The 56,655-nt window shown below is 40.7% G+C and carries 60 protein-coding genes and 2 riboswitches (2 of these 62 running past the window's edge); of the genes, 46 read left to right on the forward strand and 14 right to left on the reverse strand.

The genetic code is table 11. The annotated features are described in order from the left end of the window. From rpoD to AC1Q59_RS10650, 6 genes are all read left to right on the forward strand, one after another. Positions 1-944, forward strand: partial view of an RNA polymerase sigma factor RpoD gene (gene rpoD, locus AC1Q59_RS10625; RefSeq protein WP_492365802.1) — the 3' portion only. The gene continues 187 nt to the left of window position 1, outside the view; 944 of the gene's 1,131 nt are visible here — the last part of the coding sequence; the start codon falls outside the window, past its left edge; it ends in the stop codon at positions 942-944. Between the two features lie 93 nt (positions 945-1,037). Continuing rightward, the gene (locus tag AC1Q59_RS10630) at positions 1,038-1,568 is read left to right on the forward strand and encodes a hypothetical protein (protein WP_492365803.1); all 531 of its coding nucleotides are present in this window, start codon (positions 1,038-1,040) and stop codon (positions 1,566-1,568) included. 89 nt (positions 1,569-1,657) lie between these two features. After that, positions 1,658-2,800: an acyl-CoA dehydrogenase family protein gene (locus AC1Q59_RS10635; RefSeq protein WP_492365804.1), complete on the forward strand. Its 1,143-nt coding sequence runs from the start codon at positions 1,658-1,660 to the stop codon at positions 2,798-2,800. A gap of 313 nt (positions 2,801-3,113) precedes the next feature. Beyond that, positions 3,114-3,476 (forward strand): cytochrome c550, encoded by a 363-nt coding sequence (gene cccA / locus AC1Q59_RS10640; RefSeq protein WP_492365805.1) that lies wholly within the window; start codon positions 3,114-3,116, stop codon positions 3,474-3,476. Positions 3,477-3,735: 259 nt separating this feature from the next. Next, positions 3,736-4,440, forward strand: a complete 705-nt coding sequence (locus AC1Q59_RS10645) for a tRNA (adenine(22)-N(1))-methyltransferase (protein WP_492365806.1) — start codon at positions 3,736-3,738, stop codon at positions 4,438-4,440. Beyond that, positions 4,440-5,555 (forward strand): Nif3-like dinuclear metal center hexameric protein, encoded by a 1,116-nt coding sequence (locus AC1Q59_RS10650; RefSeq protein WP_492365807.1) that lies wholly within the window; start codon positions 4,440-4,442, stop codon positions 5,553-5,555. Before AC1Q59_RS10645 ends, AC1Q59_RS10650 begins: the two co-directional genes overlap by 1 nt. 74 nt (positions 5,556-5,629) lie before the next feature. Here the strand turns inward: AC1Q59_RS10650 and AC1Q59_RS10655 are convergent, their stop codons facing one another. Together AC1Q59_RS10655 and vrrA are read right to left on the reverse strand one after the other, a co-directional pair. Beyond that, entirely contained in the window at positions 5,630-6,574 is a 945-nt protein-coding gene (locus AC1Q59_RS10655; RefSeq protein ID WP_492365808.1) for a 4-hydroxy-3-methylbut-2-enyl diphosphate reductase, read from the reverse strand. 174 nt (positions 6,575-6,748) lie between these two features. Then, a complete protein-coding gene (gene vrrA, locus AC1Q59_RS10660) occupies positions 6,749-7,435 on the reverse strand; it encodes a VrrA/YqfQ family protein (protein WP_492365809.1) in 687 nt (228 codons plus the stop codon). A 150-nt stretch (positions 7,436-7,585) separates the two neighbouring features. Here vrrA and AC1Q59_RS10665 point away from each other — a divergent pair, with 150 nt between their 5' ends. Both AC1Q59_RS10665 and AC1Q59_RS10670 read left to right on the forward strand, forming a co-directional pair. Further along, positions 7,586-8,899 carry a DEAD/DEAH box helicase gene (locus AC1Q59_RS10665; protein WP_492365810.1) on the forward strand — a complete coding sequence of 438 codons (1,314 nt, stop codon included), beginning with the start codon at positions 7,586-7,588 and terminating at the stop codon, positions 8,897-8,899. Positions 8,900-8,913: 14 nt separating this feature from the next. Then, on the forward strand, positions 8,914-9,807 hold the full coding sequence (locus tag AC1Q59_RS10670; RefSeq protein ID WP_492365811.1) for a deoxyribonuclease IV: 894 nt from the start codon (positions 8,914-8,916) through the stop codon (positions 9,805-9,807). A gap of 62 nt (positions 9,808-9,869) precedes the next feature. Here the strand turns inward: AC1Q59_RS10670 and AC1Q59_RS10675 are convergent, their stop codons facing one another. Next, positions 9,870-10,124 (reverse strand): DUF2624 domain-containing protein, encoded by a 255-nt coding sequence (locus AC1Q59_RS10675; protein ID WP_492365812.1) that lies wholly within the window; start codon positions 10,122-10,124, stop codon positions 9,870-9,872. A 376-nt stretch (positions 10,125-10,500) separates the two neighbouring features. Here AC1Q59_RS10675 and AC1Q59_RS10680 point away from each other — a divergent pair, with 376 nt between their 5' ends. From AC1Q59_RS10680 to zur, 3 genes are all read left to right on the forward strand, one after another. Further along, the gene (locus AC1Q59_RS10680) at positions 10,501-11,295 is read left to right on the forward strand and encodes a metal ABC transporter ATP-binding protein (RefSeq protein WP_492365813.1); all 795 of its coding nucleotides are present in this window, start codon (positions 10,501-10,503) and stop codon (positions 11,293-11,295) included. Beyond that, positions 11,292-12,131: a metal ABC transporter permease gene (locus AC1Q59_RS10685; RefSeq protein ID WP_492365814.1), complete on the forward strand. Its 840-nt coding sequence runs from the start codon at positions 11,292-11,294 to the stop codon at positions 12,129-12,131. The genes AC1Q59_RS10680 and AC1Q59_RS10685 overlap by 4 nt, the downstream gene beginning before the upstream one ends. Positions 12,132-12,284: 153 nt before the next feature. Further along, on the forward strand, positions 12,285-12,713 hold the full coding sequence (gene zur / locus AC1Q59_RS10690) for a zinc uptake transcriptional repressor Zur (protein WP_492365815.1): 429 nt from the start codon (positions 12,285-12,287) through the stop codon (positions 12,711-12,713). Between the two features lie 535 nt (positions 12,714-13,248). Here zur and AC1Q59_RS10695 read toward each other — a convergent pair. After that, entirely contained in the window at positions 13,249-13,821 is a 573-nt protein-coding gene (locus AC1Q59_RS10695; RefSeq protein WP_492365816.1) for a 5' nucleotidase, NT5C type, read from the reverse strand. Positions 13,822-14,075: 254 nt separating this feature from the next. Between AC1Q59_RS10695 and AC1Q59_RS10700 the strand changes: the two genes are divergently transcribed. Next, positions 14,076-14,462: a hypothetical protein gene (locus AC1Q59_RS10700; protein ID WP_492365817.1), complete on the forward strand. Its 387-nt coding sequence runs from the start codon at positions 14,076-14,078 to the stop codon at positions 14,460-14,462. 50 nt (positions 14,463-14,512) lie between these two features. Here AC1Q59_RS10700 and ispG read toward each other — a convergent pair whose 3' ends face one another. The 3 genes from ispG to AC1Q59_RS10715 all read right to left on the reverse strand — a co-directional run bounded on the left by ispG (position 14,513) and on the right by AC1Q59_RS10715 (position 17,129). Next, positions 14,513-15,622 (reverse strand): flavodoxin-dependent (E)-4-hydroxy-3-methylbut-2-enyl-diphosphate synthase, encoded by a 1,110-nt coding sequence (ispG, locus tag AC1Q59_RS10705; protein WP_492366081.1) that lies wholly within the window; start codon positions 15,620-15,622, stop codon positions 14,513-14,515. A 279-nt stretch (positions 15,623-15,901) separates the two neighbouring features. After that, positions 15,902-16,231, reverse strand: coding sequence for a hypothetical protein (locus tag AC1Q59_RS10710; protein ID WP_492365818.1), 330 nt, complete (start codon positions 16,229-16,231; stop codon positions 15,902-15,904). A 127-nt stretch (positions 16,232-16,358) separates the two neighbouring features. Further along, a complete protein-coding gene (locus AC1Q59_RS10715) occupies positions 16,359-17,129 on the reverse strand; it encodes a DUF1189 domain-containing protein (protein ID WP_492365819.1) in 771 nt (256 codons plus the stop codon). 118 nt (positions 17,130-17,247) lie between these two features. Between AC1Q59_RS10715 and AC1Q59_RS10720 the strand changes: the two genes are divergently transcribed. From AC1Q59_RS10720 to pstB, 8 genes are all read left to right on the forward strand, one after another. Beyond that, positions 17,248-18,912, forward strand: coding sequence for a Na/Pi cotransporter family protein (locus tag AC1Q59_RS10720; RefSeq protein WP_492365820.1), 1,665 nt, complete (start codon positions 17,248-17,250; stop codon positions 18,910-18,912). Between the two features lie 224 nt (positions 18,913-19,136). Beyond that, on the forward strand, positions 19,137-19,745 hold the full coding sequence (locus tag AC1Q59_RS10725) for a superoxide dismutase (RefSeq protein WP_492365821.1): 609 nt from the start codon (positions 19,137-19,139) through the stop codon (positions 19,743-19,745). Positions 19,746-20,053: 308 nt separating this feature from the next. Then, the gene (locus tag AC1Q59_RS10730; protein WP_492365822.1) at positions 20,054-21,271 is read left to right on the forward strand and encodes an MFS transporter; all 1,218 of its coding nucleotides are present in this window, start codon (positions 20,054-20,056) and stop codon (positions 21,269-21,271) included. A gap of 148 nt (positions 21,272-21,419) precedes the next feature. Beyond that, on the forward strand, positions 21,420-23,567 hold the full coding sequence (locus tag AC1Q59_RS10735; protein WP_492365823.1) for a peptidoglycan D,D-transpeptidase FtsI family protein: 2,148 nt from the start codon (positions 21,420-21,422) through the stop codon (positions 23,565-23,567). 215 nt (positions 23,568-23,782) lie between these two features. Then, complete coding sequence (locus AC1Q59_RS10740; protein WP_492365824.1) at positions 23,783-24,775, forward strand: PstS family phosphate ABC transporter substrate-binding protein; 993 nt, start codon at positions 23,783-23,785, stop codon at positions 24,773-24,775. 78 nt (positions 24,776-24,853) lie between these two features. Then, positions 24,854-25,759 (forward strand): phosphate ABC transporter permease subunit PstC, encoded by a 906-nt coding sequence (gene pstC / locus AC1Q59_RS10745; RefSeq protein ID WP_492366082.1) that lies wholly within the window; start codon positions 24,854-24,856, stop codon positions 25,757-25,759. A gap of 2 nt (positions 25,760-25,761) precedes the next feature. Next, positions 25,762-26,640, forward strand: coding sequence for a phosphate ABC transporter permease PstA (gene pstA / locus AC1Q59_RS10750; RefSeq protein ID WP_492365825.1), 879 nt, complete (start codon positions 25,762-25,764; stop codon positions 26,638-26,640). Positions 26,641-26,670: 30 nt separating this feature from the next. Then, on the forward strand, positions 26,671-27,498 hold the full coding sequence (gene pstB, locus AC1Q59_RS10755) for a phosphate ABC transporter ATP-binding protein PstB (RefSeq protein WP_492365826.1): 828 nt from the start codon (positions 26,671-26,673) through the stop codon (positions 27,496-27,498). Positions 27,499-27,587: 89 nt separating this feature from the next. Here the strand turns inward: pstB and AC1Q59_RS10760 are convergent, their stop codons facing one another. Beyond that, positions 27,588-28,082, reverse strand: coding sequence for a hypothetical protein (locus tag AC1Q59_RS10760; protein WP_492365827.1), 495 nt, complete (start codon positions 28,080-28,082; stop codon positions 27,588-27,590). Continuing rightward, positions 28,079-28,468 (reverse strand): hypothetical protein, encoded by a 390-nt coding sequence (locus AC1Q59_RS10765; protein ID WP_492365828.1) that lies wholly within the window; start codon positions 28,466-28,468, stop codon positions 28,079-28,081. The genes AC1Q59_RS10760 and AC1Q59_RS10765 overlap by 4 nt, the downstream gene beginning before the upstream one ends. A 348-nt stretch (positions 28,469-28,816) precedes the next feature. Here AC1Q59_RS10765 and AC1Q59_RS10770 point away from each other — a divergent pair, with 348 nt between their 5' ends. From AC1Q59_RS10770 to AC1Q59_RS10830, 13 genes are all read left to right on the forward strand, one after another. Continuing rightward, on the forward strand, positions 28,817-30,529 hold the full coding sequence (locus tag AC1Q59_RS10770; RefSeq protein WP_492365829.1) for a glycosyltransferase: 1,713 nt from the start codon (positions 28,817-28,819) through the stop codon (positions 30,527-30,529). A 29-nt stretch (positions 30,530-30,558) separates the two neighbouring features. Beyond that, entirely contained in the window at positions 30,559-31,167 is a 609-nt protein-coding gene (locus tag AC1Q59_RS10775) for a hypothetical protein (protein WP_492365830.1), read from the forward strand. Between the two features lie 77 nt (positions 31,168-31,244). Beyond that, on the forward strand, positions 31,245-31,394 hold the full coding sequence (gene rpmG, locus AC1Q59_RS10780) for a 50S ribosomal protein L33 (protein WP_492365831.1): 150 nt from the start codon (positions 31,245-31,247) through the stop codon (positions 31,392-31,394). Positions 31,395-31,454: 60 nt separating this feature from the next. Next, a complete protein-coding gene (locus AC1Q59_RS10785; protein WP_492365832.1) occupies positions 31,455-32,012 on the forward strand; it encodes a 5-formyltetrahydrofolate cyclo-ligase in 558 nt (185 codons plus the stop codon). A 7-nt stretch (positions 32,013-32,019) separates the two neighbouring features. After that, positions 32,020-32,805: a DUF92 domain-containing protein gene (locus AC1Q59_RS10790; RefSeq protein ID WP_492365833.1), complete on the forward strand. Its 786-nt coding sequence runs from the start codon at positions 32,020-32,022 to the stop codon at positions 32,803-32,805. 164 nt (positions 32,806-32,969) lie between these two features. Next, positions 32,970-33,167: a protein YqgO gene (gene yqgO, locus AC1Q59_RS10795; protein ID WP_492365834.1), complete on the forward strand. Its 198-nt coding sequence runs from the start codon at positions 32,970-32,972 to the stop codon at positions 33,165-33,167. 160 nt (positions 33,168-33,327) lie between these two features. Then, on the forward strand, positions 33,328-34,872 hold the full coding sequence (locus AC1Q59_RS10800) for a rhomboid family intramembrane serine protease (RefSeq protein WP_492365835.1): 1,545 nt from the start codon (positions 33,328-33,330) through the stop codon (positions 34,870-34,872). A 3-nt stretch (positions 34,873-34,875) separates the two neighbouring features. Next, positions 34,876-35,082, forward strand: a complete 207-nt coding sequence (locus AC1Q59_RS10805) for a YqgQ family protein (RefSeq protein ID WP_492365836.1) — start codon at positions 34,876-34,878, stop codon at positions 35,080-35,082. Positions 35,083-35,085: 3 nt separating this feature from the next. Further along, positions 35,086-36,054 (forward strand): ROK family glucokinase, encoded by a 969-nt coding sequence (locus tag AC1Q59_RS10810; protein ID WP_492365837.1) that lies wholly within the window; start codon positions 35,086-35,088, stop codon positions 36,052-36,054. A 367-nt stretch (positions 36,055-36,421) separates the two neighbouring features. Beyond that, a complete protein-coding gene (locus AC1Q59_RS10815; RefSeq protein WP_492365838.1) occupies positions 36,422-38,323 on the forward strand; it encodes an LTA synthase family protein in 1,902 nt (633 codons plus the stop codon). A gap of 97 nt (positions 38,324-38,420) precedes the next feature. Next, positions 38,421-39,617: a M14 family metallopeptidase gene (locus AC1Q59_RS10820; protein ID WP_492365839.1), complete on the forward strand. Its 1,197-nt coding sequence runs from the start codon at positions 38,421-38,423 to the stop codon at positions 39,615-39,617. Positions 39,618-39,825: 208 nt separating this feature from the next. Continuing rightward, positions 39,826-40,986, forward strand: a complete 1,161-nt coding sequence (locus tag AC1Q59_RS10825) for a YqgU-like beta propeller domain-containing protein (RefSeq protein ID WP_492365840.1) — start codon at positions 39,826-39,828, stop codon at positions 40,984-40,986. Between the two features lie 5 nt (positions 40,987-40,991). Continuing rightward, positions 40,992-41,309, forward strand: a complete 318-nt coding sequence (locus tag AC1Q59_RS10830) for an MTH1187 family thiamine-binding protein (RefSeq protein WP_492365841.1) — start codon at positions 40,992-40,994, stop codon at positions 41,307-41,309. A gap of 30 nt (positions 41,310-41,339) precedes the next feature. Here AC1Q59_RS10830 and AC1Q59_RS10835 read toward each other — a convergent pair whose 3' ends face one another. Beyond that, on the reverse strand, positions 41,340-41,513 hold the full coding sequence (locus AC1Q59_RS10835; RefSeq protein WP_492365842.1) for a DUF2759 domain-containing protein: 174 nt from the start codon (positions 41,511-41,513) through the stop codon (positions 41,340-41,342). Positions 41,514-41,967: 454 nt separating this feature from the next. Here AC1Q59_RS10835 and AC1Q59_RS10840 point away from each other — a divergent pair, with 454 nt between their 5' ends. Together AC1Q59_RS10840 and AC1Q59_RS10845 are read left to right on the forward strand one after the other, a co-directional pair. Further along, positions 41,968-42,603 (forward strand): MBL fold metallo-hydrolase, encoded by a 636-nt coding sequence (locus AC1Q59_RS10840; RefSeq protein ID WP_492365843.1) that lies wholly within the window; start codon positions 41,968-41,970, stop codon positions 42,601-42,603. Positions 42,604-42,893: 290 nt separating this feature from the next. Further along, the gene (locus AC1Q59_RS10845) at positions 42,894-43,946 is read left to right on the forward strand and encodes a class I SAM-dependent methyltransferase (RefSeq protein WP_492365844.1); all 1,053 of its coding nucleotides are present in this window, start codon (positions 42,894-42,896) and stop codon (positions 43,944-43,946) included. Positions 43,947-44,006: 60 nt separating this feature from the next. Here AC1Q59_RS10845 and AC1Q59_RS10850 read toward each other — a convergent pair whose 3' ends face one another. Both AC1Q59_RS10850 and AC1Q59_RS10855 read right to left on the reverse strand, forming a co-directional pair. Then, a complete protein-coding gene (locus AC1Q59_RS10850) occupies positions 44,007-44,249 on the reverse strand; it encodes a DUF2626 domain-containing protein (RefSeq protein WP_492365845.1) in 243 nt (80 codons plus the stop codon). A 121-nt stretch (positions 44,250-44,370) separates the two neighbouring features. After that, entirely contained in the window at positions 44,371-45,072 is a 702-nt protein-coding gene (locus tag AC1Q59_RS10855) for a helix-turn-helix transcriptional regulator (protein ID WP_492365846.1), read from the reverse strand. A 297-nt stretch (positions 45,073-45,369) separates the two neighbouring features. Between AC1Q59_RS10855 and comGA the strand changes: the two genes are divergently transcribed. From comGA to AC1Q59_RS10895, 8 genes are all read left to right on the forward strand, one after another. After that, positions 45,370-46,440, forward strand: coding sequence for a competence type IV pilus ATPase ComGA (comGA, locus tag AC1Q59_RS10860; RefSeq protein ID WP_492365847.1), 1,071 nt, complete (start codon positions 45,370-45,372; stop codon positions 46,438-46,440). Continuing rightward, positions 46,424-47,458, forward strand: a complete 1,035-nt coding sequence (comGB, locus tag AC1Q59_RS10865) for a competence type IV pilus assembly protein ComGB (protein WP_492365848.1) — start codon at positions 46,424-46,426, stop codon at positions 47,456-47,458. Before comGA ends, comGB begins: the two co-directional genes overlap by 17 nt. A 2-nt stretch (positions 47,459-47,460) precedes the next feature. Continuing rightward, entirely contained in the window at positions 47,461-47,811 is a 351-nt protein-coding gene (comGC, locus tag AC1Q59_RS10870) for a competence type IV pilus major pilin ComGC (RefSeq protein WP_492365849.1), read from the forward strand. A gap of 2 nt (positions 47,812-47,813) precedes the next feature. Beyond that, positions 47,814-48,254, forward strand: a complete 441-nt coding sequence (comGD, locus tag AC1Q59_RS10875) for a competence type IV pilus minor pilin ComGD (RefSeq protein ID WP_492365850.1) — start codon at positions 47,814-47,816, stop codon at positions 48,252-48,254. Next, positions 48,238-48,561 (forward strand): phosphatase, encoded by a 324-nt coding sequence (locus AC1Q59_RS10880; protein WP_492365851.1) that lies wholly within the window; start codon positions 48,238-48,240, stop codon positions 48,559-48,561. Before comGD ends, AC1Q59_RS10880 begins: the two co-directional genes overlap by 17 nt. Further along, positions 48,512-48,994 (forward strand): competence type IV pilus minor pilin ComGF, encoded by a 483-nt coding sequence (gene comGF, locus AC1Q59_RS10885; RefSeq protein WP_492365852.1) that lies wholly within the window; start codon positions 48,512-48,514, stop codon positions 48,992-48,994. Before AC1Q59_RS10880 ends, comGF begins: the two co-directional genes overlap by 50 nt. Continuing rightward, positions 48,984-49,367 carry a competence type IV pilus minor pilin ComGG gene (comGG, locus tag AC1Q59_RS10890; RefSeq protein ID WP_492365853.1) on the forward strand — a complete coding sequence of 128 codons (384 nt, stop codon included), beginning with the start codon at positions 48,984-48,986 and terminating at the stop codon, positions 49,365-49,367. The genes comGF and comGG overlap by 11 nt, the downstream gene beginning before the upstream one ends. Before the next feature lie 65 nt (positions 49,368-49,432). Next, positions 49,433-49,648: a YqzE family protein gene (locus AC1Q59_RS10895; RefSeq protein WP_492365854.1), complete on the forward strand. Its 216-nt coding sequence runs from the start codon at positions 49,433-49,435 to the stop codon at positions 49,646-49,648. Positions 49,649-49,782: 134 nt separating this feature from the next. On the opposite strand, the gene AC1Q59_RS10900 is transcribed toward AC1Q59_RS10895, so the two are convergent. After that, positions 49,783-50,583: a YqhG family protein gene (locus AC1Q59_RS10900; protein WP_492365855.1), complete on the reverse strand. Its 801-nt coding sequence runs from the start codon at positions 50,581-50,583 to the stop codon at positions 49,783-49,785. After that, a complete protein-coding gene (locus tag AC1Q59_RS10905) occupies positions 50,552-52,255 on the reverse strand; it encodes a DEAD/DEAH box helicase (RefSeq protein ID WP_492365856.1) in 1,704 nt (567 codons plus the stop codon). Before AC1Q59_RS10905 ends, AC1Q59_RS10900 begins: the two co-directional genes overlap by 32 nt. A gap of 287 nt (positions 52,256-52,542) precedes the next feature. Next, positions 52,543-52,637, forward strand: a riboswitch (glycine riboswitch). Positions 52,638-52,640: 3 nt separating this feature from the next. After that, positions 52,641-52,716: riboswitch (glycine riboswitch) on the forward strand. 105 nt (positions 52,717-52,821) lie between these two features. On the opposite strand from AC1Q59_RS10905, the gene gcvT reads away from it, so the two are divergent. The 3 genes in view from gcvT to gcvPB are tightly spaced (at most 17 nt apart) and all read left to right on the forward strand, a layout consistent with a single transcriptional unit that may run on beyond the window. Further along, complete coding sequence (gene gcvT, locus AC1Q59_RS10910) at positions 52,822-53,925, forward strand: glycine cleavage system aminomethyltransferase GcvT (RefSeq protein ID WP_492365857.1); 1,104 nt, start codon at positions 52,822-52,824, stop codon at positions 53,923-53,925. Between the two features lie 17 nt (positions 53,926-53,942). Then, positions 53,943-55,289, forward strand: a complete 1,347-nt coding sequence (gcvPA, locus tag AC1Q59_RS10915; RefSeq protein ID WP_492365858.1) for an aminomethyl-transferring glycine dehydrogenase subunit GcvPA — start codon at positions 53,943-53,945, stop codon at positions 55,287-55,289. After that, on the forward strand, positions 55,282-56,655 hold the 5' portion of the coding sequence (gene gcvPB, locus AC1Q59_RS10920) for an aminomethyl-transferring glycine dehydrogenase subunit GcvPB (protein WP_492365859.1). 87 nt of this gene lie beyond the right edge of the window; 1,374 of the gene's 1,461 nt are visible here — the first part of the coding sequence; it begins with the start codon at positions 55,282-55,284; its stop codon lies beyond the right edge, outside the window. The genes gcvPA and gcvPB overlap by 8 nt, the downstream gene beginning before the upstream one ends.

The following is a 56,655-nucleotide window of genomic DNA, read 5'->3' on the forward strand; positions in this document are numbered from 1 at the left end:
AGGGGGTCGAGCTTGTTGGCGAAAGCGACGACGATGCTGATGATGTCGATCCGAAGGAATTAGCAAAAAATGAAGAGGAGTTTGACCTCAATGATTTAAGCGTACCGCCAGGAATCAAAATTAACGACCCTGTGCGTATGTATCTAAAGGAAATTGGACGTGTCGATCTCCTATCTGCTGATGAAGAAATTGCTCTGGCAGAACGCATTGAACAAGGCGACGAAGAAGCAAAGAGACGCTTGGCCGAAGCAAACCTGCGCTTGGTGGTAAGTATTGCCAAGAGATATGTTGGACGCGGCATGCTTTTCCTTGACCTCATTCAAGAAGGTAATATGGGTCTTATTAAAGCTGTTGAAAAATTCGACTACCGTAAAGGCTTTAAATTCAGTACCTATGCAACATGGTGGATTCGACAAGCGATCACAAGGGCCATTGCTGATCAGGCTAGAACCATCCGGATCCCTGTTCATATGGTTGAAACAATCAACAAATTAATTCGTGTCCAGCGGCAGCTGCTGCAGGATTTAGGGCGTGAACCATCTCCAGAAGAAATTGCAGAGGATATGGATTTAACACCAGAAAAGGTTCGCGAGATTTTGAAAATTGCTCAGGAACCTGTTTCTCTTGAAACACCGATTGGTGAAGAAGACGATTCCCATCTTGGTGATTTCATCGAAGATCAGGATGCAACTTCTCCATCAGAGCATGCTGCCTACGAGCTGTTAAAGGAACAGCTGGAAGATGTTCTTGATACCTTAACCGATCGGGAAGAAAATGTTCTTCGCCTTCGTTTTGGACTGGATGATGGCCGTACAAGAACGCTTGAAGAGGTCGGCAAGGTGTTCGGCGTCACACGTGAGCGAATTCGCCAAATTGAGGCCAAGGCGCTCCGTAAATTAAGACATCCAAGCAGAAGCAAGCGGTTAAAAGACTTTTTAGAATAGGGATTGCTAGAAAATAGTTTACTTCTTACAATAGAGGTAAACTATTTTTTTTGCAAAATCAACCAATTGTTTGTGCTCAGAATGGACGTGTTTATGTTGAATGAAACGAGAAAGAAAATCATTGTAAACGAAATTAACTACTGGAAAAAGAACCGGATGCTGCCGGAGCAGTACTGCAATTACCTATTGGCTTTATATACCGAAGGGCATTCAGATGATGAATCAGAAAAAGAAGTCCGCAGGAAAAAGTTCTGGAACAGTCAATTTCTCTTTTTTCTCCTTGTTCCTTTGAATCTGTTTTTAATTCATTTTACTGAATTGTCTATAACTTTGCAAATTCCATTTTCGCTTTTTTTGGCGTTATTCGGAATTTTATTTGCTTTTTACTATTCTAAAAAAGGGAAATCATTTCAAATTCCGTTGCTTGTCTCGGGGTTGAACATTCTGGTTTCTTCTGCTTTTTTTATGGCTGAGATCTTCCCGAATAATAATGAAATGCTTTATATGATCATCTTTTTGAATTGTGCTGTATGGCTGTTTACCGGCTGGAAATTTAGACTTCCTTCCTTCTTAATTTCTGGTATCCTTGCGGTTGTTTTTGTTCTTGCAGCTATTTTTATATAGCTTTATTTTTTAAAAATTTTTAAATGTTGTGAAAATTACATCACCTCTTTTATAATAGATATGAAAGCGTATTCAAAGGGGGATGTTAAATGAATTTTGATTTGACAGCAGAACAGGAAATGCTTTTAAAGACAATCCGGGAATTTGCCGATGAAGAGGTTGCGCCGGGTGCTTTGGAAAGGGACAGAACGAAAAAGTTTCCGCTTGAAGTGTTTAAAAAACTGGCTGACCTTGGCATGATGGGATTGCCTTTCCCTGAGGAATATGGCGGTGCAGGAGCAGATACAATGAGCTTTGCCATTGTCACTGAAGAATTAAGCCGTGCCTGCGGCTCAACCGGGATTACTTATTCTGCTCATATTTCATTGGGAGGTGCCCCTTTATATTTATTTGGAACGGAAAAACAAAAGCAAAAATACCTAGTTCCTATTTGTACTGGAGAGTCTTTCGGAGCGTTTGGCCTGACAGAACCAGGGGCAGGATCTGATGCTGGAGGAACAAGAACGGCAGCAGTTGAAAAAGATGGGGAATATGTAATTAATGGGAACAAATGCTTTATCACAAATGCAAGTTTCGCGAAACACCTGGCTCTCACAGCAGTAACAGGTGAAAAAGACGGCAAAAAGGAAATTAGCGCAATTATTGTGCCTACGGATACAAAGGGTTTTAGAGTTATTGATAATTACGAGAAGATGGGGTTAAATGCTTCAAATACTACCGAACTTGTCCTAGAAGATGTTCGGGTGCCGACTGAGCACTTGCTCGGTAAAAAAGGCGAGGGCTTTAAACAGTTTCTCATTACATTAGATGGCGGCCGTATTGGGATTGGGGCCATGGCTGTTGGAATAGCCCAGGCAGCGTATGAGAAGGCATTGCAGTATGCCAAGGATAGAAAGCAATTTGGCCGGTCTATCTCCAACTTCCAGGCCATTCAATTTAAATTAGCAGACATGGCGATGAAAATTGAACTTGCCCGAAATATGGTCTATAAGGCTGCCTGGCTTAAAGACCAAGGCAGGCCGTTTGGCAAAGAAGCTGCCATGTGTAAATTATACGCCTCGGAAATTTGTATGGAGGTTGCTGATCAAGCCGTACAAATTCATGGCGGTTATGGTTATATGAAAGACTATCATGTGGAAAGATATATGAGGGATGGTAAGCTATTAGAAATTGGGGAAGGCACCTCTGAAATTCAGCGAATGGTTATTTCAAGGCACATTGGTGCTATTTAAGGAGAGGCTGTAAGCTAACAATAGAGAGCCCCATCCATTTTGAGATGGGGACTTTTTGTTTTTTCACTAAGACAGTATTTAGGCTTAAATATTGATTTAAACTGCTTAGTTGATTGGAGCGCCTGCAGCGGAAATCAACGGCCAAATTTAACAGGGCTTTCACAAAAAAGACATAAAATATGTCGGAAATGTGAATTTGATATGACAAAAATGTCTTAGGGTCTTTTCCTTCTCTCATTTTTGAAGTAGAATAGAGATTGTTTGTATAAATACTTAGTGAAAATGAGATGTTCTTACATAAGGAGGTTTAAACATGAAAAATCCAGTAGTGCCGTACATCATTATTTTCGCATTTGGTATCGTTGCAATGTTCTTAATGTCCTTCAAAGGACTAGGCGATGCTCAAGAGCTTGCTGCTGAAAAAGAGGGCGGAGCTCCAGCACAAGAAGAAACAGTTGCCGCAAGTCCGGAAGAAATCTATCAAAAAAGCTGTATTGGTTGCCACGGTGATCAATATCAAGGTTCAGTCGGACCTGCTTTAACAGGTGTTGGCGATCGTCTGTCACAGGATGAAATTGCTAATATCGTTGTCAACGGTAAAGGTGCAATGCCTCCAGGACTTGTTCCTGAAGATAAAGCACCAGAAATGGCTGCATGGCTAGCGGAAATAAAATAATTAGAAATAGAGAGCTTCCAGGCGTCCACTTTAGGCTGCGCCTGGAAGCTTAGACATTTCTCGAAGTAACAATACCTATAATTTTTTGAAAAAGTAGAAAGTCCTTTGCATCTGTAAAGGACTTTTTTTATACTAGCTTAAAAGCGGGGCTTGCCTTTAATGCATTAACGCACTGGGGGCCTGACCCCCAATGGATTAATGCGTTAAAGCGGCGGGGGCCTGACCCCCGGTGCTTTAATGTGGAAAAGTGGTGGAGCAGATGAATTCTGATAAGTTGTCACAGCGTTTGGAGGCTGTTGCTAAATACATACCAATAGGGGCACGGATGGCAGATATAGGCTCGGATCATGCGTATTTGCCGTGTTATGCTGTTAAGAAAGAGATTGTCCCCTTTGCTGTTGCCGGAGAGGTAGTTGAGGGCCCATTTCAGTCTGCTAAAAAGCAGGTTCAGTCAGAGGGTCTGGAAAACCAGATTGACGTGCGCAAAGGGGATGGACTTGCAGTCATCCAGCCAGGTGAGATTGACTGTGTTACCATTGCAGGCATGGGTGGCGCGCTGATTGCTAGTATTTTAGAGGATGGAAAGGAAAAGCTTTCATCTGTTGAAAGACTCATTTTGCAGCCTAATATCAGTGCAGTAACTATCCGCCAATGGATGAAAGATAACGGCTGGGAGTTAAAAGAGGAAGAAATCCTTGAAGAGGATGGAAAGATTTATGAAATCCTTGTAGCTGAAAAAGGAGACCCTGTTAATCCTTATAAGGATTTTAATAAGGAATCATTATTTGGCCCGTTTTTGATGAAAGAAGGTTCAAAGGTTTTCCGTAAAAAATGGCAGGGTGAAATGGAGAACTGGCAAAGGGTTCTAGCACAGCTTGAAAAGGCTGCAGATACAAAAGAAAACCAGCAAAAAAAGGAAGAGCTTATCGAAAAGATTAAATGGCTAAAGGAGGAGCTAGAATAGTGAAAAAACCGAATGGTCATGAAATCATCCAGTTATTTGAGCAATTTTCCCCGAAAAGCTATGCCATGGAAGGGGATAAGATTGGTTTGCAGATTGGCAGGCTAAATAAGCCTGTAGAAAATGTCATGGTAGCTCTCGATGTCCTGGAAGAGGTTGTAGACGAAGCGATTGAAAAAAATGTGCAGCTGATTATTGCTCATCATCCGCCGATCTTTCGCCCATTAAAGGCAATCGCAACGGATACGCCTGCAGGGAGAATCATTGAAAAGCTAATTAAGCATGATATTGCTGTTTATGCCGCACATACAAACCTTGATGTGGCTGCAGGCGGTGTCAATGACATGCTGGCAGAAGCCCTAGAACTTACTCATACGGAGGTTCTGTATCCCACGGCTGAAACAAAATTGAAGAAGCTAGCTGTATTCGTGCCAAAGGAAAATGCTGATGCACTTAGAAAGGCTTTAGGAGATGCGGGAGCGGGAGCAATTGGTAAATATAGCTATTGCACGTTCTCTGCTGCCGGTACTGGCCAATTCCTTCCTAATGAGGAGGCAGACCCTCACATTGGATCACAGGGCATTCTAGAATCTGTTCAAGAAGAAAAAATAGAAACCATCTTTCCTGAGCATTTGGAAAAAAGAATCCTATCTGCCATGTTTAAGGCACATCCATATGAGGAAGTGGCTTATGATATATATCCCCTTGAGAATAAAGGGGAAACATTGGGTCTTGGCCGTATTGGTGAAATAAAGGAAATGACATTAGCTGAGTTTGCCCAGCATGTAAAGAAGACACTGGATGTCGAGGGAGTACGCGTGGTCGGAGACCTCAATGCCAAGGTAAAGAAGGTTGCTGTCCTTGGCGGAGACGGAAATAAATACTTCAGCACAGCTAAATTTAAAGGTGCTGATGTTTATGTAACAGGCGATATGTATTACCATGTTGCCCATGATGCTATGATGATGGGCCTAAACATTGTCGACCCTGGCCACAACGTGGAAAAAGTTATGAAAAAGGGCGTCACCAGCCAAATGAAAAAAATGTTCCAGGAAAAGGGATATGACGTCAGGATCTTCCCGTCAGACCTTAACACGGATCCCTTTACATTCCTTTAAAACGCTGGGGTTGGGCCCCGAAATTAAAGGCAGTCCCTCAGTACATGAATAGTACAGAAGGACTGCCTCTTTTATTATTTTTTAGTTTTTATTTTTGGCAGGATTTTGCTTAAAGGCACTTTTTTCTCAGTTACCCAAGTGCTTTCGTCATTTGGATCAAATTGTTCAATAAAAGAAATGACCTCTTTAGTAATCGGTGTTGGTGTTGATGCGCCAGATGTAACACCAACGGATCCAGCATTTCTTATCCACTCAATATCAAGCTCTGATATATCGCCAATCCGGTAGGCCTTTGTGCCAGCGATTTCTTCAGATACCTGTGCCAGACGGTTAGAGTTATTGCTTCTTGGATCACCTACAACTATGACCACATCTGCTTCGCCTGCTTGGCCGGCAACCGCTTCCTGACGGATCTGTGTCGCATTGCAGATTTCATTATGGAATTGGGCATGAGGGTATTTCTCTTTGATTTCATCCATAACATGCTTGACATCCCATTGGCTCATAGTTGTCTGATTGGTTACTACGATTTTTTCACTGTCAAGGTTAAGGGCGTTTACATCCTCAATCGTTTGTACGATATGAACATGTTCTGGTGCAATGCCGATAGCCCCTTCTGGCTCTGGATGCCCCTTTTTGCCAATATAGATAATTTCGAACCCTTCTTTTACCTTTTCTTCAATTAACACATGGGTTCTTGTTACATCAGGACAAGTGGCATCAATTGTAATAAGGCCTTTTTCTTTCGCTAATTCCCGAACCTGCGGGGAAATACCATGCGCGGTGAAAATAACCGTACCCTTATCAACCTTTTCGAGGATCTCAAGGCGATTATTGCCATCAAGCGTAATGATTCCTTCTTCTTCAAAAGCATCCGTGACATGCTTATTATGAACGATCATTCCAAGAATATAGATTGGACGCGGCAGTGATTTATCTAGAGCTGCATTTCTTGCTATAACCATCGCATCAACAACCCCATAGCAATAGCCCCGGGGTGAAATCTTAATTACTTGCATGTATATTAAACCTCCCAAAGCTTTTTAGGTGTGCGTACTAATTTGATTATAAAAATAAAACCCAAATACTATTATAAAGGAAATAGGTTAATAATAATACCAAAAGGCTGTAAGAGAATGATTGATGCCACAAATAATTTTTACCAAAATAAAAAGAATGCTCAGAAGCATTCTTTAAATGTACAGCTTTGGCATTGATGTGCCTCTATCCTCTTTTTCATCAGACTCCTGAACTGCTGGGTCAATCTCGACCTTTTTCTTTTTTGTTTTACTGGCGGGTGCTTTCTTAACAGATGATTCTGATTTAGCTTCAGTGGATTCCTCAGCTGGTGTTTCCTCAGTATCGCTGCTTAACCCTTTATAAATTCTCCACATAGCGGGGATATTTTTTACAATGGGTCCATACTGCTGAATCATCGGGCCAATTTGCTGTGCTGTGCCTAATACCTTTTGCGTGTTAGTTAAAAAACCGCTAATCGCTTGTGGATTAGTTAAAGAGCGTAATAATCCGCCTCCGGCTTGAGACGGATTAGCAGCACCGCCTAAAGGAAATCCGGCAGACGCTGGACCTCTCATTCCATTCGTGTTTCTCGCACCGCCGCCTAATAGCCTTGAAAGCAGACCGCCGCCTTGACGCTGTCTCATCGGTCCTTGGGCTTGCCGAAGACCGCCGCCTTGACGCTGTCTCATCGGTCCCTGGGCTTGCCGAGGACCGCCTCTTGGCCCAGGCATCATTTGCGGACGTGGACTGCCCATTGGACCAAAAGGACTGTATTGGGCTGGCGGACCATGCATAGGACTCCTGAACTGACGGGGATGGGGCAAGGAGCCGCGGTATGGCATTTGTGGACCATATACCATGACATTGACCTCCTTTCTAATCTCTATATAAATATGCAGGGAATGTTAATTGGTTTATCCGTCCATATAAATGCAAGAGTGGCTATTTTGTTCAAACTTTACTATAATAGTTGGATGGAAAAGGAAACGATATATGAGGAGTTATAAATAATGAATGAAACTAAGTTTGATCGGTTTAATCTAAAGCCTTTTATTATGGAGGCAGTAAAAGAAATTGGGTTCTATGAGCCAACTGAAATACAGGAACGGTTAATTCCTGTTATTTTAAAAGGAGAAAGTGCAATTGGCCAATCCCAGACAGGAACAGGCAAAACACATGCTTATATTCTTCCTATACTAGAAAAAATTGATTTCTCTAAAAAGGAAGTTCAGGCAGTTATAACAGCACCGACAAGGGAACTGGCTAACCAAATCTATCATGAAATATTAAAGATCACCGATCATTGCCAAAAAGATGAGGAGATTACTGCCCGCTGTTTTATTGGAGGAACAGACAAGCAGCGTTCAATTGAAAAGCTAAAACAGCAGCCGCATATTGTTGTTGGGACACCTGGAAGAATTAATGATTTAGTCAAGGAACAGGCTTTATTCGTCCATAAAGCAGACATGCTGATTGTCGATGAAGCAGATTTAATGCTTGATATGGGATTTATTGAGGACGTGGACCAAATTGCAGCAAGAATGCCTGAAAAGCTGCAAATGCTTGTATTTTCTGCGACAATTCCAGAAAAGCTGAAACCTTTTTTGAAAAAATATATGGAAAATCCAAAATATATTCAGATTGAGCCGTCGCAGGCTGCGGCTGCCAATATTGAACACCAGATTATGCCGGCTAGACATCGCAGTAAAACAAAGCTAGTATTTGAAGCATTAACTGCATTCAATCCCTATTTAGCCATTGTTTTTACAAACACAAAGAAAATGGCGGACGAGGTTGCAGACGCCTTGATAGGCAAAGGATTAAAGGTTGGCAGAATACATGGAGATCTTAATCCAAGGGAACGGAAGAAAATGATGAAGCAGATCAAGGATCTGGAATTCCAGTACATTGTGGCAACAGATCTTGCTGCACGTGGAATTGATATCCAGGGGATCAGCCATGTCATCAATTATGAACTGCCAACAGATCTTGACTTTTATATTCACCGTGTCGGCCGGACGGCAAGAGCCGGATATTCAGGGATCGCCTTAACAATATATGAAACATCTGATGAGGATGCCTTAAACAAACTTGAAAAGATGGGGATTGAATTTACTCATGTAGATTTGCAAAAGGGCGAATGGGTGGATCTTGGCGCCAGAAATAAACGAAAAAATCGCCAAAAACAGCTCGATGAAGTGGATAAAGCAGCTAAATCCATTGTGCAAAAGCCTAAAAAAGTGAAGCCGGGCTACAAGAAAAAGATGCAAGCCGAAATGGAAAACTTTAAAAAACGGCAAAAACGGCTTCAGAGAAAAAAATAAGGGGAGAGAAACCGATGTTAAAAATAGGATCACACGTGTCTATGAGCGGGAAAAAAATGCTTTTGGCGGCAAGTGAAGAGGCAGTGTCCTATGGAGCAAACACTTTTATGATTTATACGGGAGCTCCACAAAACACAAGAAGGAAAAAGATTGAGGATTTAAATATCGAATCCGGTCTCAAGCATATGCAGGAAAATGGCATTGCAGAGATCGTTGTGCATGCTCCATATATTATTAACATAGGGAATACCACGAATTTAAATACTTTTGAGCTTGGCGTTAATTTCCTTCGCTCAGAAATTGACCGTACAGAGGCAATAGGCGCCAGACAGATTGTTCTGCACCCGGGTGCGCATGTTGGCGCCGGAACTGAAGCAGGTATTAAAAGAATTGTTGAAGGGCTTAACGAAGTCTTAAAAGGCGATGAAAAAGTCCAGATTGCTCTAGAAACTATGGCTGGCAAAGGCTCAGAATGCGGAAAATCCTTTGAAGAGCTTGCGATGATTATCGATGGTGTAAACTATAATGATCATTTATCCGTTTGCTTTGACACCTGCCATACACATGATGCCGGATATAATATAGTCGAAGATTTTGATGGCGTTCTGGAAGAATTTGACCGGTTGGTTGGAATCGACCGCTTAAAGGTTCTTCATATCAATGACAGTAAGAACGAGCGCGGCATGAGAAAGGACCGTCATGAAAATATCGGCTTTGGCCATATCGGTTTTAAGGCGCTAAACTATATTGTCAATCATCCGCAGCTTGCAGACATTCCGAAAATACTTGAGACACCCTTCGTTGGCGAGGATAAAAACAATAAAAAGCCGCCTTACAAGCATGAAATCGCGATGCTTCGCGCGCAGGAATTTAATGAAAATCTGCTTGATGATATTATGGAAGGCTAAGAAAGCAAAAAAGCTGTGAAAGGTTTTAAATTTCACAGCTTTTTTTGCTTTCTATAAGTATTTTATTTAGTAAATTGTATAAATAGCTGATTTACTGATCTTGCCGTTTCTGGGCCCGCTATTTTAGCAATTTCCTTAATTAGCTTAGTACGCTCGCTGTCATTGAAAATGTTTACGTTTTTTCCCCTTAAGTACTCTGCAATTTTCGCCGCCTGACTTTTATTGATTGAAATATTAAATTGGTTGGCATATTTAAGTAATTCTGAAGCGGTTATCGTAGAAATTTTATGATTGATGATATTCTCAAAAATTTTCACGTCTTTGCACCTCCATTGTACTTTATGAGATGTAACAGGAAATCGTGACAATTATTTTGCCAGCACCGCCACACAGGCTTGTTTCTTTACAATAAAGGTATTTTTTTGTATACTATGCTTTGTAAATCGGAATGATTAGCATTTATAAATCGGAATGATTCTTAATAAAAAGGCTTTGTTAAGGCATAATGTTGATTGTAACCGCTAAAGTTGATTGGAATGGAAGCCGTGTAGACTCCTGGGGGATCAGCATTGAAGCGAAACCCCGCAGGAACGTATGTGACTAGGAGGCTCGCAAAATGCCCTTAGGTGCGCGAAGCGCCTGGAGAGGAAATCAACGGCCAAATTTAACAAAGCCAATAAAAAAGGTGATGTAATGAAAGAAACAAAAAAGCCGATTATTGAAATAGACCATATCACCTATCGATATGAAAAAGAGAATGTACTTGAAGACATCCATTTAACCGTTCATGAAGGTGATTTTGTTGGGATTGTCGGACCCAATGGCTCCGGTAAATCTACATTAATGAAGCTTATTCTTGGACTGCTTAAAATTCAAAAGGGCAGTATTCGCCTGTTTGGAGAAGAAGCAGGCAAATTTAAGAAATGGCATAAAATTGGGTTTGTTTCCCAAAAGGCGAATTCTTTTAATACTGGGTTTCCGGCAACTGTCTACGAGGTTGTTGCCAGCGGGCTGACAAAGAAGCTCGGTCTTTTTAAATTTATGAAAAAGGAACATCAGGAGAAAGTTCTTCAGGCCATTGATTCGGTCGGGCTTCTATCTTTTAGAAACCGAAACATTGGCGAACTTTCAGGGGGACAGCAGCAGCGAGTATTCATTGCCCGTGCGATCGTCAGCGATCCCAAGCTGCTTATTTTAGATGAGCCGACAGTGGGCGTGGATGCGCAGAATGTACAGTCCTTTTATGATATGCTTAATGATTTAAATAAAAAGTGGGGGATCACTCTGCTCTTGGTTACCCATGATATTGGCACCATTTCTGATAAGGTGACACATGTTGCGTGCCTGAATAAGCACTTGCATTTTCACGGTGTAACATCCGAATTTGAACAGCTAAAAATGAACGAAATGTCAGAGTTCTATGGCCATGATATTCATATTCTTCAGCATAACCATGACCATGTGCATCATGGAGGAGCAGTGCAATGATTGAAGGGATTTTACAATACGAATTTTTGCAGAATGCCTTTTTTACAGGGATGATCATCGGCATTGTTGCTCCGCTGATTGGGGTATTCATTGTAGTCAGAAGGCTATCGCTGATTGCCGATGCATTAAGTCATGTTACTTTGGCAGGAATTGCCTTTAGTTTATTTTTGGAGAAAAAGTTTATGCCGACGAGCGGCTTAAATCCCATGTATATGGGGATGGCCTTCTCTGTTGCAGGTTCTTTGTTCATAGAAAAACTACGCTCAGTTTATAAGCACTATCAGGAACTCGCTATCCCGATTATCTTATCCAGCGGAATTGGCATCGGGGTCATATTTATTTCCCTTGCTGACGGCTTTAATACCGACTTATTCAGTTACCTTTTTGGAAGTGTGAGTGCCGTAAGCCGATTGGATTTATGGACGATATTAGCGATTAGTATTATTGTCATCGTTCTCATTGTCCTTTTATATAAGGAATTATTTTTATTGTCCTTTGATGAGGAGCATGCCAAGGCATCAGGAATCGCGGCGAAAAGCATCCATTTTATCTTTATTGTTATGGTGGCGCTTGTTATTGCCGGGTCCATGAGAATTGTCGGCATCCTGCTTGTCTCCTCCTTAATGACGCTGCCAGTTGCAGCAAGTATCCGAATTGCCAAAGGCTTCAAACAGACGATTCTTTATTCAGTGCTGTTCGGAGAGGCATCTGTACTAGGCGGTCTGATTTTGTCTTACTATATGGATCTTGCCCCGGGCGGAACCATAGTCATGCTTGCCGTAGTAATTTTAGCAGGCACGATCCTTTTTAAAAAATTATCGATGCGTTCTTACTGATTGGCTGTGTTAAAGCTTAATATTTGATTTTAATCGCTTAGCTGATTGGAGCACAAGGCGCGTGATCCCGGGAGATCAACGGCCAAAATTAACAGAGTGACCTGATTTATTGCAGGGCTTAGTTGAATCCTGCCCGATTTGAGGTGAATTTTAATGAATGTAAGTGAGGCTATTGGGCTGTTAAAAGAAAGTGGCTATAAGCATACGGGGAAGCGCGAGGATATGCTTGAGCTCTTTGCGAAAAGCGATAAGTATTTAACTGCCCGGGATGTTTTAGCATGGATGAAGGATGATTACCCAGGTTTAAGTTTTGATACGATTTATAGAAATTTATCTTTATTTGTTGAGCTTGGCATTCTGGAAATGACGGAGCTTTCAGGTGAAAAGCATTTCCGCTATACCTGTGCACATGAACAGCATCACCATCATTTTATATGCTTAGACTGCGGGAAAACCAAAGAAATTGAAACATGCCCGATGTCAGGACTCAATGAAAGTCTTCGCGGATATGATGTATCAGGACATAAATTCGAAATATACGGACGCTGCCCAGAATGTTTTAACCATAGAGCAGCAAATTAAAAACGGCCATAGAGAGCTGCATGACAACTATTATGTCAGCAGCTCTCTGAATAGCCGTTTTTTTGACTTGGAGGAAAGTTTTAGTCCATGCGTAGTCAGAATGAGCGTGGTATTCTGACAGCTTAACAATTTTCCATCTATGCCTTGTCAGAATAACCCCTGCATTTAGACAGGTTCACACCATTTCGTCTATGCGTAGTCAAAATGAGCGTGGTATTCTGACAACTTAACAATTTTTCGGCTATGCTTTGTCAGAATAACCCCTGCATTTAGACAGGTTCACACCATTCCGTCTATGCGTAGTCAGAATGAGCGTGGTATTCTGACAGCTTAACAATTTTTCGTCTATGCCTAGTCAGAATAACCCCTGCATTTAGACAGGTTCACACCATTCCGTCTATGCGTAGTCAGAATAACCCCTGCGTTTTGACAAGTTCACAACTTCTTTGCCAAGCCTAGTCAGAATAATACCCCCTGCATTTCGACAGTTTTCCAAGCCTTCTTTTTTGCCCAGTCAGAAACTCTAAAACCCCGTTTAATCCCAGCCTTTTAGCCAGTTCTTTACCCATTGATCGGCTTCCTGCCAGTCATTAACCCTGATTACGCCCTTAGGAATTGGGTCCTGGTTATACGGGGTATCAAATAAGACGACAGGGATTTTGCATTCCTCGTGAATCATGACGGCATTGTCATGTTTGTCCTCAAAGAAAATATCCACTTGATGTTCCTTAGCTGCCTTTAATTTATTATGCGAGCCCAGCAGGTCAATATAGTCAAAGCCAATGGAATGTTTAAGAAACCACTCCTTTGTTAAATCTAACAGATGGGCTGGCCGTGCGCTAATAAAGAAAAGCTCATGCTGGTTTTCCCATTGATTTAAAATATCCTTTGCCCCTTGGGCAAGAGGTGATTCGGCATAAATGACAGGCTCGCTTTTTTTAAACCAATCGGCAAATTCCTCAGCAGAAATGTCAACCAGCGGGGTTAAGTCGTATTGTAAAATATCTTTTAAAGTAATATTCAAGTTAAAGGCTTTATTTAAAAAAGGGATCATTGATGTTGGACAAGTTACCGTACCATCAATATCAATCCCAAAACGTTTTTTCATGAAGAACTCTCCTTTTGCAAAAGATATCTATAATATCTTATCAAATGAAAGATTAGGACTAAAGTCTTTTCCACTTGTTATTTATTTTAAGGGGATTGGAGCGAAAAGCAAAGCGGCTAAAAGGCAGAAGTTAAAAATTTACATAATAAAAATGCTAATAACGCAAACAATAGTAATGCTCCAAAAAAAGCTGCACACTTTAACGGAATGCCCAATCATTCAAATGCTTCCATCATTGAAAGCGAGGGATTAATTTGGCAGATCAAGAACGCGATTACGAAGACTATGATCTCCGGCACAGCGAGGATATAGGTTTAAAAAACGAACACGGAGCAAAAGACGAATTCCGTGAAGAAACCTCAGCTGAACTAGCGGCACCGATTTCATATGATAGAGGCTGGGAAAAGGATAGAGATAATGAAAGGGATACGGAAAGAGCAGATACTGGCAGAGGGATTGGCTTTACTGCTCTGGCACTATCCATTATTTCATTGTTTGTATTGCCTGTCCTGTTTGGAGCAACAGGAATTGTTCTCGGCTTTGTTGCACGAAACAGAGGGGCAACAAGCCTGGGCAGCTGGGCAATTGGAATTGGTGTAGTTTCCATTATCATTGGAATGTTCATACTCCCGTTTTATTAAAAAAGGGGAAAAAAGGAGCCTGGCACTGGGTGCCAGGCTTTTTCTTTGACTTAGCTTTGAGCTTCAGCTTTTTGTTTCTCTTCCTCTTGCTTTGCAAAATATTCTTCTGCGATTTTGTCGATTTCAATTTTTAATTCTTCCACCATTGTTTCCTCTGGAACTTTTCGAACAATTTTTCCTTTGCGGAATAATAGGCCTTCACCTCTAGCGCCAGCGATGCCAATATCTGCTTCGCGTGCTTCGCCAGGTCCGTTTACGGCACATCCAAGAACGGCTACTTTAATAGGGGCCTTAATTTTTTGGATATATTCCTCAACCTCATTGGCAATGCTGATTAAATCAATTTCAATGCGTCCGCATGTAGGGCATGAAATAAGCGTAGCAGCGTTGGAAGATAAACCAAAGACTTTTAAAAGTTCTCGAGCTACTTTTACTTCTTCGACAGGATCCGCACTTAAGGAAATACGAAGGGTATTTCCGATGCCTTTATTTAAAATTGCGCCTAATCCAGCCGCGCTCTTAACTGTACCGGCGAAAAGCGTGCCAGATTCTGTAATGCCTAAATGTAATGGATAGTCAAAAGCTCTTGCTGCTTTTTCATATGCCTCGATCGCTAAGTTAACATCTGATGCTTTCATCGATACAATGATGTCGTGAAAGTCAAGATCTTCAAGGATCTTAATATGGTGAAGCGCACTTTCAACCATACCGTCAGCAGTTGGATATCCATATTTTTCTAGTATTCTCTTTTCTAGTGAACCAGCGTTAACCCCAATACGAATAGGAATACCCTTTGCTTTAGCTGCTTTTACGACAGCCTCCACTTTTTCTCTTTTTCCGATATTTCCTGGGTTAATTCTAATCTTATCAGCTCCGCCTTCAATTGCTTTAAGGGCAAGCTTATAGTCAAAGTGGATATCGACGACGAGCGGGATATTGATGCGTTTTTTAATATCCGCGATCGCATTGGCTGCTCTTTCATCAGGACAAGCAACCCTGACAATTTGACAGCCAGCTTCTTCTAAACGTTTTATTTCAGCAACGGTTGCATCCACATCATGAGTTTTCGTTGTTGTCATACTTTGGATAAATAACTCGTTGCTTCCGCCAATAGTTAATGGACCAACTTTTACTGGACGTGTTTTCGTCCGATGTATAATTTCATTCAATGGAGATTCGCTCCTTTTGTTAAACAATAAGTATTAATTCTGCTTTGAGAATTGTCCAGCTCCAGGTGCCATCGGCTAGTGTACTTCGCTCATCTCCCTACGATAAGTCAACATCGAATCGCTTGCGCTCTCCGTGTTTCCTTTATCTCAGTCGAAGCGCTCTAGTCCATACGCCGATAAGCAGGCGCCTTCCGCTTTTCTTATCTATTGTATCAATGAATTGTTCAAATTGACAAGAATGTTGGTTTAGTAAACGCGGTACTTTTATTCTTAATTGCTATAATCAGGAAATTTATAGGTTTGTCCTGATTTTATAGCTTCGGGTTCAGTCCCATTATTTAAACGTTTAAAGTCCGCAATGACTTCTTCAATCGATACAGGCAGGGGTCCACCTAATTTCTGCTCAACAACAGACAGTACGGTTTCCCCAGGCGAGGCTTTTTTTTCAAAATACGGGAAGCTGACAGGGGATGCGGATACAGCCTCTGATTTAATCTCTTGTACTGGTTCTGATTTGGAAGGAAGCGTCCCTTTGGTCAGGTCATGAAAAATAATAAAGAGAATTAGGGCGGAAATAAGCAGGACGGCTAAACGTTTCATACGGGCGAAACCTCCATGAATAGTTTGGTTGTTTACCACATATGTATGCTTGTCCAAAAAAATTATGACAAAAATAAAAGCACCTTGGATGTTTTTTGAAGAACATCAAAAGGTGCTTAATAATAATTTACAGATCATGTTTTTGCTGGGGGATTTCTTTTATAGACAGCAGCAAGATCATAACGGCGACAAACCAGTAGATCATTCCGCCGTTTGGCACCATTGTCTTGAGTGCATCCATAACAATAAAGAAGACGGTCGGCAAGGTAAAGCTATAAGCGGCCATTCTCCATAAATGACGGTACCGCAAGTCTCTTGCTAATAATTTTGTTAATAGAAGGCCAATGAAAGCAAGTACAGAGACTTCAATAAATTTCACCCCTGAAGTAAAAATAAACGAAATGACACACATGATGGGGATAATAATTCCGATCGATGAATTAACCATAGAAAGCATATTTAGAAAGTCATCACGAGTAAAAGTATCAATCATTGAATAGGGGATCGATTGCACCTGATTGCCTGCAATAAAATAACCGTGATTCTTTAAAAGCCCAACCGTGTTTGTGCTGTTGTTAGTTAAATCCTGCGGGTTCACCGTTCCAGTTGAGTCAAATACGATGGTGAAATCTTCCCTATTAATGATAATCGGTTTTTTATGATCTGATTTCAGCTCCCCGTTTTCGATGGAGAAATCAGGAATTTCATTTTCGATACTTGTTTGTATTGCGTTAAGCCCATTTACTAGCGCTGTGCTTGAATAGGCAAGTGAAGGAATGACCGAAAGCAGGGCAAGAAAAAATACATAAAGAATAGTTTTCCCAATTCCCTGCGAATGAAACGCGGCGATTTCCTTTGGTGAGAACAAACTGTTAATAAATTGTTTAAAAATATTCATCCATGCACATCCTTATTAAAATTCAAACATGACTTTTGTAAACGTTTTGTAAATTTGCACGAAGATCCGTTTACAATTTAGCTTTCTCAATTAATAATTGTATGGTGTTTGTTGATAAATGTCGAATATTAAACTGGGAGTTGAAACCGTGGAACTAAATATTCAGCTTATGTTATTTGAATTCTTTGGCGGATTGGGAATCTTCTTGTATGGTCTTAAATCGATGGGTGATGGCCTGCAAAAATCCGCCGGTGATCGTCTAAGAGATTTATTGGACAGATTCACGACAAATCCCGTTATGGGTGTATTAACCGGTATTCTTGTTACTGTTCTTATTCAAAGCAGTTCAGCTACAACAGTTATCACCGTGGGACTAGTCAGCGCAGGCTTTATGACGCTCCGCCAGGCTATAGGTGTTATTATGGGAGCAAATATTGGTACAACGGTAACCGCCTTTATTATTGGTATTGACGTTGGGGAATATGCTCTTCCGATTATCGCAGTTGGTTCGATATTATTATTCTTTTTCAAAAATAAAAAGGTCCATAACTTTGGACAAATTGTGTTTGGATTCGGTGCGCTTTTCTATGGGTTAGAGCTGATGAGCGGCGGGATGAAGCCTCTTAGATCGCTGGAGTCCTTTCATGAATTAACCGTTAATCTGAGTACAAACCCTTTTCTTGGTGTAATCGTAGGGACAATATTTACAGTGATTGTACAAAGTTCCAGTGCAACGATTGGTATTCTGCAAGGTCTATTTGCTGAAGATTTATTGGATCTGCAAGCGGCACTGCCTGTTCTTTTCGGGGACAATATTGGAACAACAATTACAGCTGTGCTGGCATCTATCGGCGCTTCTGTTGCGGCTAAAAGGGCGGCAGGGGTGCACGTTCTTTTCAATTTAATTGGGACAACCATATTCCTTATTTTATTAAAGCCATTTACATTGCTGATCGCGAATCTTCAGGATAGCATAGGCTTGAACCCGGAAATGACCATAGCTTTTGCTCATGGAATTTTTAATACATCAAATACAATTATTCAATTGCCTTTTGTTGCTGTATTGGCATTAATTGTCACAAAGCTGATCCCTGGTGAGGATTCTGTTATTGAATATAAAGCAAAGCATTTGGATCCTGTTTTTATTCAGCAATCTCCATCCATTGCCTTGGGACAAGCAAAAGAAGAGGTTTTAAGAATGGGGAAATTCTCTATCAAATGTCTGGATGAAACCCATGAATTCTTAAAAACACGACTTCCAAAGCATGCAGAAAGTGCCATGCAAATAGAAGATGCACTAAATAATTTGGATCGTAAAATAACTTCCTATCTAGTTGATATCTCTACAAGCTCTTTATCTTCACATGAATCAGAAGAACACACGATGCTTATTAATACAATCAGTGACATCGAGCGTGTTGGTGACCACTGTGAGAACATTATTGAACTAGTTGAGTATCAGCAAGCCAATAAGGTTCTCATTTCGGATACAGCGATGGATGATCTTAATGAAATGTTTACTCTGACCATTTCTACTGTATCAGAAGCCCTTGAAGCGCTGGATAATAAAGATAAAGACGCAGCCATGCATGTTGTCCAAAAAGAAGAAGCGATTGACAAAATGGAAAGAAAGCTGCGCAAACAGCATATTATCCGTCTTAGCGAAGGACAATGCTCTGCCCAAGCTGGAATTGTTTATGTTGATATTGTCAGCAATTTGGAGCGGATAGGTGACCACGCAGTGAATATTGCGGAAGTGATCCTGGGAGAAAAAGATTTGTAAAATCGGCAAGGAGCGCTATGCTCCTTGTTTTTTATTTTGTAAGGATAAATGTTTAAAAACGGGGAAATATAGATATGGCTGTTATCAAGCATTTTTATTGAAAGGATTACCGAACTTTGGTAATCTTAAGTGGAAAGCTTAAAAGAATGATTCTCATTTTAGAATCGAATAAAAACGGGAAAATTCTGAAGGCTTAAATAACTGTACATAGGGAGGAATTTAACATGGCTTTTGAATTACCGCAATTACCTTACGCTTACGATGCTTTAGAACCAAACATCGATAAGGAAACAATGAACATCCACCACACAAAACATCACAACACATATGTAACTAACTTAAATAATGCACTTGAGGGCAACGAAGAACTTCTTTCTAAATCAGTAGAAGAAGTTATTTCAAACCTTGATGCTGTTCCAGAAGCTGTTCGTACAGCTGTACGCAACAATGGCGGCGGACATGCTAACCATTCATTATTCTGGCAAGTGATTTCTCCAAATGGCGGCGGTGCCCCAACTGGTGAATTAGCAGATGCTATCAACAGCAAGTTCGGAAGCTTAGAAAACTTCAAAGATGAGTTTGCAAAAGCTGCTGCTGGCCGTTTCGGTTCTGGCTGGGCTTGGCTTGCAGTTAACAATGGCGAGCTTGAAGTAACAAGCACTCCAAACCAAGACTCTCCATTAATGGAAGGCAAAACGCCAATCCTTGGTTTAGACGTTTGGGAGCATGCATACTACTTAAAATATCAAAACCGTCGTCCTGAATACATCGGCGCATTCTGGAACGTTGTAAACTGGGATGAAGTAGCTAAGCGTTACAGCGCTGCGAAATAATAATATTTAAAAGAAGAAACATGTCGAGCCTTTTTCCTCGACGTGTTTTTTTTATGAACTTAGTTGATTGGAGCGGAAGGCACGAAGACTCCTGGGGGATCAGCGTTGAAGTGAGACGTGCGCAGGAGCGTGTGCTCCGAGGAGGCTCGCAAAACGCCCTTAGGTGCGCGAAGTGCCTGGAGTGGAAATCAACGGCTTCGGAGCGGAAATCAGCGCCTTTCAAGCAAAATCACCGTTTATAAATAAACCTGCATAAGACAAATTCCTTTGTAGGAAACTACCCTTAGATACAAAGGGGAGTTTATCTTATGAGTAAGGTTAAGAAGTTGATCGGCGATGTTGAACTGACAAGGGATCTAAGTTTGCTTCTCATTATTGGGGGACTTTATTCCTTAAGTGTGGCCCTTTCGAACACATTTGTGAATATTTATCTTTGGAAGCAGTCGGGAGATTTTAAGGATTTGGCATTCTATAATTTGACTGTAGTCGTCATACAGCCGCTAACATTTATTTTGGCCGGCAGGTGGGCAAAAAAGATTGACCGTGTCATTGTCCTCCGAATTGGCGTTATTTTTTTGGCTGTTTTTTATTTATCCGTATTAATAATCGGTACAAACGCCTCGAAATTTCTTCTGCTCCTTGGAGCGCTTCTTGGTCTGGGATATGGATTTTACTGGCTTGCCTTTAATGTTCTTACCTTTGAAATTACAGAGCCGGAAAACCGCGATTTCTTCAATGGATTTCTAGGGATTTTATCATCTGTAGGAGGGATGATTGGGCCTATGCTTGCAGGCTTTATCATTTCTAGACTAGAAAAGTTTACTGGCTACTCCATTATTTTTGGTTCATCACTGGCTCTTTTTTCTCTCGCTGTCTTTTTAAGCTTTTCCATTAAACGACGGCCAGCTAAAGGCAAGTATTGGTTTGTTCGAATTTTGGAGGAACGAAAGAATAATGAGAATTGGCGGCTCGTAACAAATGCTCATTTTTTTCAGGGGCTTAGAGAAGGAACATTTGCCTTTGTCATCTCCGTTTTCGTTTTTATTTCGACTGGAAGTGAATTGGCACTCGGGGCATACGGATTAGTGAATTCTGGAGTTTCCTTTATTGCTTATTACATTGTTTCAAGAGTATTGAAAAAGAATCAGCGAAAAAAAGCAATCCTTATTGGTGGAATCATTCTTTATGCAGCGATACTTCTGATTGTATTTGAGGTAAAATACTCTTTGCTTCTCATCTACGCCGCAACAATTGCAATTGCTTATCCTCTCTTGCTTGTACCATACATATCCATGTCCTATGACGTGATAGGCAGGGGCTGGAAGGCTGCGGAAATGAGAATAGAATATATAGTTGTTCGTGAAATATTCCTCAATTCTGGGAGGATTGTTTCCATTCTCAGCTTTTTAGGGGCGATTATTTTTTTCAATGCCGAAAAGAGTATCCCCATTCTCTTAATGATTCTCGGGTTAGGACATACCATTATCTATTTCTTCATTAGGAGGGTCAACCTCAATACAATGTAAAGAGAAGAGGCGCCGCCTTTTCTCTCTTTTTTTCGAAAAAACCAAAACCATTATTTACAACCAGTTAAAAGAGGTTCTTTATGGCATAATTAAATGATTTCTTATAGAATAGTGAAGAGAACTAAAGACGAGGATGTGTGGATCTAAATTGAACAAGAAGAAAAAGAAGAAATCCCATGTTCCGGTGCGGCTAAATATTTTATTCTTTTTTGTGTTTCTCCTTTTCTCAGTCCTAATTCTTCGATTAGGCGTCGTGCAAATTGTGTATGGAGAAGATTACCGGCGGGAAATTGAACGGACGGAGGATGTAACTGTAAACAGCCCGGTGCCAAGAGGAAAAATTTATGACCGGACTGGCAAGGTAATAGTCGATAATAAGCCAGAAAATGCTATTACCTATACAAATACAGGTGCTAAGCAGGATGAAATGCTTTCAGTGGCAGAAAGGCTTGCTAAGCTGATTGACAAAAATACGGATAAGGTTCAAGAGAGAGAGAAAAAGGACTATTGGATCATGAAGAACCCTGACCGGGCAGATGCCTTAGTTTCCGAGAACGAATTGGCCAAACTAAAGGAAACGCTCGAAGGCAAGGAGCTTGACAGAAAAATTTATCAGCTGAAAATAGACCGGATTACAGATAAGGAATTAGCTGAACTGACGGAAGAAGACTTAGAGATACTCGCTATTTATCGAGAGTTTACAAGCGGATATGCTTTAACACCGCAAATTGTTAAGAATAAAAATGTGACCCCGGAGGAATTTGCCGTTGTCAGTGAAAACCTTCAGCATCTCCCTGGAGTGGATACAACGACAGACTGGGAAAGAGCCTATTCATTTGGTTCGACTCTTAAATCAGTTCTTGGCAAGGTAACTGATTCAAGCGAAGGACTCCCTGCTGAGCGGCTTGATTATTACCTGGCAAGAGATTACAGCCGAAACGATCGTGTTGGAAAAAGTTACATTGAAATGCAATATGAAGATGTGCTTCATGGCCAAAAGGCAAAAGTGAAGAATGTAACGGATAAATCAGGAAATGTGCTAGAAACCATTCCGATAACCGAAGGAAAACGAGGCAAGGATTTAGTTTTGAGCATTGATATGGATTTGCAGGTAGCAGTTGAAAAAATCCTTGAAGAAGAAATTTGGGCAGCTAAATCAAAATCTGGAACGGCGCTGTTTGATCGTTCCTATGTAGTATTGATGGATCCGAATACAGGTGAAATTTTAACAATGGCCGGCAAAAGAATTGTCAAAGATGAGAAAACGGGCAAAAAAATGATGGTTGATGATGCCCTCGGCAATATTACAACTACTTATAATGTTGGTTCTGCTGTCAAAGGTGCGACAATTTTAACCGGCTATAAAACCGGGGCGATAAAACCAGGAACTGTCTTTTATGATTCACCAATCCTGATTAAAGGAACACCGCCCAAAAAGTCTTGGAAAAATTTAGGGCCGATTAATGATATTAATGCGTTAAAATACTCTTCAAACGTGTATATGTTTTATACGGCAATTAATATTGGCGAAGGAACTTACAGGCCAAATGCGCCGATTCGGTTAAATCTTGATAAAGGATTTGATACGATTAGGGATTCCTTTGCTCAGTATGGTTTAGGGGTAAGAACAGGCATTGATTTGCCAGGGGAACAGATCGGTTATAAAGGAAACGGCAATCTGCCAGGTTTCTTGCTCGATATTGTTATTGGCCAGTTTGATACGTACTCTAATATGCAATTGGCCCAATATGTTTCAACCATTGCTAATGGCGGAAATCGCATGGAACCGCATATAGTTAAGGAGATACGTGAGCCATTGCTTGAGAATAATGAATTAGGACCAATTGTTGAGGAAATTCAGCCTAAAGTTCTGAATCGTGTAGATGCCAAGGAGGAATGGTTCGACCGTGTTCATGAAGGTTTCCGCAAAGTCTTTCAGGAGCCAGGCGGAACCGGTTATGCTTATTTCGGTGCCAAAGGCAAGGACTATAATCCAGCAGGAAAAACAGGGACGGCCGAAGCCTTTTATGATGGTCCGGAAAGAAAGAAATTTGGCAAAATCCCCCCTGAAGTGTTAAATTTAAGTCTAGTTGGCTATGCTCCGGCAGATAATCCGGAAGTCGCTATGGCTGTACTTGTTCCATGGGCCTATCAGGGAAATAATGACCATGGAGCGAATAGAAAGATTGGCGAAAGAGTTCTTGACACCTATTTTGAATTGAAAAAACAGCGGCAAATGGGCGCTGAAAAACAACCTGATCAAGAACAGACTGAAGAAAACGAAACAAATGAATAGCTATTTGAAACCTGTCTCCGTTTTTTGAGGCAGGTTTTTTCGTTTGTCTTATATTTAAGAAAATATTATTCAGAAAAAGCTAAATTTACACAACCTTTACATTCAATTCATATAGCCTTTACGCACATCCATTAGTGTATTAATTGTAAGAACTTACTAGGATATAAGGGATGAACAGCATTCCAAACACAACGACTCTTTAGGAGGAATATAGGATGAAAAGCTTAAAGTATGCAGGATTAACAATAATGGCTGGGGCAGTTTTAGCATTTACATCAGCTTGCGGATCTTCAGAAACAGGAAATGCAAGCAGCGGCGGATCTTCTGAATCAGCTCAATCACAGCAGGAGACAAATGAAGAAAATAAGCAGCTCCAAGGAGAAATTAATATAGACGGTTCTTCGACTGTATACCCTATCATGGAGGCAGTTGTAGAGGAGTTCGGAATGGAACAGCCGGGGGTTAAGATTTCTGTAGCATCATCAGGCACAGGTGGCGGTTTTAAAGCATTTGTTGCCGGAACAACAGACTTGAGCAATGCTTCCCGCCCAATAAAAGATGAAGAAAAGCAAAAATTAGAAGAAGCAGGTATTGATTATACAGAATTTAAATTAGCAAACGATGGTCTTTCTGTTGTCATTAATAAGAACAATGATTGGGTAGATTACCTGACTGTAGATGAGTTAAAGAAAATGTGGGTTGAAGACGGTACGGTAAAAAAATGGTCCGATATCCGTGTGGGCTGGCCTGAAGAGGAAATTAAACTCTATTCCCCAGGAACAGATTCTGGCACATATGATTACTTTGACGAAGTCATTTTAGAGGATGCACCAATTGCAGAAAAAGCCATGCTTTCTGAGGATGACAATATTTTAGTTCAAGGTGTTGCAGGAGATAAAAATGCCGTTGGATATTTTGGCTATGCCTACTACGCAGAAAATAAAGATACGATAAGGGTTGTGCCAATTGATAGCGGCAATGGACCTGTTGAACCAACAAATGAAACGGTAGAATCAGGAGAATATGCACCGCTGTCGCGACCGCTATTCACTTACGTGAAAAACGATTCTTTAGAGAAGGAAGAAGTGTACGAGTTTGTAAAATACACACTTGAGAATGCAGCTATCCTTTCAGAGGATGTTGGTTACGTGAAGTTAAAAGATGACGAATATGAAAAGGCACTAAAAACATTAGATGAAATAAAATAAGCAGGATAAAACAGCAGAAGGGGACTGACTGCCTTGGCTTTACATAAATCAAAGCGCTCTTTACCGGTAAATGAACAAATTCAAAGAAATATTAATAGAAGAAAAACTGGATTCACTTTTGAAAAGTGCATACCATTTCTTTTATTAGCTGCAGCAATTGTATCAGTATTAACTACATTTGGTATCGTTATTACCTTACTTACTGAGACATTTATATTCTTTGACCGGGTTTCGATTGTTGAATTTTTGACTTCAAAGAAATGGTATCCATTCTCTGAGACTCAAGGTTCTTACGGGATCATGCCTCTTATTGCCGGAACGCTAAAGGTGACCCTGATTGCTGTAATTGTGGCCGTGCCTATTGGAATAGGCACAGCCATCTTTTTAAGTGAATATGCTTCAGATCGCATGCGCCGAATAATCAAGCCGGTCCTAGAGGTTCTAGCCGGCATCCCTACCATCGTCTATGGTTTCTTTGCATTAACTTTTGTCACGCCAATAATAAGAGAAATTATACCGTCTATTGAAATCTTTAATGCAATAAGCCCTGGGATTGTAATAGGGATTATGATTACACCGATGATCGCTTCATTATCAGAAGATGCTTTAGTTTCCGTACCAAATTCGATCAGAGAAGGTGCGTTAGCTTTAGGTTCGACAAAGTTTGAAACAGCGATAAAGGTTGCGTTGCCTGCCGCTTTATCTGGCATTGTAGCATCAATTGTTCTTGCAGTTTCAAGAGCAATTGGCGAAACGATGATTGTTGCTGTAGCGGGCGGATCTATGCCTGGCCTTACATTGGACTTTACAAGTTCTATTCAGACGATGACGGCTTATATTGTGCAAGTCAGCCAAGGTGATGCCGGGTATGGAACAACAGTTTACTACAGTATATATGCAGTGGGATTCACACTTTTCTTATTTACCTTAGTAATGAATCTGTTTGCCCAATATATCTCTCGCAGATTCCGGGAGGTTTATTAAAAATGAAATTCATTGATCATCAGAATATTTCCTTGAGATTAAAGGGAAGACGAATGAAAAATCAATTTTTTAAATCAATCTTCTTCGTCTCTGCGATAACAGGCTTAGCCGTTTTAGGGATTTTGTTATTTCGGGTGTTTTCTCAAGGGTTGCCGCATCTTGATTGGCAATTCCTGCAAAGCCTGCCATCCCGAAAGCCAGAGTTAGCAGGAGTGAAAACAGCATTGATTGGAACCATTTGGCTGATGGGAGTTGTTGCTCCAGTCTCCTTGCTTCTTGGCGTTGGAACAGCTATTTATTTAGAGGAGTATGCCAAACAGAATCGTTTTACCCGATTCATTCAAGTAAATATTTCAAACCTGGCAGGTGTTCCGTCGATTGTTTTTGGCTTACTTGGGCTGGCCATCTTTGTTCGTGCCTTTGCACTGGGAACAAGCATCCTTGCCGCTGGGCTGACACTCAGCCTAATGGTTTTGCCGATTATTATCGTTTCTTCCCAGGAAGCCATTCGTGCGGTTCCTAGAGATTTGCGGGAGGCTTCCTATGGGATGGGAGCGACAAAATGGCAGACGATTGCCCGTGCTGTTTTGCCTTCTGCGCTTCCAGGCATTTTAACTGGCGGAATTTTGGCGCTTTCAAGAGCAATTGGTGAAACGGCCCCTTTAGTCGTTCTAGGTTTACCATTGTTCCTTGCCTTTTTGCCCAAAACGATTTTTGATACGTTTACTGTACTGCCAATGCAAATCTATAACTGGACTTCAAGACCGCAGGCCGAATTCCATGCCATAGCTGCTGCAGGGATCATTGTGCTGCTAATCCTGTTAATCACGATGAATTCCATTGCAGTGTTCATACGAGATAAGTTTCAAAGAAGATATTAATTCGCTGATTTTAAGAAGGGGGACATATATATGGTTGCAGTGCCCGAAAAACAGAAAATTCGTCTTGTTTATGGGGATAGCCCGCAGAAAGCAGAATTTTCCCAAGAAGCGGTTTACAAAACAAAGCAGCTTAATCTTTGGTACGGTGAAAATCATGTTTTGAAAAATATTGATTTAGATATTATGGAGAAGGAAGTAACGGCCATTATAGGTCCATCAGGCTGCGGAAAATCAACCTACATTAAAACACTTAATAGAATGATAGATTTTATACCTAAAGTAAAAACTTCTGGGAAAATTGTCTACCGGGGAAGAAATATTTTTAATCCATCTTACGGACCGGAGGAACTGAGGACCAAAGTAGGGATGGTATTTCAAAAACCAAATCCATTTCCAAAATCCATATATGAAAATGTGGCGTATGGGCCAAAGATTCATGGCATCCGCGATAAAAAATTACTGGATCAAATTGTCGAGGAAAGTTTAAAGGGTGCAGCGATCTGGGATGAAGTTAAGGATGTGTTAAATAAAAATGCTTATAGTCTGTCAGGCGGCCAGCAGCAGCGTGTTTGTATTGCCCGCTGTCTTGCCATTGAACCCGATGTGCTTTTAATGGATGAGCCAACCTCTGCTTTAGATCCAATATCAACGCTTAAGATAGAAGAGCTTATTCAAAAATTGAAAAAAGAAATGAGCATCATCATCGTTACACATAACATGCAACAGGCTGCAAGAATCTCTGACAAAACTGCCTTCTTTCTGAACGGAGAAGTAATTGAATATACCAACACAAATAAAATCTTCCACTCGCCAGCGAATAAACGTACAGAAGATTATATCATGGGGAGATTCGGATAAACGCCTGCGCTTTAGCACTTTAAAACACCGGGGGCCTGTCCCCCGGTGCTTTAATGCGTTAATAAGTTGGGGGCCTGTCCCCCAGTGCGTTAATGCGTTTTAGTGATGATTTTGGCAATTTCTTTGTAGCTCATATTTGCTTCTAGTTCGAAGGTGCCGAGTTGAATTCTTTTGCTGTAGCCATTGTCTTCCAGGTAGGCTTCAAATTGGTCCGCATCATCCACTATTTTTTCGTTGGCCAGCATATCGGCAATTTCATGGGATAGCATGCCGCTCTTTATTTCCAGCTGGTAGGCCAGATTTGTTTCTTTTGTCTCTCTTGGCTCTGGTTTCTCAGGTGCTGAAGGCGTTGGCGGCTCTTTTTTCTTTTCTTCCTCAGCCAATTGCCTTCTATGCGCGGATAATTCATCATTAGTCATGACTGAGAAATCTTTTGCTTCCAAAAAGGCTTTTGCCTCAGCTTCTGTTATAGCTGGGGCAGCATCCTCTGGGGTATTCTCCTCATTTAAGTAATAGAAGGCCCCAATTAGGCAGACGGTGACAAACATCCCTGCAGCAAATGCGCGAAGTGTATTCCTATTCATCGCTTTACCTGCTTTTCAATTTTTTCTGAAATAATCATTTCAACATCCTCTATGTTTAAGGAGGATTGCCTGGCGATTTGTTCAATCGTTAACCCTTGCTGGGCAAGCGACCATACCTGATTCTTAATAATCTCGTGAATGTCCTTTTTCCCCGCCGAACGCAGCAAAGTCCTGTCTGTGACTGCTGGCGGAAGATAATCATCACTTACAAGCAGTTCCTCCTCCAGCACCTTTAATTTCTTTTTAACTGTATACATATCCTGAATGTGCTGTATGGAGAGCTGGTCAATTTCATCGCGTAAATTTTTTACCGGGTCTTTCATCAAAGCCGACAAAATAAAAAGTACAACAGAAAGGGCCAGCAGGCCAATAAATACATATTCCAAATGTGATCACCTCTGTCTTATTCCACGGATAATTCTATCATGAGCTTTGCCAAAATTCGATAAGATTCCTAAGGTTATCTTTTGTTTTGTCAGAAATTATCCGGGTTTTGTCGGTTTTAATATTGATGTATTATAAGGATTTTTGTCGAATGAGCTATATAAAAGCTGGAAATAAAAAATTATTTCCGCAAGAAACAAGGGAATATGAAGGTCTCGCAGGAAACGACAAAAACCGTTTATTGTAGGTGCCTCAAATCAGTGATAACATAAAGTAAAGAAATTCGTAATAATGTGACTATTTCCGCAACGACTTTCAACAAGTTTAATTAAGAAATTTGGAGTGCAGCCATGTCTGGGGATTTCATCTATTCAGCGCTGATAAATCAAAACGAAATGCATGTATCCTGGAACGTGCCAATATATATCCGGCAAACCTTTGAATGCTATTTTGGCCGGCCGATGTCACAATGGGAGCTCAACATAAAGATAGTGGATGAAACAGACTCCTATTCTGATGAAAGCAATTCACAAACCCATCAGGAAGTCATCCTTAAAGATGATTGCTCTGAATGGGTAATGAAAGGATTGCAAGAAAAACGAAGCTATAGGTTTGAACTTGGAATAAAGCTTTCAGATCAAGGCTTTTTCCCCATCCTGCTGTCAGAGGAAAACTCTGCAGAAAATAAGACAAATAGCCGCAGCTGGGCAAAACATGTCAGTACGTATACCAGTTATGAAAATGTCCACAGAAATAATTGGAACTGGCTATATGCGAAACGTCAAAGAATGATAGACGTAACCGCTGCTAGCAATGATTCTTCTTGCATGATTGATAATTTTCAATGTAGTCCATATATAAATGAATGCCCGAATAAAAAAATTCTCATGCTTACATGGGAGTATCCTCCGCATATTATCGGGGGCTTAGCCAGACATGTGTACGGTCTATCGCAGGGTCTGAAAAAAATGGGACATGAAGTACATGTATTAACAGCGAATCCCAAAAATGAAATACCCGATGAAATTATCGAAGGAGTGCATATTCATCGAGTAAGCCCTTTAAACGATAATGACAGCGACTTTCTAAGCTGGATAGGCGGGCTCAATATAGCAATGGTGAGAAAGGCAGTTCAGCTTTTTGCTGCACACCCATTTGCAGTGATACACGCTCATGATTGGCTAGTAGGCGCCTCTGCCATCACTTTGCGTACTCTTTTTAACTGTCCGCTTATCGCTACCATTCATGCCACAGAACATGGCAGAAATCAGGGAATCTATACAGAACTGCAAAAATTTATCCATGAAAAGGAAACAGATCTTATTCACGCTGCGGACCAGATGATTGTTTGCAGCAAATTTATGGAAAATGACCTTAAAAAAGTCTTTATGTTCAGCAGGCAAAAGTGCTCTATTATTCCAAATGCAGTTGAACCCATGAACACTAAAGCAGGAAATATAGAAAATAAAGCTCCTGCCGCGGTTCAAAAAAATAAAAAATTAATTTTCTCTATTGGAAGAATGGTGAGGGAAAAAGGATTTGACACGCTCATTGACACAGCGGCGGCTTTAAAGGACAGATATCCGGATATTTATTTTATTATTGCAGGAAAAGGGCCTATGCTTGACCATTTCCGAAGAAAAGTTTCTGATTTGAATTTGTGCGGGACAGTGTATTTCCCCGGATTTATTTCGGAAGATCTAAAAAATGCTTTTTATCAAGAATGTTTCATGACCGTCTTTCCGAGCCATTATGAACCATTTGGAATAGTTGCTATAGAATCACTAGCTTTTGCGAAGCCAACAATTGTTTCGGATACAGGAGGCTTGAAAGAAATTGTCCTTCATAAGGAAACTGGATTTTTGGCAGCGCCAAATGATTGTGGAAGTTTAACTGACCAGATGATTTTTATTCTCGAGCATGAAGAACAAGCAAACGAAATTGGCCAAAATGGAAAAAAACTCGTTGAAAGCATATTTAGCTGGGAACGGGTTGCACATCAAACAGAGGAAGTTTATGCAAAGGCTATTGCAAATAGGGATAAGAATCTTTACAAGGTATAGGATGCCGAAACTTATGGAGGTGAAAGGATATGAAAGCGGAAAAATTCTTTGAGGGTACGGATGGATGCGGGAATCATAGTAAATTAAAGGTTGTCCCTGGGGTATGGATGAACGGGAAAACCTATTGGATGCACGATGGGGAAGAACATATCCATGAGGAAGGCGTATCAGTTAATTGGAAAAAGGTGACGGGTGATTATATACAAATGCAGGAGGTAATGATTACCAATCATCTTGAGCGTCCTTGCCATATAAAGCTAATGTTTAAGCACCTCTTAATGGAAAGTGAAACAGATGATGCCAATGATTGCCTTTCTTTTATCTCGCCGGCAAAGGATGTTATTTTTCATCTGGACGATGACCACCTATTTTTAATTGACGGCGAAAGCCGGGGATATGCGAAAAAAGCGTATACCGTGCAGCCTTTTCAAAATTTATTCACAGGTGATATATGGGCTTGCCATCGGACAGGAAAGCTTAAATACAGTCCAATGGTCAATGGAAATGCTGTTAGTTTCTGTTCTTTTGATTTCTATTTTCCAGGAAAAGGTACTACTTTAGGTAAATCTTGGATCATTCGCGGAAAAAATGATGAAGAACTGATAAAAATGAATAAAGCACTCTTAAAAACAGACTAGCATTTAATGATAAAAGATGCTATTATAGAAAAGTCGTATGAACGAACTAGTTTTGACATAGTTTGGAGGGATATTACATGCGTGTGAATATTACGTTAGCTTGCACAGAATGCGGAGATCGTAACTATATTTCTAAAAAAAATAAACGAAATAACCCAGATCGCCTTGAGCTTAAGAAATATTGCAAAAGAGAGAAGCGTTCTACTGTACATCGTGAGACAAAATAAGCAGTAAGGGACCATAAGGTCCTTACTGCTTTTTTTGTATTTGAAAAGGGAGAGGTGCATATGAAACAAGAAAAGAAGCTACTGCGTAAGCGGGTCATGACTGAACTTGAGAAAATGCCAAAACCGCAGTACGAACATTTATCTTATATGCTTGCCAATCAGCTGTTCCTGGACGAGCATTGGAAAACGGCGAACACTATTGGGGTAACGGTTTCTAGGTTCCCAGAAGCAGATACATATCAAATCATCAGAAAGGCCTGGGAACAAGGAAAAACCGTTGTGATCCCTAAGTGCCTGCCTAAAACGAAAGAAATGGTTTTCCGCACATTAACCGCCTTTGACCAGCTTGAAACAGTCTATTATGGTCTGCTAGAGCCCGTTGAAGCAGCAACAGCCGAAAAGGCTCCAGAGGATATAGATCTGATTATTGTCCCTGGCCTTGCTTTTACTCCGGACGGCTACCGGCTAGGCTTTGGGGGAGGCTACTATGACCGGTATTTACAGAAATTTAATGGGGCCACACTTTCACTTGCCTTCCCTGCCCAATTAGTGTCGGAATTGCCTGTCGAAGACCATGATATTCCTGTAGGGAAAATCATTTCTGTAAAAAAGGCCTGAAATAAGAATGACAAATTTCCTGTTTATTTTTTTAATCATTGCTGTTTCTTGTATTGGCGGATACCATTCAAAGCTGCTGACAAAGTCAGGAAGCTTTGCCGCGCTTTTAACAGGCCTGGCAGTTGGGGCCGGTTTTGGCTTCAAAGGCTTGCTGATACTTGGTTTCTTTTTTGCCAGTTCAAGCTTTTGGTCAAAGTTTAAGCAGAAGAATAAAGCTGAAATTGAACAGCGCCATGAGAAAGGTTCACAGAGGGACTGGCAGCAGGTCGCAGCAAATGGAGGGACAGCTGCTTTTTTCAGTCTGCTGTATGCTGCCTTCCCAGACCCTATTTGGCTTATTGGCTTTTCGATCTCGCTGGCAGCAGCCAACTCGGATACGTGGGCTTCAGAAATCGGATCCTTAAGCAAGCGGCCGCCTATATTTGTTCGAACATTCAAACGAATAGAATCAGGAACTTCAGGGGCGATCAGCTTGCTTGGAACGTTCGCTGCGCTTTGCGGTTCGCTGACACTTGCCTTCTTAGGCAGCTTCTTATTTAATATTTCCATTTATGCCACGCTGATGATTGCTCTTTTCGGTTTTCTCGGGAATGCTGTCGATACGATCTTTGGTGCCTGCCTGCAGGCTGTATACCGATGCTCTGTATGCAACTCGGAAGTAGAAGCCTTAAAACACTGCGGCAAGAAAACAGAATTAATCAGAGGAAATGCAAAAATCAACAATGACTTTGTGAACTTTTCCTCCGGATTAATTGCAGCATTGGCTGGAGTTTTATTTTTCTATAAGCTTTGACAGGAGTTAATTGATGGTTTATCTGCTTAGTTGATTGGAGTGGAAAGCGTAGCGCCTCTCACTGCAATCAACGGCAAAGTTAACACGGATTTTTCTATAATCAAATACTCCTGATGGATAAAATCCCGGAATCCTTCTAAAACTACACCTAGGAGGGATGTGTTATGGGACGTCTGTTATCCATCATTTTAATTGGCATTAGCGGATACTTTGTCTACCAAAACCGCTATCGTGCATTAAACATCATCTTTAAAAATGCGATGATTCGCAAAATCCTTGTGGGATCATTCATGGGGATCCCTGGAATCAGAAACCGGCTGATGAATCTTGTCTTCCCATCAGGGCCGGCAGAGACCACTTAAAAGACCTTACAAAAAGGTCTTTTTCTTTTTACCCCTTGCTTATGAATTCCTTTACAAACTAATTGTATTTTGCCTATAGTAAACTAAAGAAGTATTTACATAATTATTCTGCTGACTTAATACATAATATAGAAGCTATCAGAAGAGAGTAGGGGTATGTTTGAGTTTTCTGGAGGAGTATATATTTTGGTGGCTGGCGAATTACTTTATCTCAAAAAAGGATTATCGAATTGTTAAGCTTTCAGAACAGCAAAATGAACTATGGCTGGAAAAAGTAGAAAACAAAGAGGCGCAGGTCATTCGATTGCTCAAGACCAGCCTGAGCTGGAGCAACTGGATGCAAAATGATATAGAATATGTAGCGGCCAATGGAGAAAATATCAGAAAATCTTTGGTACGCGGGGAAATGAATGTCATCAATATCTATATCACTGATTATCCACCGGTGGATGACTATGAATTTAGAATTGAGCAGCCTTTTGTATATCTTGGGAGTAATGATAAAACAAAGGTCACATCCATTGTTTTTAGCAGGGACAGCAAACAGGAGGCTTTTGAAAAGCTGAGCACCATTGTTGACGACAGAGTCTCCGTTCCAGAACAAGAAGAGTATGAGGAGAGAGAGGTCCAGGAATTAAAGCTGCTGGCCCTTTCTCATGCAAGTCAAAAGTCTCGAGAGGAAAAAAAGCTTTTTGACTTTGGCAAGCCTTTTTTTACTTATATTTTTATTGCAGTTCAGGTGCTGGCCTTTTTATTTTTGGAATGGAAAGGCGGAAGTACGAACACCTCCAATTTAATCAAATATGGGGCGAAGTTTAATCCGCTTATCCTTGAAGGCGAATGGTGGAGGTTCTTTACACCAATTATCCTTCATATTGGGTTTCTCCATCTATTAATGAATACTCTTGCTTTATATTATTTGGGCATAGCTGTCGAAAAGATATTTGGGAATGTCCGTTTTCTCTTTATCTACCTTCTTGCGGGTTTTGGCGGATCATTAGCGAGCTTTATTTTTAGCCCAAATCTTTCAGCAGGAGCAAGCGGGGCGATATTCGGCTGTTTTGGAGCTCTCCTTTATTTTGGGGTGATTTACCCTAATTTATTTTTCAGAACAATGGGCGTTAATATTCTGATTGTTTTAGGCATTAACCTTGTTTTTGGCTTTTCCATGCCGGGGATTGATAATGCTGGACATATTGGCGGCCTTGTCGGCGGTTTTTTGGCTACAGGTATTGTTCATTTTCCAAAGAAAAAGAAGCCAATGCTTCAGATGATATTCTTGGTAATAACTGCGGCGGCTATTTTCGGGATGCTAAAGTATGGATATAGCCAGCCTGGCAAGCTTTTGAATACAGAATCAGCTATAGTGATGGCACAGGATTATATCAATCAAGAGGAATATGAAAAAGTTGAAATTCTGCTGAAAGATTTCATGAAAGAGAAGGAACCAACAGCTGAGGTTTATTTTTTGCTTTCCTATGCGGAAATTAAGACTGGCGATCTAACGAAGGCAAAAGAACATCTTCACACAGCCATTCAAATGCGCAATGATTTTCATGAAGCTTACTATAATCTGGCACTGATCTACATCGATGAGGGTAATTCAAAGGATGCCCTTGAAAACGCTGAAAAAGCAGCTGAAATTATGCCTAAGCAAAAGGAATATCAGCAGCTAATTGACAAAATTAATAATGCGGGGTTTTAGAAAATGAAGACAATCTATGATGTCCAGCAGCTTTTAAAAAGGTTTGGAACGTTTATTTATGTTGGTGACAGAGTAGCTGATCTGGAGTTAATGGAAGAGGAAGTAAAGGAACTATATAAAGCACAGTTCATAGATACAAAAGAATATCAGACTGCCATCCTTTTATTAAGGCATGAAGCACAATTTTTAAGGGAAGGGCGCGGAAAATAAAGTATGGAGGAAAAATGGCTGATTGGTGCTGATTTAGGAGGAACCACAACAAAATTAGCGTTCGTCCGCGAAGATGGCGAGCTATTGCATAAATGGGAAATTCGGACAGACCACAGCAGCGGCGGAAAGAATATTTTAAAAAATATTTCCCAATCTGTTAAAGAGAAGCTCTCATTGCTTGGTCAGCCAATCCGGCATATCGAGGGAATCGGAATCGGTGCGCCTGGGCCAGTAGATGTAAATACTGGGATACTTCATAACGTCCCTAATCTACCCTGGAAAGACGATTATCCATTGAAGGAAATGCTTGAGAAAGAAATGGGACTTCCTGTTAGAGCAGATAATGATGCCAATTGCGCAGCTTTAGGCGAAATGTGGAGAGGTGCAGGGATTGGAGCAGACAATCTTATATGTGTAACAATTGGTACTGGTATTGGGGGCGGAGTCATTGCCAATGGCAGAATTGTTCATGGTTCTGGCGGTGCAGCAGGAGAAATCGGCCATTTTTCTGCAATCATCGCTGGTGGTGCTCGCTGTAATTGCGGGAAAAATGGCTGCTTGGAAACAATCGCCTCAGCTACAGGAATCATCAGACAGGCCAAGGAGGTACTTAACCAGCCGAATCCTCCTGCAACGAAGCTTGAAGAGATCTACCGTGCATCCGGAGCAATAGCAGCCAAGGACGTATTTGATGCAGCCATTTCAGGAGACCCGTCTGCTCTTTCAATTGTTGAAAACGCAGCATTTTACCTCGGATTAGCTTTAGCCAATGCTTCCAATATCCTTAATCCGGAAAAGGTCGTACTAGGCGGCGGCGTTTCTAACGCAGGAGAATTTTTCATGAAGCTTGTTATAAAAAGCTTTCGTCAATTTGCCTTTCCAAGAGTTTTTCAAACGACCGCAATTGAACTTGCATCATTAGGGAATAATGCCGGAGTCATCGGAGCAGCAGGGTTATTAAAGCATCCTTAAGATGTATTTTTAATAAATTTCTGAGTATTGTCAGGGCAATGCTCTTTTTTTCTGCAGCTAAATATTTTCATTTGCAAATAGGCATATTATCATAAATGCTTCTGTCGTTGCCTATGAGAAATGTCTCCTTTTCGGAAAAAACGGGACAAATTGGGAACATTGCGGAGTTTTAAACGTATGAATTTTAGGGTAAAGAAAATATGAAGGACTCTATAATTATATAAAGTTAGGAATTTTCGCAATTGATTTTTCAGACAAAAAGTATTAAGATAAAGCATGATTTTATATTACTTAACCTAATAATGGAAATAACAAGAAACTAAATTGTCCGAATCTGTTCTTAAAACAGGGAGGGTAAATACCTAAAATGGAGAAATTCAAGTGGCCAAAGATACCGCTTATGGGTCTGGCTATTGTAATGCTTTGGCTAAAAACTTATATAGCTTACAAAACGGGCTTCGATATAACGATTGAAAATTGGAGACAGGAATTTATTTTGTTCATTAACCCGTTAAGCTTTTTACTGTTTATTTTTGGAATCAGTTTATTTTTAAAGGAAAAGAATCAAAATCGATATTTGTTATCCGCAAGCTTTCTTATCTCAGCTGTGTTATTTGCCAATGTAGCATTTTATCGGTTTTTTAATGACTTTTTAACGATTCCGGTACTTTTCCAGACGAGTAATATGAGCGATCTTGGCAGCAGTGTGAATGAGCTTTTAAATTTCACGGATATCCTTTATTTTGCGGATTTCTTTATTTTAGCGGCTTTGGTTGTTCTAAAGCCAGGGTTCGTATCCATGGCAAATCATTCTAAAGTAAATAGAAGAGCGTATTTTCTAACGGCAATAGCTATTTCCTTTCTAAATCTGGGATTAGCCGAAATTGAACGGCCGCAGCTTTTGACACGGACATTTGACCGCGAAATGCTTGTGAAGAATATCGGAACGTATAATTACCATATCTATGACGTATTTCTTCAGTCCAAATCATCCGCGCAAAGAGCGATGGCTGATGGAAGCGAGCTGGCGGATATTGACAACTATATTAGTGCAAATTATAAAAAGCCAGAAGATAAAATGTTCGGTATTGCACAAGGGAAAAATGTCATATTGGTCTCTATGGAGTCCATGCAGAACTTTGTCATCAATGAAAAAGTAAATGGTCAGGAAATTACACCATTTTTAAATGATTTTATAAAGGAAAGCTTCTATTTTGAGAACTTTTATCATCAGACGGCACAGGGGAAAACATCGGATTCAGAGTTTATTGTGGAAAATTCCCTATATCCATTAAGCCGCGGGGCTGTATTTTTTACCCACTCAGGAAATAAATATATGGCTACACCAGAAATTTTAAATAAATATGGCTATTTTACTGCCTCGCTTCATGCCAATAATAAAAGTTTTTGGAATCGTGATATGATGTATGAATCTTTGGGGTATCAGCGATTCTATTCATTGCCTGATTATGAGGTGGAAGAAGATAATTCCGTTGGCTGGGGTATGAAGGATATGGATTTCTTTGAGCAGTCCGTTGGTCATCTAAAGGAAATGCCAAAACCGTTTTACGCAAAATTTATTACGCTTACAAACCATTTTCCTTTTGAATTAAACGAAGAGGACCAGCTAATTGACCCTTATACTTCAAACGATAAAACGGTTAATAATTATTTTCCTACGGTCCGTTATACGGATGAAGCGCTGAAAAACTTTATCCAGCGGCTAAAGGAAGAAGGGCTATATGAGAATTCAATTATTATTTTATATGGCGATCATTATGGCATCTCCGAAAACCATAACAAGGCGATGGGTGAATTCTTAGGCAAAGAGGTTACACCATTTGTCAGCACGCAATTGCAAAGGGTCCCGCTGATTATTCATATTCCTGGAATGAAAGGGGAAACCATATCAACGGTTTCCGGACAAATTGATCTGAAGCCAACCATCCTGCACCTTCTAGGAATCAATACAAAAAATAATATCGAATTTGGAACAGACCTATTTTCCAATAATAAAATGGAATTTACTGTTTTACGGGATGGAAGCTTCATTACCAAAAACTATTTGTACACACGCGGCACTTGCTATGATAAGAAAACGGGAGAACCAGCAGATGCCAGTTCCTGTGAACCATATGTCGAAAAAGCAAAAACGGAACTGGATTACTCAGACAAAATTATCTATGGTGATTTATTGAGGTTTTACGAAGGTTCTGGCTTCGTTAGAACAAACGCTATCGGAACTGGCTTAAATATTGACAAACACTAATGTTATTAATAGAGCAGGCCATATTTAGGTCTGCTCCTTTTATGCATTTTTCCGCCGGTAATTTCATATTAATGAATGGATGAAAGGTGGGATAGAAATGAAAGTTCATGTGCGATCAGGGGACTCCTTATGGTATTACAGCAGACTTTTTATGATCCCTTTAAATCTTATCATTGATTCAAACCCTGGTTTGAATCCAAATAACCTAAATATTGGCCGGGAGGTTAACATCCCTGGCTTTAAAGTACAGACCTATACCATTAAAAAAGGAGATACATTTTGGAAGCTCAGTGAGGCAAGACATTTGTCTGTTGATGCCTTGCTTCTTTTAAATCAGCAAGTAAATCCTAACCAATTGCAGGCAGGAACAAAGATTCAGATTCCCGTACGAGTATTTTCTTCAGTTGTAAATGGCAAAAGAAGATATAATTTTGAAGCATTGTCCGCCGACATCAGCCAGCTTCAAGAGGTTTATCCATTTATAAAAGTGGAGACCATTGGAAAAAGCGTACTCGGAAAGCCTATACAAGAAATTAGATTTGGCAAAGGAACTAAAAAAGTTCACTTTGATGCCTCCTTTCACGCCAATGAATGGATTACCTCCGGGGTCCTTATGATGTTAGTCAATCAATTCCTCCTCTCACTTACCAATTCGATGCCTATCAGGGGTCTTCAGACCATGCCCCTTTACCAGGCAGTAGATCTCTCCATTGTGCCTATGGTCAATCCTGACGGAGTAGATCTTGTTATAGATGGCCCGCCAGCAGAGGTCAGGGAAGAGGTCATTAGAATAAACAAAGGCAGCACGGATTTTACCGGATGGAAAGCAAATATTAGAGGAGTAGATCTCAATAATCAATTTCCTGCCAAATGGGAGGTTGAAAAGGAACGGAAAGAAGAGAAGGAGCCGGCTCCAAGGGATTTCCCTGGTACTGCACCACTGACAGAGCCTGAGTCAATTGCCATGGCTAACCTTGCAAGGGAAAGACAATTTGATCGTTTGCTTGCTTTTCACACACAAGGAGAAGAATTTTACTGGGGCTATGAAGGCATGGAGCCGCCTGAATCAAGGGTGCTGGCCGCAGAATTTTCCAGAGTCAGCGGATATCAGTCTGTTCAATATATTGACAGCTATGCAGGATATAAGGATTGGTTTATTAAGGAATTCCGCCGCCCTGGCTTTACAATCGAGCTTGGCAAGGGGATTAATCCGCTGCCCTTATCACAGTTTGATGAAATATTTCAGAAAGTGCTTGGCATCTTTCTTGCAGCCATGTATGTTCAAGCTTCATAATGGAGTAAGTGAGCAGAAAAAGCCGTTGCCGGCTTTTTCTTTTTTCTATAGGCTGTGTAAAACCGTTGATTTGTAACGAGAGGCGTTTTGCGCGCATCATAAATTAACATTAACATTCATTAACACTCATTAACACAGTTTTACTTAAAAAATATGAATCATTTCTCGCGGACAAACGTATGTTAATTGAAGCAAAGGGGGGAACGTTTTGACGAGTATCAATCAAAATGAAAAGAAAAGGCATCTTTTTTTATGTCTTTTTCTCCTTATTTTTGTATTAGCCTCATGTTCTAATGAAAATCATTCTCGTAATCAGTCTGAAGCAGGACACCACGAAACGATTAATAAGAACAATGAGCCTTCTCCTGCCGCTGAAAAGGAACTAAAGACCCCGATTTCCATCGATAATGGAGAAATTCAAGAAGTGTGCGGGTGGCTGGATAATGAAACCATTCTTTACATGACCAGTACAGGACTTGGATCAAACATTTATACCTATGATATTTACAAGGGAGAAAGCAGCTTATTCTTTGCAAGCAAAGCACCAGCTGCTGCGGTTATTGTAAGTCCATCGGGTAAATATATTCTGGTCCAATCCGCTCCGTCAACGTATGAAGGAATACTGACCATCCTTAATACGGATGGAAAAGAAGTCATGACAGAAAGAATTCCCGCTGTTGAATTTAATATCGTGTGGAATCCATATGATGAAACCAGGCTATTTATCTCTGCTTTTTCAGAGGACTGGGAATTTACTTCCTATGAAATGAATATAGGGAAGAAGATCCTTGCACAATTGCCAATAAAAGAGCCGTTTGCTTATTGGACAGGTGAAAATGAGATGGTGTACTTATCATGGGAAAACCGGGATTTGGCACTGTTTGCACCGCTAATGAAATTTGAAGTTTCGACCCAAAGGGAAGAAAAGGTCATGGATGATATCTTTTATTTTAAAGCAGTAAAGGATGTAGTGATGGCTATCAGCATTCCAGAGGAGCCTGGGGATACAGCGCTTTATTCTTTTTTTGCAAACAGTTTGGGGAAAATAAGCGAGTGGTCTGTTCCTGTTTTAACAGAGTTTTCCGGATGGCTTGTTCCTTATTTTGATTTTGATGACCATGGCAGATTTTATTCCTTTCAGCCGCTTTACAGTGGAGAAGCAGATACATATATGGATCGCTTTCAGCTGATTTCATTCGAACCGGCAAATGGTGAAAGGAAAATCATTAATGATCAATTAGAAAATGAGCCCATAAGCTGTTCGCCAAATGGTAAACTATGCTTGTACGGTTTTTATTTTGAGAAAATCATTAATATGGAAACGAATCAAATCCTCCCGCTTACAGAGGAAATTACAGAAAAAGGGTGAATAAAATGGCAATCGTTGATGTAACGGTTATTCCAATTGGGACACAGACTCCAAGTGTCAGCACATATGTAGCAGATATTCAAAGAGTATTAAGGGAATATGAGAAAAAGGGACAAATTCGCTTTCAGCTTACACCAATGAATACAATCATTGAAGGGGAACTTCCTGTCTTATTTGAGGTCATTCAGGCCATGCATGAGGTCCCGTTTGAAAAGGGTCTGGCGCGAGTTGCAACAAATATACGGATTGATGACAGACGCGATATCAAAAGGAAGATGGAAGAAAAAGTTGAAACCGTACTGAGCCAATTAAACGAGGAATAAAAAAACCGGCATCATCTGCCGGTTTTTCTCTTAGTGTACTGCTGGGTATCCGCTGTTGATAAGCGTTAATAATGCAAATCCGCCGAAAATAACAACAGATCCTAGGCCAAATACAATCCCAAGAATATTTTTGTTTTTAAGTGCACTGATTAGACCAAATAATGCTAAAAGTGCAACTAGAGCAAAAATAATAACAAGACCCATTTATTAAGCCCCCTTTTTATCAGGTTAACTATATGTATCACCCTATTGTACATTCGTATCTATTCTATATTTTTTTACCGTGTTTGTCGAGGTCTAAAAATGACACTTCTTTGTCATTAGCGATATAGAATAAATTTTTTCATATGGCTGTGTTTGAGTACAGTATTGATTTAATCAGTTGATCTTCGCTGCAGGCACGTAGACTCCTGGGGGATCAGCGTTGAAGCGAGACCCCGCAGGAGCGTGGCTCCGAGGAGGCTCGCAAAACGCCCCCCGGAAAGCGAAGCGCCTGGAGCGGAAATCAACGGACATTTTATCAGATCTTTTCTTCAATAGGATTTGCCTTTTGCCGAAAAATTATTTTACTTGTTTGCGAAAGGGACATTTTCTTTTAAAGATGTAAACAAGTAGTGTAAAATATACCTAATCTATCCAACATCTGGAGGTGTTCGATTTGAAATGGATTCCAATTCCATTAGGACCTATACAAACAAACTGTTATATATTATCGGGGGAAAATAATCATTGTTTAATTTTCGATCCCGGTGAAGAAAGCGATAAGCTTACACAGTATATCAAAAAGAAATCATATAAGCCTTTGGCTATCGTCCTGACACATGCCCATTTCGACCATATTGGCGCTGTTGATGATATACGCAAGGCCTTTTCTATTCCAGTCTATATACATAAAAACGAAAAGAAATGGCTGCTGGATCCAGCCTTAAACGGGTCGGCAAAATATGAGATGATTCCAAATATCAGCTGTGAACCGGCAGATCATTTAATCATGGGAGAACAGGAAATGATCATTGGTGATTTCTCTTTTCAAATCTTTGAAACACCTGGCCATTCACCTGGGAGTCTGTCCTTTTACTTTAAAGAGGCAGGGCTTGTCATTGCAGGCGATGCCTTATTTAGCGGCAGCATTGGCCGCACAGATCTTCCTGGAGGAAATCACGAACAGCTTTTCAAAAGCATTCACGACAAGCTATTAACTCTACCAGAAGACACCATCGTCCTCCCAGGACATGGCCCAGCAACAACCATCGGACAAGAAATGGATAGTAATCCGTTTTTAAATGGGTTTTAAAATGTCGGATTTGAACTTTTCTGTTTTGACAACTTAGTTGGTTGGAGCGGAAGGGGCGAAGACTCCTGCGGGAGAAGGTGTCCAGTGGGAGACCCCGCAGGAACGAAGCCCCTGAAGCGGAGACCAACGGGTTGCATGCAGAAAATAGAAAAGCCCTTCTCAAAAAGAGAAGGGCTTTTCTGGGGGATGTTCTATTCATATAATGGGAGGGGATATAGTTAAGCTACTATCATTATAGTATAAAAAAGTTTACACTATGTCAATAGTGCAAATAAAAAAAGGAGTTTCATATGATACATTTTTTAAAAGAATACATTTCTCAAACTCCATCAAACATGATCAGCTATGCCGAATATATCGAATTGGCCCTCTACCATCCTGAATATGGCTACTACATGAACGACAAGATGAAAATCGGCCGGGAAGGTGATTTTATCACCACAAGCAATATCTCTGACATCTACGGAAGACTCATAGCCAAATGGTATATAAAAATGGCAGAAAAATATGAGCTCCCCTATGCTGTGTGCGAAATTGGCGCAGGAAGCGGCCGTTTTTCAAAAGCATTTTTAGATCAATGGAATAAGCTTACATCCCAACCAGTTCATTACTATATTGCAGAACGAAGCCCCTATCACCGAGAATTGCAAAAACAGGCGCAAATGAATGTCCGCCAGATTAACAGCCTAGATGAATTAAAAAATTTTCAAGGCTTGATTTTTTCCAATGAATTATTTGATGCCTTCCCAGTTCATGTCATTGAAAAGCAGAACCAGCAGTGGATGGAGGCAATGATTACAGTTGAAAGTAATCAGCTGAAAGAAAAGCTTGTACCTTTAAAAAATAACGAAATTCTTACTTTTTTAAGTGAAAGCGGACTCCAGATACGAAACGGCCAGCGGATAGAGATTCCTCTGCAAATGGAGAATATGCTTATGAAAATCTCTGATGTCCTTATCAGGGGAATGGTACTTACAGTCGATTACGGCTATACAAACGATGAATGGATGCATTCTAGCAGGAGAGAGGGCAGCCTGCGCGGGTATTACAAGCATCAGCAGATCAATAATGTTCTTCAACATCCTGGTGAGATGGACATCACCAGTCATGTCCATTTTGATTCACTCATAAAAATAGGGCAAAAAAATGGTTTAGATTTCTTGAACAAGTGGAGACAGGATGAATTTTTCCTGTCAGCGGGAATTCTCGAGGAACTGCAGGATCACTATGATCCAAATCCGTTTTCAGAGGTTAGTAAAAGAAACCGGGCTATCCGCAGCTTAGTCATCCCATCAGGAATAAGCGCTTTCTTTCATGTCATTTTGCAGGGGAAAGGGCTGTAAAATAAAAAAGCGCATGGGGCAGAAAAGCCGCAGCGCTTTTTTATTATGTAGCCTTTAGTGTTAATGGCCTGCTCCTGGAACCATCATAAATGTGGTCCAGTAGGTAAAACCAACGAAGAAAACGGTCAAATATGCTGCAAAAACATGCAGATACATGCGTTCAGAAAGCTTTAAGTAGCTTAAAAGCAGGAAAAATCCTGTTTGACCGAAGAAGATTAAAGACGTTGTATACATGTCACCAACATAAAACATGACGGCAAATATACCTGTCCAGAATCCGCAAACTCTAAACATACGGTCCATATGTATCCCTCCTTTTGCGATGACAGTACATCATTTCATATTATAAGTGAATTGAAGCTGAAAAGTAAATAACTCTTTAAAAGAACCCTTCAGCTTCTTAATTTAGCATGCCCAATTTTGTCTAATTTGTGAAGACGGCTTTATACATACAGGATTCACAGCCCTGCATCATATTTTCTCTTTCAACTAATTCAACGGTACCATATAGAGCTTCAAACATTCCTTTTAAATATTCAAAATGCATATTGCAGACAGATTCAGAATGTTCATTAGCGATTTCCTTAAAAGGACAGTTATATATTTGAAAATAAACCTTTGACTTGTCCTCGTTCACTTCAAATTCAGGCTGAAAACCTGACATAACTGATGCCTGGCGAATAATATTCAGCTTTTGCTCGAAAGTCATTTCTTCGCCAAAATGAGAAGTTCTCTTTACTTCCTGGTCAATTAATTCCCGGCCAAATCTTTTTCCTGTTTCATACAAGGCCTGCTTCGCCGGTTCGCCTAAGGAAAGAAGGGTCTGCATCGTAATTTTCGCTAATAGCTGATAATCCCTGAAAGGAAAGTGAAGCTGAATGACATCATCTGATAAACGATACAGCCTGCTTGGTCTGCCGCCCTTTCCTGTCTTCTGTGTTTCAGAAACCAGCATGTGAACATCTTCAAGCTTAGTGAGATGCAGTCTTGCAACGTTTGGATGGATTTCAAACTGGTCAGCAATTTCCTGCACGGTTACTTCTTTATGTTTATTTGTAATATATTGATAAATATAATAACGGGTTGGATCGGACAAAACACTTGTAATTTTTAATGTTTGTTCCATTAAATTCACCTCGGACTCATATTAGTACCATTATAATATATAAAAGTAAGACGTTAACATCGCATTCATAGATTGTTAATAAAATGTTCACATCTTTATTACTATATAAAAGTCAAAAACAGTGTTCAACGGTTATATTTTGGTAAATTTTTTGTTGATTGGAGTAAAGCTCCCGGATCGGAAATCAAAAGTATGCTCCGCTTGTAAAAATTTTAAAAAAATTGCCGAAAAAAGAAGGAGTTTATCTAATCTTGTCGAAATATTCTTTATTCCAAAAAAAGGTGGTGCTATGTTCAGTTGAACTCAATTGAAAATCTAGCTGAACGAATCATTAAAGATGCTGTAAGAAATCACGCCTCAGATATCCACATTGTTCCCCGCAGAAGCGACACACTTATACAGCTTCGCCTCTCCAACAAGCTTGTTCCAAGGCTTTACCTGCCTAAAGAAGAATGCGGCAGATTAATCTCCCATTTTAAATTCACAGCCTCTATGGATATTGGCGAAAAGCGGCGTCCGCAAAGCGGTGCATACTCCTGTTTAGTCGATGGCCAAATGATAGGACTTCGATTTTCAACTCTTCCCTCCAGTTACAATGAAAGCCTTGTTATCAGAATTCTCCCGCAGCAGGAACAAATCCCATTCTTCCAAATCTCTCTTTTTCCCGATATGACCCGAAAATTACTTGCATTATTAAAGCATGCCCACGGATTGGCCATATTTACTGGACCGACTGGCTCAGGAAAAACTACGACCCTCTATTCTCTTTTAAATGAAACCTCCCATATGTTTAACCGCAACGTTATTACTCTTGAAGATCCCATTGAAAAAGTGAATGATATGGTTTTACAAGTTCAGGTTAATGAAAAAGCCGGTGTTTCATATGCAGCAGGTCTTAAGGCTATTTTGCGGCATGATCCAGATATTATTATGGTCGGGGAAATCAGAGATGCGGAAACGGCGAAAATTGCTGTTAGGGCTGCTCTGACTGGACACTTAGTATTAAGCACAATGCATACGAGGGATGCAAAGGGCGCGATTTATCGCTTAACTGAATTTGGTGTTAATTGGCAGGAAATTGAACAAACACTAGTGGCAGTCTCTGCGCAAAGACTCGTGGAATTAGAGTGTCCTTTCTGTAAAGGGGAATGTTCCCCCTATTGCGGAAGCTACGGCAGATGGAAGAGAGCCAGTGTGTTTGAGCTTCTTTCTGGAAGGGCACTGATTGCCGCCATGAAAGAGGCCAGGGGAGTCCAAGCATACTCAAAATACCGGACGTTAAAGGAGGTCATAAGAAAAGGGATAGCACTAGGCTATATAAAAGAAACAGAATATGACCGGTGGGTGCTTGATGATGCAAAAGAATAAATGGAGCATTCAGGAGCAAAGCCAATTTTTAAAAAGAACAGGGGAGCTGCTTGCAAGAGGATATCCTTTATCTGAAGCGATTGAGTCGCTTGTTTTTCAGCTTCCGGCTAAAAAGCGAAAGAAGGTGAGCCAATGTCTGGCTGATTTAAAAGAGGGGTATCCCTTTTATCAAATATTAACGAAATTACATTTTCATGAGCACCTGATTGGCTATGTTTATTTTGCTGAGCAGCATGGCGGGCTTGCCGAAGCCTTTCGGGAGGGAAGCGAGATGATGCAAAAAAGGGGAAAGGACCTTGAAAGGCTGCAAAAAGCTCTTGTTTATCCCTTGTTTCTCATTTTAATAACGGCCATACTATTTTTATTTGTCGAAAATATCATCCTGCCGAGGTTTTCCACACTATTTTTATCCATGAAGCTAAAGGCTAATTTTTTTACCGAGGTAGTCTACTTTTTTGGGGAGGTGATGCCATTTCTTTTAGCTGCAGCAGGTCTGGTTTGCTTGCTGATTTTTATCTTCTATTTCTTCCTTTTCCGGCGCATGCCGCAGTTCAGGCAAAAAGCCATTCTTGTTTCAATTCCGCTGATTGGCTCCTTTTTAAGATTGTTTTACACCCACTATTTTTCCGTACAGATGAGTTATTTATTGGCTGGGGGACTGTCTATCCACGAAGCCCTCAGCTTATTTGAAAAAAACAATAAACAGGCGCTGTATAAAGAGCTTGGAACAGAAACGAAAAACGGCTTGCGCAAAGGAGAGAAGCTGGAGGATATTTTATTAAATTTTTCGTTCTTGGAGCGTGAACTGGCGCGGATTATTAGCCATGGACAGAAAAACGGCAAGCTGGACCAAGAGCTGTATTTTTTTGGAAGACATTGTCTGCAGCTGTTCGAAGAAAAGACAGAAAAAATGCTGAAGACTGTGCAGCCTGGTTTATATCTCGTCATTGGATTTTTAATTGTTTCCATGTATTTAGCTGTATTATTGCCGATGTTTCATTTATTGGAGGGGATTTGATCATGAAATACTTAAAAAGTGAAAAGGGATTCACACTGATTGAAATGATGATTGTCCTGCTCGTCATTTCAGTTTTGCTAATCATTACCATTCCGAATGTAACTAAGCATAATTCGAAAATAAACGATAAGGGCTGCCAAGCTTTTGTGAAAATGGTCCAAGCTCAGGTCCAGGCATATGAGATGGATAAGCATAGTCTTCCAGCGGATATACAGGCATTAGTTGCTGAAGGTTACCTGAATGATGGTGAAAATTCCTGTCCAAACGGAGATGCTGTACAAATCTCCGCAGAAGGAGTTGTTTCTTCAGCTGCTGCTGAACCAGAAGTGCCTGCAGATGGAGCGGCATCCTAGTAATGAAAAGCTCAGAAGGCGGATTTACTCTGCTTGAATCCATGTTTGTTCTTAGCGTATTCCTCATCATTGCCTCGTTTTCTGCCTTTCTGCTGAAGCCTCAATTTTTATTCCTAGAAAGACAGCAATTTATTTCACAGCTTAAGGCGGATATTTTATTTGCTCAAAACTATGCCATTTCCCATCAGACGGAGGTGATTATACAAATCCGGCCGGAGGTGAATTCCTATTATATGAAAGAAAGATCGAAGGATAATCTTATCCTTAATCGCCAAATACCTGATTCTATCACTTTTCGCGAAGGAACGATGTCGCTATATATACAATTTCTTGCTGATGGAAATGTTACGAAGTTTGGGACTTTTTACGTCATTTCCGGCAAGAAAAGCTACCGTTTCACCTTTTTAATTGGAAAGGGAAGATTTTATGTGGAAGAGGAATGATGGTTTTTTTTTAACAGAGATGCTGCTGACGTTAGCAGCCTGGCTGATAATTGCAGGGGTAATTTTTCCTCTGATTATTCAAGCTGCCAATCATGCAATGCTAGTAAGGCAGGAATATGAGGCGACGAAAATATTATATGAGAAACTATCTGAGGCAAAATTAGCCGGGGGCATGCCTGGCAGTGAAACAATTGTGATGGAACAAACAGCCTATGACATAACACAAGGAAATGGGGCAGGGGAGGTTTGTGTAACTTATGAGGATCTACTTGGAAAACCAAAGCAAAAATGTGAGCTATATCAATAATAAAGGATTCACGATGCTGGAAATGCTTTATGCATTTTCGATATTTCTGTTATTTGCATCATTCTTTCCGCTCAGCATGCGATACCTTCTGCAGCATGATGATTTGGAAGCAAGATCAAAAGTGCTAGAGTGGAATGTTTTTATGAACCAGCTGAAAAAAGAACTAAGAATGGCAGAATCCTTTCAAGTGCTATCAGGTGAAAGAATAACATTAAATAAAAGCGGACAGGTCATTTTGTATGAAAAAAATGGAACAAATATTAGAAGGAGAGTAGATGCCAAGGGGCATGAGATTGTCTTTCAGGCAGTTGACACTGTTCATTTTGAAAATATCAATAATGGTGTGAAGCTGACGGTGAGGGACGTGTATGACCAGCAGCTGACTGCTTCTTTGTATTCTTATGTCCAGCCGGAGGAAGCAAATGCTCCATAATCAAAAGGGCTTTACCTATCCGCTTACCTTTTGCATAATAATTATCGCTATTTTCGTTCTTTCCCTGCAGCTGGAACAATTTTTGACAGAGAAACAATTCTTTAAGGAATCGGAAAAACTTCTGCAGCAAGACTTCTATTTCCTAAGCTCGTTGAAGCAAGTAGAAGAGAAATTTAATATTGAGGAAGAGGAGCTCCCCACTGGAACGATTCAATATAAATACGGAGATGTATCATATAGTACAACAAAGCTTTCCGACACAGTTTTCAAAGTTAGCTTTACGCTGAAAATGGATCAATTCCCGCAGATAATAGGAACAGGTTATTACGACAAAGCGGAAGGGAAAATGACCAAATGGGCGGAAAAGAACTGAAGATTGTTTAAATCTTCCAAAGGATGGGCATACTGGAAGATGAAGAAAAATTCTAGGTGGCGTTCATGAAATCAAACGATTATATCAAATATATCACCCAAACCGTTGTCCAGTATATTGACCAGCCCAAGGATGAACGAAAAAAACAGCGATTGGAAAAAAAGCAAATGAAAGAGCCATTCTTAACCAAATGGTTCGGCGTCGTTCCATTTGCCCTTTACTCTACCATCCATTCCATTAATAAAACGAAAAGAAAAAAGTACAGAAAAACCGGCCATTGAGCCGGTTTTTCTTTTGCGCATAAAGCACCGGGGGACAGGCCCCCGATGCTTTACAGTATCACCGCGCTGGGGGACAGGCCCCCGATGCTTTACAGTATCACCGCGCTGGGGGACAGGCCCCCAGTGCTTTAAAGCTATGCAGTAATTGTGTTTTCTGTCAGGTAAAACAATCCGCCGTTAACAATAGATATATTAATTTTTGGCTCATAAAGCTCCTGCAAAGCGGTTTTCTCAATTTCATAGCTTTCGCCCTTTTCTTCCAAATCCTCATAAAAATGCTCCAATAAGTCGGAATCCTTTTTCCAGCGGGTTCGGGCCTCTTGTGCCCAAGTGTGATCCTCAGCGCTAATTTCATTTTTTAGGAAGTTTTCAACTCTGGCAATCCCGCTTTTCGGCATAATTAAGGGTGAAATGGTAAAAGAGAAATCAGGGATTTTTGGCGTCAGCTTTAACTTCTGCAGCTTATCGTGGAATTCATCCACCATCTGTCCATTAATTAATTGCAGTCCAATCGAACGAAACACATCTCGTTTTCTATCGCACTGGTAGGAAATCCTTAGGTTCAAGCCAAGCCATGGCCGAAGCGGCATTTGGTTTCCATGGTTCTGTCCGGTATCTTCATATAAACGAATATAGCCGGCAAGCTTTTTTGCCGATTGAAAAATCTGATGAAGGCGAGGAGAACCAAAATGAATGATTTCCCCTTTGATATTGTCAGGCGCAAGCTTTGGATTGGTAATGAGTGTCAGCTTCATCGGATTTGGCACTCCGCCAGTAGATTCTAAGTAATGCCAGTAAAAGGGCCGGTTCATCAGTTCTTTATCCAATTCAATACTTAATTGCACGGTTAAATAGCCTTGCTGATTTTCAACGATCTCACAACTATTGGCCAGAAAAAACCTTTCAAGAAAACGATGAATTTCCTGTTGCTGCATTCATTTCACCTTCTCTAATTTCCTCAGCAAATTGAATCATTGCTGTTAAATTATCCATTTTAATTTTCATTTCGCCTGCAGTTGATGATTGGCCGAAAATATCGGCGAGATGGTCCTCAATATTGCCAAAATCAAGCCTCGTAAGAATTTCATCCAAATCGCCGATGACCTTTTCAAAAAGATTTATTTTCTCATATAAAAGCTTTAATATATGCTCTTCAACCGTATTTTTCGTAGCGAAATTATAGATCATGACGTCCTTTTCCTGTCCAAGGCGATGGATACGGCCAATTCTTTGTTCAAGCCGCATCGGATTCCAGGGTAGGTCAAAATTAATAATATGATTGCAGAACTGAAGGTTAATCCCTTCACCGCCGGCTTCCGTAGCAATAAGAACCTGAACATTTTTCTGAAATAACTCTTTCATCCAATCTTTTTTCCCTCTTTTAAACCCGCCCCGAAATGGAACAGAGGAAATTCCATGCTGTTTTAAGTACCATTGCAGATACATTTGTGTGGCCCGGTATTCAGTAAAAATAATAACCTTATCATTGATTTGTTTGATTAGTTCCAGTGCTTTTTCAGCCTTTGAATTTTGCTTTACGGCTTCAACCTTGGATACCAAAAATTGAATTTGTTCCTTGAACTGTTCCGATGGTTCTTCTTTGCGCTCAAGCATATTTTTCAGTGTAAAATAAACGGCCTCCCTGCTGCTGCATGCTTCACGCTGCAGAGTCATCACGGAGAATTGGCTTGTATTAATCGAGCCCCATTCACCATCACTGCGAAGATTGGATACAGCTTCGTATAGTTCCCTTTCTTCTTTGGAAAACTCAATAGGGCATGTTTCGACCTTTCTTTTTGTCCACTCGATCCCTGTATCAGCTCGGCGGTTGCGGATCATTACCTTATTTACAAGCGTCTTTAAATGTTCATCATCATCTAAAGACCGGGAATCTTTTTTATATTTCTCATAAAAAGCTGATTCTGTTCCTAAATGGCCAGGTTTTAATAAAGAAACAAGGTTAAAGATCTCGCTTACCCTGTTCTGAATCGGGGTTGCAGTCAATAGGAGACAGAATTTCTTTTTTAAATTTTGTACAAACTCGTAGTTTTTGGTTTTGTTATTTTTTAGTTTATGAGCCTCATCAATTATGACCAAATCATAATCCTGCTTATAAATGATTTCCCTATGCGGTTCCCGCTTGGCAGTATCAATCGAAGATACGACAACGTCACAGCTTTCCCACACATAGCTTTTTCTTTGGGTAACAGCCGGGATAAAGAACTTGGAATTTAATTCGATTGCCCATTGTGTAACAAGTGATGCAGGCACTAAAATTAATACCTTTTTTACAAGCCCGCGAATCATATATTCCTTTAAAATCAAGCCTGCTTCAATCGTTTTGCCAAGACCAACCTCATCGGCAAGGATGGCTTTTCCATTCATATTTTCTACGACCTGCTTGGCCACTTCAAGCTGATGCGGCAAAGGTGTCAAGCCGGACAGGTGCTTTGGAGCCTGCAGTCCCTCAAATTCAGGAATGGTTGTATGGGTTTCAACCTCTACTGCTAATTTAAACAGCTCCCAGGGGGCCCATGGCCCGTCATCGCTAATTCTTGTGAGAAACTCCTCCTGCCAGGAAGAATCGAAATTTATTTGCACCGTCATAAGAACAGCCCCTTTAAATGTGTAACTGGTTGCAAAAATTTAAGGTTATATTTAACGTTTTTTTATAGTAGATTAACCATTGCCGAAATACATTTATAATGGTAGGATAATTGTAGCTTTGAAAGTTTTGAAATTTGCCAATACCGTTTTATTTGAAATGTGTACTGTTTATATTTTCACCTTGGTTTAACAACGGATCTAAAGCAATTCGCAATATGAATAATTGGAGCAATTTTAACGTCATTTTTGTTTAGTATGAACCAACTTGGAAAAATTTATAAATGCGGATGATAATAAGGGGAGAGACTGCATATGTGGCGCCGAAGGAGCAAGCAAACTTAAGGTTTGTGAATCTCTCAGGCAAAAGAACCCTTATTGGACGTAGCTCTGGAGAGTGCCCGCTATTGGGCCACCCACGGGGAAAGCCGTTTACGGTTAAACTTTCAGGTGCAAGGACAGAGATCTTCTCAATTCATGAGGGGGTTCTCTGTCCTTTTTTGTTTGATTCAGCATTATAAAGGTGAATTTCAAAACTTTTATTCAGGAATAAAAAGGGGGACGAGTAAATGTCACAGTTAAAACGCACACCATTATTTGATGTTTATAAGGAATATGGCGCAAAGACAATTGACTTCGGAGGCTGGGATCTGCCTGTACAGTTTTCAAGCATTAAAGAAGAACATGAAGCCGTACGTACTAGAGCGGGATTGTTCGATGTATCCCATATGGGAGAAATTGAAGTGAAAGGTCCAGACAGCCTTTCCTACCTGCAAAAGATGATGACAAATGACATCTCAAAATTAAAGGTTTCAGGTGCCCAGTATACAGCAATGTGCTATGAAAATGGCGGGACTGTTGACGATTTGCTTGTCTATCAATTAGCTGAGAATCATTATTTGCTGGTTGTTAATGCATCCAATATCGAAAAAGACTATAAGTGGCTTGAAGACCATTTAGAAGGCGATGTTGAAATCAAAAATCTTTCTGATGAAACTGCACAGGTTGCCCTTCAAGGACCATTGGCTGAAAAGGTGCTTCAAAAACTTGCAGGTGATACGAACCTTGCAGAAATCGGATTTTTTAAATTTCAGCAGGATGTTGATCTGAATGGCAAAAAGGCTCTTGTTTCCCGAACAGGCTATACAGGTGAAGATGGCTTCGAAGTATACTGTGATGCGAATGATGTCGTTTCCATTTGGAAGGATATATTAGAAGCGGGACAGGACGAAGGTGTGATTCCAGCAGGCTTAGGAGCACGTGATACCTTGCGCTTTGAAGCAAATCTTGTCCTTTATGGCCAGGAGCTTTCACCGGAAATATCACCGCTTGAAGCAGGTATTGGATTTGCTGTTAAAGTGAAAAAAGAGGCAGATTTTATTGGAAAAGAAGCCCTTTTACAGCAAAAAGAAAATGGCCCTGCAAGAAAACTTGTTGGCATTGAAATGATTGACCGCGGAATTCCGCGCCATGGCTATCCGGTTTATAAAGGAGAAGAGCTGATAGGTGAAGTGACAACAGGCACCCAGTCGCCAACTTTAAAGAAAAATATCGGTTTAGCCCTGTTAAAATCAGATTACACAGAGCTTGGAACAGAAGTTGAAGTAGAGGTCCGCGGCAAACGGCTTAAAGCAGTTACAGCAGCAACGCCTTTTTATAAAAGATCTAAGTAAGAGGGGGACAAAAACTCATGAAACATCGCTATTTACCGATGACAGAAGCAGATACAAAAGAAATGCTTGCCACAATCGGTGTCAATTCAATCGATGAACTATTCAGTGATATTCCTGAAAGCGTCAGATTCAAAGGGGAATATAACATCAAGCCTGCAGCAACAGAGACAGCCCTGTTAAAAGAGCTTACTCAAATGGCGCAAAAAAACGCTGATCTAAGAAGCAATACTTCCTTCTTAGGCGCTGGTGTTTACGATCACTACATGCCAGTGATTGTTGACCATGTTTTATCCCGTTCTGAATTTTATACAGCCTATACACCATACCAGCCAGAAATTTCCCAAGGGGAGCTTCAGGCAATCTTTGAATTCCAGACAATGATTTGTGAATTAACCGGTATGGATGTAGCTAACTCTTCCATGTATGATGGCGGAACTGCTTTGGCTGAAGCTGCTATGCTAAGTGCAGGGCAAACACGCCGGAAAAAGATTCTTTTATCCAGTGCTGTCCACCCTGAGTCCAAGGAAGTTGTAAAAACATATGCAAAAGGACAGTACATTGAGGTTGTTGAAGTTCCTCATAAGGATGGGGTAACTGATATTGATGCCCTTAAGGATTTAATTGGCGACGATATTGCTGCAGTTATTGTTCAATATCCAAACTTCTTTGGAAGAATTGAACCATTAAAGGAATTAGAAGAAATCATCCATGCACATAAATCTATGTTTGTGGTTTCCAGCAATCCGCTATCACTTGGTGCATTGACTCCTCCTGGAAAATTTGGGGCTGACATCGTTGTCGGCGATGCGCAAGTTTTTGGTATTCCAACAGCATTCGGCGGCCCGCACTGCGGTTATTTTGCTGTAACTAACAAGCTTTTAAGAAAAGTTCCTGGACGTCTTGTCGGACAAACGGTTGATGAAGAAGGACGCCGCGGATTTGTATTGACATTGCAAGCGCGTGAACAGCATATCCGCCGCGATAAAGCGACATCCAACATCTGTTCAAACCAAGCACTTAATGCATTAGCTGCATCTGTAGCCATGACAGCTCTTGGCAAAAAAGGCGTGAAGGAAATGGCAGCAAGCAATATTCAAAAGGCCAATTATGCAAAGAATCAATTCAAGCAAAACGGCTTTGAAATTGCTTTCGAAGGTCCATCCTTTAACGAATTCGTTGTTAAACTAAATGCGCCTGTTAAGGAAGTTAATCAACAGCTTCTTAATAAAGGCATCATTGGCGGCTATGACTTAGGACGCGATTTTTCAGATTTGCAGAACCATATGCTTGTAGCTGTAACAGAGCTAAGAACAAAAGAAGAAATCGATACATTTGTTAAAGAAATGGGGGAGTACCATGCATAAGGACGATCAGGCACTCATTTTTGAAATAAGCAAACCTGGACGCATCGGTTATAGCCTCCCGGAAATGGATGTTCCGGAAACGGATCTTAATGAACTGATCCCAGCAGGATATTTACGGGAAGAGGACGCAGACCTTCCTGAAGTAGCTGAACTTGATATTATGCGTCATTATACAGCTCTTTCCAACAGAAACCATGGTGTGGATTCAGGCTTCTATCCATTAGGTTCCTGTACAATGAAATACAATCCAAAAATTAATGAGAATGTGGCAAGATTCCCTGGATTTGCCCATGTGCACCCATTACAGGATGAAAGCTCTGTCCAAGGGGCAATGGAGCTTCTATATGATCTTCAAGAGCATTTGAAGGAAATCACTGGTATGGATCAGGTGACACTTCAGCCGGCTGCAGGGGCACACGGCGAATGGACAGGATTAATGATGATTCGCGCTTACCATGAAGCAAACGGCGACCTTAAGCGTACAAAAGTCATCGTTCCAGACTCTGCTCACGGTACAAATCCTGCTTCAGCATCTGTTGCTGGATTTGAAACAATTACGGTTAAATCGAATGAAAAAGGTCTAGTAGACTTGGAAGATTTAAGACGTGTAGTGGGCGAAGACACTGCTGCCCTTATGCTGACAAATCCAAACACGCTTGGTCTTTTTGAAGAAGAGATTCTAGAAATGACAGAGATTATTCATGGTGCAGGCGGAAAGGTTTACTATGATGGAGCAAACCTAAATGCCGTTATGTCTAAAGCTCGTCCTGGAGATATGGGATTTGACGTCGTTCACCTCAATCTTCATAAAACCTTCACTGGACCGCACGGCGGAGGCGGACCTGGTTCTGGACCAGTTGGCGTAAAATCTGATCTAGTGCCGTTCCTGCCAAAACCAGTGTTGACTAAGCAAGGCGACAGCTATGTATTTGATTATGATCGTCCGCAATCAATCGGCCGTGTGAAGCCTTATTATGGAAACTTCGGCATCAATGTCCGTGCGTATACGTATATCCGCTCAATGGGTCCTGATGGCTTGAAGGCTGTTACAGAATATGCTGTATTAAATGCAAACTACATGATGAGAAGACTGCAGGATGCCTACGATCTTCCATTTGACAGACATTGTAAGCACGAGTTCGTATTAAGCGGAAAACGCCAAAAGAAACTTGGTGTGCGTACGCTCGATATTGCAAAGCGCCTGTTAGACTTTGGCTACCATCCGCCAACCATCTACTTCCCGCTTAATGTGGAAGAGTGTATCATGATCGAACCTACTGAAACAGAATCAAAAGAAACACTGGATGCATTCTGCGATGCCATGCTGCAAATTGCTAAAGAAGCAGAAGAAAATCCAGAAATCGTT

This window comes from Cytobacillus sp. MT66, from assembly GCF_058792595.1.

Bases quoted from the DNA above. Each gene is read 5' to 3' on its own strand.
- AC1Q59_RS10770 (WP_492365829.1), top strand. From the start codon at position 28,817: ATGTCTGGGGATTTCATCTATTCAGCGCTGATAAATCAAAACGAAATG.
- AC1Q59_RS10835 (WP_492365842.1), bottom strand. From the start codon at position 41,513: ATGGGTCTTGTTATTATTTTTGCTCTAGTTGCACTTTTAGCATTATTT.
- AC1Q59_RS10815 (WP_492365838.1), top strand. From the start codon at position 36,422: ATGGAGAAATTCAAGTGGCCAAAGATACCGCTTATGGGTCTGGCTATT.
- AC1Q59_RS10805 (WP_492365836.1), top strand. From the start codon at position 34,876: ATGAAGACAATCTATGATGTCCAGCAGCTTTTAAAAAGGTTTGGAACG.
- AC1Q59_RS10740 (WP_492365824.1), top strand. From the start codon at position 23,783: ATGAAAAGCTTAAAGTATGCAGGATTAACAATAATGGCTGGGGCAGTT.
- AC1Q59_RS10760 (WP_492365827.1), bottom strand. From the start codon at position 28,082: ATGAATAGGAATACACTTCGCGCATTTGCTGCAGGGATGTTTGTCACC.
- pstB (WP_492365826.1), top strand. From the start codon at position 26,671: ATGGTTGCAGTGCCCGAAAAACAGAAAATTCGTCTTGTTTATGGGGAT.
- AC1Q59_RS10725 (WP_492365821.1), top strand. From the start codon at position 19,137: ATGGCTTTTGAATTACCGCAATTACCTTACGCTTACGATGCTTTAGAA.
- zur (WP_492365815.1), top strand. From the start codon at position 12,285: ATGAATGTAAGTGAGGCTATTGGGCTGTTAAAAGAAAGTGGCTATAAG.
- vrrA (WP_492365809.1), bottom strand. From the start codon at position 7,435: ATGGTATATGGTCCACAAATGCCATACCGCGGCTCCTTGCCCCATCCC.
- comGF (WP_492365852.1), top strand. From the start codon at position 48,512: ATGAGGATCTACTTGGAAAACCAAAGCAAAAATGTGAGCTATATCAAT.
- AC1Q59_RS10695 (WP_492365816.1), bottom strand. From the start codon at position 13,821: ATGAAAAAACGTTTTGGGATTGATATTGATGGTACGGTAACTTGTCCA.
- AC1Q59_RS10665 (WP_492365810.1), top strand. From the start codon at position 7,586: ATGAATGAAACTAAGTTTGATCGGTTTAATCTAAAGCCTTTTATTATG.
- yqgO (WP_492365834.1), top strand. From the start codon at position 32,970: ATGGGACGTCTGTTATCCATCATTTTAATTGGCATTAGCGGATACTTT.
- AC1Q59_RS10820 (WP_492365839.1), top strand. From the start codon at position 38,421: ATGAAAGTTCATGTGCGATCAGGGGACTCCTTATGGTATTACAGCAGA.
- comGB (WP_492365848.1), top strand. From the start codon at position 46,424: ATGATGCAAAAGAATAAATGGAGCATTCAGGAGCAAAGCCAATTTTTA.
- AC1Q59_RS10630 (WP_492365803.1), top strand. From the start codon at position 1,038: ATGTTGAATGAAACGAGAAAGAAAATCATTGTAAACGAAATTAACTAC.
- gcvT (WP_492365857.1), top strand. From the start codon at position 52,822: ATGTCACAGTTAAAACGCACACCATTATTTGATGTTTATAAGGAATAT.
- AC1Q59_RS10790 (WP_492365833.1), top strand. From the start codon at position 32,020: ATGACAAATTTCCTGTTTATTTTTTTAATCATTGCTGTTTCTTGTATT.
- AC1Q59_RS10895 (WP_492365854.1), top strand. From the start codon at position 49,433: ATGAAATCAAACGATTATATCAAATATATCACCCAAACCGTTGTCCAG.
- AC1Q59_RS10685 (WP_492365814.1), top strand. From the start codon at position 11,292: ATGATTGAAGGGATTTTACAATACGAATTTTTGCAGAATGCCTTTTTT.
- AC1Q59_RS10880 (WP_492365851.1), top strand. From the start codon at position 48,238: ATGTGGAAGAGGAATGATGGTTTTTTTTTAACAGAGATGCTGCTGACG.
- gcvPA (WP_492365858.1), top strand. From the start codon at position 53,943: ATGAAACATCGCTATTTACCGATGACAGAAGCAGATACAAAAGAAATG.
- AC1Q59_RS10850 (WP_492365845.1), bottom strand. From the start codon at position 44,249: ATGGACCGTATGTTTAGAGTTTGCGGATTCTGGACAGGTATATTTGCC.
- AC1Q59_RS10635 (WP_492365804.1), top strand. From the start codon at position 1,658: ATGAATTTTGATTTGACAGCAGAACAGGAAATGCTTTTAAAGACAATC.
- AC1Q59_RS10715 (WP_492365819.1), bottom strand. From the start codon at position 17,129: ATGAATATTTTTAAACAATTTATTAACAGTTTGTTCTCACCAAAGGAA.
- AC1Q59_RS10645 (WP_492365806.1), top strand. From the start codon at position 3,736: ATGAATTCTGATAAGTTGTCACAGCGTTTGGAGGCTGTTGCTAAATAC.
- AC1Q59_RS10785 (WP_492365832.1), top strand. From the start codon at position 31,455: ATGAAACAAGAAAAGAAGCTACTGCGTAAGCGGGTCATGACTGAACTT.
- AC1Q59_RS10775 (WP_492365830.1), top strand. From the start codon at position 30,559: ATGAAAGCGGAAAAATTCTTTGAGGGTACGGATGGATGCGGGAATCAT.
- comGD (WP_492365850.1), top strand. From the start codon at position 47,814: ATGAAAAGCTCAGAAGGCGGATTTACTCTGCTTGAATCCATGTTTGTT.
- AC1Q59_RS10845 (WP_492365844.1), top strand. From the start codon at position 42,894: ATGATACATTTTTTAAAAGAATACATTTCTCAAACTCCATCAAACATG.
- AC1Q59_RS10710 (WP_492365818.1), bottom strand. From the start codon at position 16,231: ATGAAACGTTTAGCCGTCCTGCTTATTTCCGCCCTAATTCTCTTTATT.
- rpmG (WP_492365831.1), top strand. From the start codon at position 31,245: ATGCGTGTGAATATTACGTTAGCTTGCACAGAATGCGGAGATCGTAAC.
- pstA (WP_492365825.1), top strand. From the start codon at position 25,762: ATGAAATTCATTGATCATCAGAATATTTCCTTGAGATTAAAGGGAAGA.
- AC1Q59_RS10730 (WP_492365822.1), top strand. From the start codon at position 20,054: ATGAGTAAGGTTAAGAAGTTGATCGGCGATGTTGAACTGACAAGGGAT.
- cccA (WP_492365805.1), top strand. From the start codon at position 3,114: ATGAAAAATCCAGTAGTGCCGTACATCATTATTTTCGCATTTGGTATC.
- AC1Q59_RS10720 (WP_492365820.1), top strand. From the start codon at position 17,248: ATGTCGAATATTAAACTGGGAGTTGAAACCGTGGAACTAAATATTCAG.
- comGG (WP_492365853.1), top strand. From the start codon at position 48,984: ATGCTCCATAATCAAAAGGGCTTTACCTATCCGCTTACCTTTTGCATA.
- AC1Q59_RS10655 (WP_492365808.1), bottom strand. From the start codon at position 6,574: ATGCAAGTAATTAAGATTTCACCCCGGGGCTATTGCTATGGGGTTGTT.
- AC1Q59_RS10810 (WP_492365837.1), top strand. From the start codon at position 35,086: ATGGAGGAAAAATGGCTGATTGGTGCTGATTTAGGAGGAACCACAACA.
- AC1Q59_RS10900 (WP_492365855.1), bottom strand. From the start codon at position 50,583: ATGCAGCAACAGGAAATTCATCGTTTTCTTGAAAGGTTTTTTCTGGCC.
- AC1Q59_RS10670 (WP_492365811.1), top strand. From the start codon at position 8,914: ATGTTAAAAATAGGATCACACGTGTCTATGAGCGGGAAAAAAATGCTT.
- comGC (WP_492365849.1), top strand. From the start codon at position 47,461: ATGAAATACTTAAAAAGTGAAAAGGGATTCACACTGATTGAAATGATG.
- AC1Q59_RS10680 (WP_492365813.1), top strand. From the start codon at position 10,501: ATGAAAGAAACAAAAAAGCCGATTATTGAAATAGACCATATCACCTAT.
- AC1Q59_RS10905 (WP_492365856.1), bottom strand. From the start codon at position 52,255: ATGACGGTGCAAATAAATTTCGATTCTTCCTGGCAGGAGGAGTTTCTC.
- AC1Q59_RS10855 (WP_492365846.1), bottom strand. From the start codon at position 45,072: ATGGAACAAACATTAAAAATTACAAGTGTTTTGTCCGATCCAACCCGT.
- AC1Q59_RS10830 (WP_492365841.1), top strand. From the start codon at position 40,992: ATGGCAATCGTTGATGTAACGGTTATTCCAATTGGGACACAGACTCCA.